Here is a 57,671-nt window from a genome sequence, read left to right as displayed (position 1 = left end):
GCTGACATTGAATCAATGGAAGTGCTGAAGGATGCTTCATCAACAGCAATTTATGGTACGCGAGCTGCAAACGGAATTGTACTTATTACTACTAAAAAAGGACAAAGAGGTGGAGTCAACGTAACCTATTCCGGATATAAGGGAATTCAAAGCGTGTCTAAAAAAGTGGATATGCTTAATGCTCAGCAATATCAAACGCTTATGGCAGAGGCCGGTGTACTAAATCTTGCAAGAGAGCCATTTGACCCAAATGAAATTCCAGCAAACGACACTGATTGGCAGGAAGAGCTTTTTACCAATAATGCCCCGATTGAAAGTCATTCAATTTCTATCTCCGGTGGTTCTGAAAAGAGCACGTTTCTATCAAGTGTATCCTATTTTAACCAAGAAGGTATTATTGGTGGTGACAAGTCAAAGTTTGAAAGATATACCGCACGCCTGAACACTCAATCAGAAGTAAATGCATGGCTTTCTTGGGGGAATAATTTCAATTTTAGCAATGTTAAAACACGTGGGGTAAACAGTAATGGTTCCTTTAATGGCGCATACAACAGCGCTTTAAACATGGATCCTTTGACTGCCGTTTTTGAAAATGATCCGTCTGTTTTGACTGATCCGACGGATGATTATGCCGGGAATCCGGTAGTGACTGATTCTAGAGGTAATGTATACGCCATCTCAAACAATATTGGTCAGGAAATAGTAAATCCACTTGCCAGGCTTGAAATCCTCAACTTTAGGTTTAATAAAGACCAGTTTGTAGGTAATGTTTATGCTAAAGTAGAACCAATTGAAGGCCTAAGTTTTAAGTCTGACTTTGGAATGGATTTGAGCTACCTGAAATTTGATGATTACACAGACTTATATTTCCTGTCATCAACTACCAACAACTTAAATAATACCAATCTGAGTAAACAGTTTATCCGTTCTCTGACTTTACAGGTAGAAAACACCGTATCCTATACAAGAAAAATAGACGATCATAATTTCAATGTCTTATTAGGTACATCAGCGGTTAAGAATGACTCAGAATTACTTTCCGGATTTGGTGAAGGAGTAACTGTTACAAACCCTGACTTAAGGTACTTGAGTCTTGCCATTGACTCACTTGAGCGAACATCGGGAGCAGCATGGCAAAATCGATTGTCCTCGGTTTTTACCAGGTTAATGTATGATTATAAAGAAAAATATTCTGCGACTCTCACCTACCGAAAGGATGGTTCATCACAGTTTGGCCCCAATAACCGATATGGTAACTTCATGTCTTTTGGTGCAAGCTGGTTCATAAGTGATGAAGCCTTTTTTCCTCAATGGGATGAGATTACATTCGTAAAATTGAGAGGTGGATGGGGAGTTAATGGAAATGATAAAATCAGTCCATTTGCCTACGTATCTACAATAGACTTTGATATTAATTATTCATTTGGAGGTGGTGCTACAAGAGGAGCAATTCCGACGAATATTCAGAATGAAAATATTCAGTGGGAGGAATCGCAGCAGCTAAACTTTGGATTAGATGCGGGCTTGTTCAGTAACAGACTAACAGCCACATTCGATTATTATAATAAAACTACAAAGAAGCTTCTGCTGGTGCCATCTAGTATACCTGCATCCGCAGGACTAAATCCTAGCTTTAACAATGTGGGTGAGGTAGAGAATAAAGGAGTAGAAATGTCATTGGAATGGAGGGATCGTAAAGGAGATTTCAACTACTCAATAGGAGTAAATGCTGCTTACAACAAAAACACCATGACCCAGATCGATGGTGAAGGTAGCTTCCTGACTGGCTCATCATGGGCGTTGGCTGGCGAAGTTACGCGTACCTTCCAGGGCAATCCTATTTATACCTTCTTTGGGTACAAAACTGATGGAATTTTCCAATCGCAGGCAGATGTATTCTCTCACATTTCAAGTGATGGTACTCCAATTCAGCCAAGCGCACAGCCTGGTGACATTCGTTTTGTTGATGTAAATGGAGATGGAAGAATTACCGCCGATGATCGAACCATTATTGGTAGCCCCAATCCAGACTGGGTAGTTGGTTCTACGATCAATGTAGGATATAAAAACTTTGACTTGTCCATTCTTTTAAACGGATTATTAGGACAGGACATATTTAACGGTATCAACCGGCCGGACCTTCCAGCCTCCAATAAGCAAAGCTGGATACTAGATCGATGGACCGAAAGCAATCCTTCAACAACGGTTCCAAGGTTTGTTGCCAATGATGTTAACGGAAACTATACCCGCCCGACAGATTTGGTAAACATTAAGGATGGTTCTTTCATTCGAATGAAGAATATCCAGATAGGATACAATTTCCCGGGGAGTGTCCTGGAGCGATTTAAATGTACTAGTTGGAGGTTATACATCTCCGCAGAAAACTTATTTACGTTCACAAGCTACGATGGGCCCGACCCTGAAGTCGGAGCTCGGGTATTTGATGGTAATCCGGTCTTATCAGATCGAGGGATAGATCGCGGCATCTACCCACAAGCACGTACTTTCAGAATTGGAACTTCTATAACCTTCTAACATATAGGATCATGGGAAAAATATCTAAATCAATAGTCCTGTCATTGGCCTTAATCATCTTCACCGGATGTGGAGAAGAATTTCTTGAAATTACTCCTCAGGGTTCAATAAATACGGAGAGTTTCTACAAAACAGAAGAAGAGGTTGAACAAGCTCTGATTGCAACTTATGATGTGTTGGGCCACCAAAAGGGTGTGGGACTCCCTTATGCTCCCGTCATTTTAGTTTCAGATATATTATCTGATGATGCATATGCAGGGGGACAGGATGCCGGAGATGGGTTTGATGAAAATGAGTTGAATACATTCAATATTCCAACGGGCAATCAAATTGTAAGATCCTTGTGGAAGCGAAATTATTGGGGAATTTATCGTGCCAACTTCACATTGGAAAAGCTGGCTGAACTGGAGAATGCTTCAGAAGCATTCAGAACAAGAATAGAAGCAGAAGCCAAGTTCCTAAGGGCTTATTTCCATTTTGAATTGGTAAGTCTGTTTGAAAATGTTCCTGTGATGACCTTTGCGCCAAAAGGTATAGAAGCCTCAATCACACCTCAATCAACTCCAACAGAAACGTATAATCAAATTGCAAGTGATTTGGTTGATGCAATTGCTGGCCTGCCTACTTCTGTGACAGGAAGTGAGCTAGGCAGAGCTACAACTTGGGCAGCAAAATCATTACTTGGTAGAGTCTTTCTTTTCAGGGATGGTGTGTACAATCAGAACATGGAAGCAAATGGTACCACCATTGATGCTGCTTATGTGCTTGCAGAGCTGGAAGATGTAATCAATAATAGCGGTCATGATCTATTACCTGACTATGCAACCGTTTTCTCAAATGCTGGCGAGTTCAGTATAGAAAGTGTTTTTGAGATTTCGTATTCTGATGATCCTCCACGTTGGGAGTGGGGAAATGAGGAAAGAGTAGAAGGAAACCTCGCGGCTCAAATGATGGGACCAAGGGCTTTGCAAGAAAATACCCATTACCGAGGGTGGGCATTTGGTACGGTCTCCCACAAATTATATCAAGATATGACTGGAGACCCCAGACGAGATCTGACCGTTCTTCATGAATCAAATATTGGTGGCACAGTCAATAAAACGTTTCAGCATACGGGATACTATTCTAATAAGTATTCAACTGATCTTGAATCTCAAGGAACCAGTGGACAGCTAGAGCATAATAACACGACCAATGAACGGATAATCCGATTCTCTGATGTGCTTTTGATGGCGGCAGAGTTAAGTCAAAATGTAAATTATATCAACAGAGTGAGGCAAAGAGTAGGACTGAGTGACTTGACTGGCTACACAGATGATGCACTATTTAATGAAAGAAGGATGGAGCTTTCCCTTGAAGGGTTACGCTACTTCGATCTGATGAGACAAGGTCTATCAGTTGCCGAGAATGAATTAACCGTTCAGGGTATACGAGGACCTGAATACGTTGATGAACAGGCGCTATATGATGTAACATTTAATCCGGCAACCAAAGGATTCCTTCCAATACCGCAGGATGAAATAGATCTTTCCAACGGAGTGCTAACGCAAAACGAAGGGTATTAAGGACAAGCAATAGTCAATATTTAGCAAGGGTTCAATAAAAGGATAGAAATAGTAAAACCATTGTGAGCGAAAAAATGATTTTAGATATGGTGCCATTTAGGCAAAAGATGGCCTATGGAACAGGTAACCTGGTACTAAACCTACTACCTGCTGCACTCAATATCTTTATGTTCTTTTTGGTAACAGCCTTTGGAATGGATCCATTGATGGCTGGTTTGCTTGGTGGTCTTCCACGACTATTTGATGCCATTACAGATCCAATAATGGGCTTCATATCCGATAACACAAAATCAAAATGGGGTAGAAGAAGACCATACATCGTAATAGGCGCAATTTTAAGTGGTATCATTTTCGCCCTTCTATGGCAATTAAATGTCGCTAATTCACAGGATTACAACTTCTGGTACTTTCTAATATTCTCATTGATTTTCACACTTGGAAACACCATGTACGCTACTCCATTTGTTGGATTAGGGTACGAAATGACAACCGATTACAATGAGCGTACACGCCTGATGGCATTCGCTCAAACGATGGGTCAGATTGCCTGGATGGTAGTACCATGGTTTTGGGTGTTGGTAGCAGACCCTGATCTTTTCGCAACTCAGGATGAGGGTGTGAGGAAAATGGCAATGATCGTAGGGGGAGCATGTATTTTACTTGGGATACTTCCGGGTCTTTTTTGCAAGGGTCTGGATGCCAGTGAAATGAAAAACCGAGCGGAATTAAACTTTGCCAACATTTTTAAAAATCTAGCTCGTCTCTGGAAGAGCATCAAAGAGATTTCAAACAATGGACCTTTTCTCAGATTGTGTGGGGCCACATTTCTGGTTTTCAATGGTTTTCAGCTGATTGCAGGGTTTGCTTACTTCATTATTGTCTTCCATATGTTTAATGGTGACTATGGCCTTACGGGGACATGGCCGGCCTGGTTTGCAACAATGAGTGCAGTCGCTACTGCGTTTTTGGTCATTCCCATCATCTCATACATCTCAGATAAGTTTGGTAAACGCAATGCCTTCATCATAGCCACAATCATTTCAATTGTTGGTTACTCGCTCAAATGGTGGGGGTTTAACCCAGATAATCCCTGGTACATATTCATGCCAATTCCTTTGATGTCTTTTGGGATAGGGGGACTGTTCACCTTGATGATGAGCATGACGGCCGATGTGTGTGATTTGGATGAATTGAGAAATGGGATGCCCCGAAAAGAGGGGACTTTTGGTGCCATTTATTGGCTGATGGTCAAAATAGGTCAGGCACTTGCTTTGATTCTGGCTGGGTTGGTGCTCAAAATTGTAGGCTTTGAGTCTGGAGCAGCTACTCAGACGGTAGAAGCAATGACCAAATTACGACTTGCAGACATCATTATCCCCGCAGTTACTGCAGCCATTGCCATTTGGGTGATGTGGGGCTATGATCTTACAGAAGAACGTGTAGAAGAGATTAAATCTCAATTGATAGCAAGAAGAGGTGATATACATGAATAGAAACAATGAATGTATTCATCAACTATATCAAAGTTTGTATTGCAGCATGTGTAATTATTGGTTGCTCAAAAAACGAGACAATGAATGTGAATAAATCAGCAGCAGAAATATTGGGCAATCCGGATTACCCAGCCATGTGTTTTGGTGGTTTTCGAGAATTGACCCGGGATTCAGTGCCTTCGGTTGCTGACCTGAAGGAAGACCTGAATATACTCTCAGCAATGGGAGTGAAGATACTCCGCACATATAATACCACAGGAGATGAGCAGGTTGCTAACCTGTTGCAGGCTATCAGGGAGAAGAAAAATGAAGATGCTGATTTTGAGATGTACGTGATGCTTGGTGCATGGATGGCTTGCGATATCGTAGACGATACAGCTGTACATAATCAAGGCAACCTTAAGTGGATCAAATCTGAAATTGATGAAGCGATTCGGCTGACGAATGAATATCCGGATATTGTGAAAATAATTGCCGTCGGAAATGAAGCAATGGTACATTGGCAAGGCTACCATGTTGCACCCAATGTTATTCTCAGGTGGGTGAATCTGCTTCAGGAATTGAAGAAAGAAGGTAAGCTGCCGGCAGATATATGGATTACCAGCTCAGACAATTTTGCCTCGTGGGGAGGAGGTGATCCCATCTATCACAAAAGAAATCTTGAAAAGCTTATTAATGCAGTTGATTTCATCGCCATGCACACCTATCCTTTTCACGATACTCATTATAACCCTCAATTTTGGTTGCGTCCAAATATTGATTCACTTTCAGCGACAGAGAAGAGCGAATTGGCTATTCAGCGATCTGTAGATTATGCGATGGCCCAATACGAGAGTGTAAGAAATTATGTGTCAGGTCTGGGTTATGAAAACAAACCCATTCACATCACCGAAACGGGTTGGTCAAGTCAGACCAACGATTGGTATGGTAGCAAAGGCTCAAGGGCTGCCGATGAATACAAGCAAAAACTGTATTACGAGGGGGTTGTGAAAAGTTGTGAGGAGCAAAGTATGACCTGCTTCTATTTTGAAATTTTCGATGAATCATGGAAGGATGACAAGAATCCCAAGGGTTCAGAAAATCATTTCGGATTGATAAATCTGAAAGGTCAGGCAAAGTATGCTTTATGGGATTTGGTTGACAAAGGAGTGTTTGAAGGAATTACCAGAGGAGGTAACCCCATCACTAAGACATTCAATGGAGAAATCAACGAATTGCTAAAGGCAGTGCACCCTCCAAGGACATTAGAATTATCTGAAAATTGAATGTTGTGAAAATTTTTAGATGTAAATATTTCGCTTTTGTGATCGCTATTGTGGCTTGTTCTTCCAGTCCAGATAATCAATCCGTTGGCACTACCAATAAGGTTGAAATCAGGGAGGTCGGAAATGGCTATAAATTGTTTAGAAATGGAGAACCATACGAATTTAATGGTGCTGGATTGAATGGAGATATATCATCATTGGCAGCTCATGGTGGTAATTCCATTCGGACATGGTCTGAAAACAGTGAAATACTTGATTTGGCTTATCAGCACAACATGACGGTGTATATGTGCTTTTATATTCAGCCTGAGCGGCATGGAATGGATTACAATAATCAGGACCAAAAAGAGAAACAATTTGAGCGGGTGAAGAAGTTTGTCCTGGAAAATAAGGATCATCCTGCGCTGCTGGCTTGGTGTATTGGCAATGAGCTAAACCTCAATTATACGGACCCAAGTGTTTACGATGAAGTAAATAGAATTTCTGAGTGGATACAAGAAGTAGATCCTAATCACCCAACCACTACAGCTATTTCTTCGGTGGACCCTGGGGTGGTTAAAGAAATTAAAGAAAGAGCCCCAAGTCTGGATTTTTTAAGTGTCCAGGTTTATGGAGATCTTTTTGTTTTACAGGATTTGCTCAGAGAATCTAATTGGAGCAAGCCTTACATGGTGACTGAGTGGGGGGCGATCGGTCATTGGGAGATGCCATCAACAGAATGGGGCGCGCCTATTGAGCAAAATAGTACTCAAAAGGCAACCAACTACCTAAATGGATACAACAAATCAATTAAGCCGTTCGGAGATAAATGCCTGGGAAACTATGTGTTTCTCTGGGGTCAAAAGCAGGAACGAACGCCTACATGGTACGGACTTTTTTTAGAAGAGGGTGAAGAAACAGAGGTTATAGATGTAATGCACTATATCTGGAATGATGAGTGGCCGGTAAATCGAACGCCTCGATTAGATTCCATGCTTTTAGATGATAAAGAAGCCAAAGAAAATGTATACCTCCTTGCTGGGAACAGCTATAGAGCAAATGTTTTCACACAAGATTTTGATGGCGATTCTCTTACATATAAGTGGGTTGTCATGAAAGAAAGCACTGAGGCGAAAGAAGGAGGCGATCATGAAGAGGTTCCTGAAAAATTGGGTGACATTGAAAGTGCACAACAACCATCAATAATGATTACTGCTCCGGAAGAGTCAGGGGCCTATCGATTATTTGTATATGTGTTTGACCGAAATGGACATGCAGCTCACGCCAACATTCCCTTTTATGTTAAAGATCACTAATCATGAAGAATACTTTTTTAAAATATCTAATCCTTTTATTGGGCCTTTTTATAGGATGTATGGAAGAGGATAAATTGAACCTTCAGGTGTTTGAAACATCAGCAAGTGGAAACAAATACACCGAATTAATAGATTGGTCAGGTGACCAAAGTGATGCAACAATCGTTATCAATCCAGAAGATACATTCCAAGTCATCACCGGAATTGGTGGATCATTCACCGAATCATCCGCTTATCTGCTTAATAAGCTAAGCCCCGAGAATAAATCTAAAATCCTCGAGGCTTATTTTGGTGATGCTGGAGCCAGGTATTCACTTACCCGTACACATATCAATTCTTGCGATTTCTCGCTGAGCAATTATGCTTACGTAGAGGAGGGCGATACAGCGCTAGCTACATTTTCAATAGAAGAAGATCGAGATGACGTCATTCCAATGATCAAAGATGCAATGGATGTCTCTTCTGATGGTTTTAAGATCATCTCATCGCCGTGGACAGCACCACCGTGGATGAAGGACAACAACAGCTGGGTTGGGGGGAAGTTGCTCAACGAACATTATTCAACCTGGGCAAGATACTTTTCAAAATACATTGAAGCATATAATGCTGAGGGCATAGACATCTGGGGAGTGACCTTCGAAAATGAGCCTCTCGGGAATGGAAGTAACTGGGAAAGCATGCATTATGCACCAGAGGAAATGGTGGATTTTGTACAGAATTACCTGGGACCTCAACTGGAAAAAGATGGTCATGAGACAAAAATATTTGGGTACGACCAAAACAGAGGTGAAGAACTTATTGATTGGGCAGAAAAAATGTATGAGGATGAGGCTTCCTCCAGGTACTTTGATGGAACAGCTGTGCATTGGTATGCAAGTACATTTAAATGGTACGGAGAAGCGTTACAAAAAGTACATCAAATGTCTCCAGAAAAGTATTTGATAGAAACAGAGGGGTGTGTAGATGCTGAAGTGCCAAAATGGAAAGATGACGACTGGTATTGGTCAAAGGAAGCCACCGATTGGGGTTGGGATTGGGCACCAGAGGAGCAAAAGGGTGATCACCCAAAATATGTTCCTGTTTATCGCTATGCAAGAGATATGATCGGCTGTCTTAACAATTGGGTTGACGGATGGGTGGATTGGAACATGGTTCTTGATCGACAGGGTGGACCGAATTGGTTTAAAAACTGGTGTGTTGCGCCTGTCATTGTTGATCCGGATCAGGATGAAGTTTATTTCACGCCGCTTTATTATGTGATGAAACACTTTAGCAGGCATATAAGGCCCGGAGCAGTTAAAATCGGAATAGAAATTTCAAACGATGAATTAATGGCAACAGCTGTGAAAAATCCGGATGGGACTATAGCAGTGGTTGTTTTAAATATGAGCGATAACGATAAAGGATTTACAATCAATTTGGATGGCAAAGCATCAACCGTATCAATTCAGAAGAAGGCATTGCAATCAATTTTAATTAACCAATAATTACATTTTTCGATCAGCTAATGAATCAACCCCCAATTTTTATAAAGGAATTAGCATTTGCTAAATCAACTTCAGATATAGTTGGTGAATTTGTACGTATTGGAGAATCGGAGTTTTATAAAATTGAGAATTATGATCGGATGAGACCATTTTTTCTCAGCCTGGTTAGCCATTCAGATCATTGGCTGTTTATTTCCACCACTGGGGGACTGACAGCAGGTAGAAAGAATTCAGAATCTGCACTTTTCCCTTACTACACAGATGATCGTATCCGTGATGATTTTGAAGCGACAGGAAGCAAAACAATTTTACGGGTTGAAAGACAGGACAAACAACTTCTATGGGAGCCTTTCTCAAATAGATATGATGGTGTATACAATACACAACGTAATCTTTATAAAAACAGAACCGGTAGTAAACTCATTTTTGAGGAATTAAACGAAGACTTACAATTAACCTTTCAGTATTCCTGGTCTTTCTCTGAAAAATTTGGGTTTGTTAAAAAGTCAAAACTTATAAACTGGAGCCATTCGGAGCAGGTAGTGGAGGTTCTGGATGGTATTCAAAATATCCTTCCGTATGGCGTAGGTTCGGCGTTGCAAGCCAGTGCCAGTAACCTGGTCAACGCGTATAAAAAGAATGAACTGCATGAAGAAACTGGCCTGGGATTGTTCATGTTGAGCGCCATCATTGTTGATAAAGCAGAGCCAAGTGAAGCCCTAAAAACAACCACTGTCTGGAGTACCGGACTTACAAGAGATCGCATGCTATTATCCAGTTTACAGCTGGATAAGTTTAGAAGGGGTGAGGAGTTGACAAATGAAGTGGATGTACGCGCAGAAAGAGGAGCGTATTTTATCAATACGTCCATATCACTAAATCCCAATTCTGACCATAGCTGGATGATTATAGCTGAGGTAAATCAGGATCACGCGGATGTCTTCCAACTCATTCATCGGCTTGGTGATGAAAATAGTATGTCTGAAGCAGTAGTTGCGGATCGTCAGCGAAACAGAGCCAAGCTACTTCAACTAGTAGGCAAAGCAGATGGTCTTCAGTTAACCAATGATACACTTAGCGTAGCTCGCCATTATTCTAATGTCCTTTTTAATATTATGCGTGGAGGGATATTTGATGAAGACTACAATGTTGAAAAAAGCGATTTCAATCAGTTTGTTGAAATTGTTAATAAGAAGGTATTTAATTCAAACAAAGGTTTTCTTGAAGCACTACCACCAGTCTCCAACTATAATAATTTGCTGCTTGAGGCAGAACGATCAGGAGATAGTGACCTATTAAGGATTTGCAAAGAGTATTTACCACTTACATTCAGTCGAAGACATGGCGATCCAAGTCGACCATGGAACAAATTCACGATTGCCACTAAGGATGAAGATGGAAACAAATTAAGGGAGTATGAAGGCAACTGGCGTGATATTTTCCAGAACTGGGAGGCTTTAGCCGTTTCCTTTCCGGGTTATATCTTGTCAATGATCACAAAGTTTGTCAATGCCTCAACAATTGATGGGTACAACCCTTATCGCATTACCAAGGAAGGAATAGATTGGGAAACGATTGAACCGGATAATCCATGGTCTTATATTGGTTATTGGGGTGATCATCAGATTATTTATTTGCAAAAGCTCCTTGAAATTGCCATTTCTCATCAATCGGGAGATTTGGTTGGACTATTATCTAATAAGCAGTTTGTTTACGCGGATGTTCCGTATCGAATCAAAGGATATGCTGACATTGTAAACGACCCTCAAAATACTATCGATTATGATCATAATGCGGAGGCTAAATCGGAAGATAGAGTTAAAGAAATTGGATCGGATGGTAAACTGGTTCATAGCAACGGTGAGCTTCTCAAGGCTAACTTGACTGAAAAGCTACTCGTCACATTTCTCACGAAGATGTCTAACTATGTTCCGGAAGGAGGGATATGGCTCAATACACAAAGACCAGAGTGGAATGATGCTAATAATGCGCTTGTAGGCAATGGCGTCAGTATGGTTACACTTTACTACATGAGGCGTTTTGCTTCATCTATGATTGAGCTATTTGATGGCGTTGATGATGAGGTCACTATCAATCATTCGGTAGCTAATCTCTTCAAGGGAGTTCATGAGCTTCTAAAATCCAAGCTTGATATTTTAAAAGACACTATCAATGATAAAGAGAGGAAAATAATCGTTGATGGACTCGGGAAATTGGGCGAAAACTATCGTTCCGTAGCTTATAAAGGCTTTATTTCCACCACGAGTCAGCTATCAAAAGAAGACATTCAAGTATTTTTTAAGACTGTAATTCAGCATATAGATCATTCCATTATGGCAAATAAAAGGGAAGATGGATTGTACCATTCCTACAACCTGCTGACGATGAAAGATGAGGAGGCCGGCCTTAATCATTTATATGAAATGCTGGAGGGACAGGTCGCCGTTCTATCATCAGGTCTCTTGAGCCTAAAAGAATCTCTGGAAGTACTGGATGCCCTCAAAGCCAGTGATATCTTCAGAGAAGATCAGTACAGCTACATGCTCTACCCGAATAGAACACTTCCTAAGTTTCTGGAAAAGAATCAGATTCCAAAGGATTTCATTGAGTCCTCCAGGCTTGCTCAGGAATTACTTAAGGAAGATAATAAATCAGTCTTATATGCGGATGTCACCGGTGGGTACCATTTCAATGGATCATTTAACAATGCCAATAGCCTGAAAGATGCATTAGAGAAATTGAAAAAGACACAGCACAAGGATTTAGTTGAGGAGGAATACGATCGATATCTCGAAGTGTTTGAACAGATATTCAACCATAAAGCATTTACCGGAAGATCCGGTACATTTTATGGTTATGAGGGGCTTGGAAGCATCTACTGGCATATGGTTTCTAAGTTGCTTGTCGCTGTTCAGGAAAACATTAATTGGAACTGGGAAAAATATAAGGGCGCTCCTGAGATGGGACGTATGATTGATCATTATTATGAAATTCGAGCCGGTATTGGTATCAATAAAGATCCGGAGTTATATGGTTCTATTCCAACAGATCCTTATTCACACACGCCCGGAGGGCGGGGAGCTCAGCAACCTGGTATGACCGGACAGGTTAAGGAAGACATCCTAAATAGATGGGCAGAGCTAGGTGTATCAGTAATTGATTCCAAAATTTATTTTGAACCAAGGTTCCTGAGCCAGAAAGAATTCCTCGCTGCACCCTCGGTATTTGAATACTTTGATCTGAACGGTGATAAAAAATCAATCGATCTCAAACCGGGTCAATTGGCCTTTACCTATTGCCAGGTTCCAGTTATTTATGAAAAGGGCAACACCTCAGAAATATTAGTGACTTATTCAAATGGACAATCTGACGCGATTGATGGAAGTGCGCTCAATGAGAAGAATTCAAAAATGCTCTTTAATCGAACAGGTACTATTGATAAAATCAAGGTGATTATTAATTAGAATATGGGAGCACGCTACGAAATATTATCCTTAGCGGGAGAAGACTTAAGCGGTAAAACAACTGAAGAGTTATCAGAGCTTTACAATAAGCTACTGAACGATGGTATGCATGGATTGTGCTTCAGTCCTTACGAAGAGGGGCAAGAGCCAGGAGATCAATTGAGTGAAGCACAAATCCGAAGACGGATGGAGATTATCAAACCCTATACGAATTGGGTTCGATCATTTTCGTGTACAGAAGGCAATGAAATGATTCCGAGGATCGCCAAAGAAAATGGACTGCAAACCCTGGTAGGGGCATGGCTGGGTACGGACAATGAAATCAACGAAAAGGAAATTGAAGGGGTAATAGAAGTGGCTAAAGCCGGTTATGCGGATATCGTTGCAGTGGGAAATGAGGTATTGTATCGAAAAGATCTGACTGAGGAGGAACTGCTTGAATATATCTACCGAGTAAAAGAAGCAATCCCGGACATCCCTGTTGGGTATGTGGATGCCTATTATGAGTTTGGTTTCAAACCGCGTATTACGGAAGCATGCGATGTGATTTTGGCTAATTGCTATCCTTATTGGGAAGGCTGTGCATTAGAGTATTCGTTGCTGTATATGAAAGATATGTTCAGACGGGCAATGATGGCCGGCCAGGGCAAGCGTGTGATCATCACTGAAACCGGATGGCCGGATCAGGGGCAGGTATTTCACGGATCAGTCCCCTCACATGACAATGCGATGAAATACTTCATAAATACGCAGCTTTGGTCCAAGCAGGAAGACATAGAAATCTTCTATTTCTCCTCTTTTGATGAGTCGTGGAAGACCGGAGATGAAGGAGATGTAGGGGCTTTTTGGGGCATCTGGGATAAGAATGAACAACCAAAATTCTAGTTCGATTTAACGAATAAATGTCATGAAGAATTCACTACTTAACCCAATCAAAAGCATTGCTATCTGTTTCATTTTAGCTTTCAATAGCTCCTGCGATGATCAGGGGCAGTCAGCTACTGCCGAGGGAGGCATGGATCAAAAAGTGGACAATCTTCTGACATTGATGACCATTGATGAGAAAATCGGTCAGACGATTATGTACAATGGTACATGGGAATTTACCGGTCCTGTGTCTGGTGATAATCAGTGGAAAGCAGAAAAAATAAAAAATGGTCAGGTTGGAGCGATGTTGAATGTGCTAACAGCAGATGAGATTCGCAGAACTCAGGAGCTTGCCGTAAACAACAGTCGATTAGGCATCCCTATGGTATTCGCCTATGATGTAATTCATGGATATAAAACCATGCTACCCGTTCCCTTGGCTCAAGCTGCCTCATGGGATCCTGAAGTGGCACGATTAGGATCGGAAGTAGCTGCCAGGGAAGCCTCTGCAGCCGGTTTGCACTGGACCTTTGCACCGATGATCGATATCAGTAGAGATGCTCGATGGGGAAGAATCATGGAAAGCCCGGGTGAAGATCCATACTTAGCTTCCATTATGGCAAAGGCCTGGGTGGAAGGGTATCAGGGAGATGATTTATCGTCTCCAACTACCATTGCAGCTTGTGCTAAGCACTTTGCTGGTTATGGATTTGCTGAAGCTGGGAGGGATTACAACACGGTGGAGGTTTCGATGCAGACACTTTACAATGTAATACTTCCACCTTTTAAAGCTGCCAGTGATGCAGGCGTAGCAACCTTTATGAATGGCTTTAATGATCTAAATGGAGTGCCAGCAACCGGAAATGAATTTCTTCAGCGTGACATTCTAAAGGGTGAATGGAATTACGATGGTATGATGGTTTCAGACTGGGGCTCTATACCGGAGATGATTTTTCATGGATATGCAAAAGATACAGCCCAGGCTGCTGCCATGGCTATGATTGCCGGTAGTGACATGGATATGGAAGGAAGAGTATATGAGAAAGGATTAAAAGAGAAAATCCAGCAGGGAGAGGTTAGTGAAGATTTGTTGGACGATGCAGTACGAAGAATATTGAAGCTCAAGTTTAAGCTGGGCCTTTTTGATGATCCATATCGGTATTCAGATGCACAACGTGAGAAAGAGGAACTGCTTTCAGCTGAGAGTTTAGCAGCAGCAAGAGATGCGGCTCGTAAGTCAATCGTGCTATTAAAAAATGAATCGAGCATTCTTCCACTGCAAAAGGAAATTAACTCGATAGCTGTCATTGGTCAGTTGGCCGCTCACAAAGACATCCCGCTGGGAAGCTGGAGGGCTCAGGCCGTTCCTAACTCGGCAGTTTCATTGCTTGAAGGCATTAAAGGAGCGGTTACAAAAGACACTAAAGTAGCGTTTGCGAAAGGATACACATTGACCACCGGTCATCGAAGTTTTGGAAGAGAGCTTACAATAGTAGAAGAAGATAAAAGCGGATTTACGGAGGCTGTCAATCTTGCCAAAAGCAGTGATGTGGTGGTTTTAGCCATGGGAGAGGATTGCTACCAGTCAGGAGAGGGTAGAAGCCAAATAGATGTGGGATTAAAAGGCAGTCAGATCGACTTGCTTAATGAACTTAAGAAAGTGAATGATAACATTGTTGTAGTGCTGATGACCGGACGTCCGGTAGCCATTCCTGAAATAGCAGCGGATGCCAATGCTATTCTTGAAGCCTGGTTTGGAGGCTCAGAGGCCGGAAATGCAATAGCCGATGTGCTTTTTGGAGACTACAACCCCTCCGGAAAGTTGCCCGTTTCATTTCCGTACCATACTGGGCAAGAGCCTCTCTATTACAGTCAGAAAAGTACCGGCCGACCCATTAACCGAGCGGAAAATGTTTTTTGGACGCATTACACCGATGGGCCAAATGATGCATTGTTCCCATTTGGATACGGTCTAAGCTATACCTCATTTAATTACGAAAACTTCAAGGTTTCAAAAGAGGAAGAATCGATCAGCATTTCTGTAGATGTGACCAATAGTGGAGATATGGATGGTGAAGAAGTTGTTCAACTATACATACAAGATGTGGCTGCATCTCTGGTTCGACCAATCAAGGAGCTGAAAGGGTTTGAAAAAGTATGGTTCGCCGCAGGAGAGACCAAGGCAATTAAATTCATGCTATCAAAAGATGAACTTTCATTTTATAATGAAATGGGAGAACTCGTATTTGAACCCGGAGAATTTCGTATCTCTGTAGGATCTAATTCCAGAGATCTGAACACCCAATCCATCACCCTCAACTAATCAACCTATGAAAAAGCAAAACCTACTTCTAATCACTGTTGTGTGTTCACTTGGAGGACTCCTTTTTGGATACGATACAGGAGTGATAAACGGGACCCAGTTTTACTTCAGTAAATACTTCGAACTGGATGCCATGATGAAGGGGTGGGTCGTTAGTAGTGCCCTGGTTGGCTGTTTTGTTGGAGCACTATTCTCCGGATTGATTAGCAAAGCCTATGGACGAAAAAATTCTTTGATTTTATCCGCCGTTCTGTTTACCATTTCAGCCTGGGGATCCGGGCTCCCATCCTTTTTACCTCAATCCATTCCATTATTAGTGTTTTTTCGAATACTGGGTGGATTAGGTATCGGGATCGCTTCCATGAATGCACCTACCTACATCGCCGAGCTTTCGCCTGCGGCCATTCGGGGAAAGATGGTGACCTATTACCAACTGGCCATTGTAGTTGGTTTCTTCGTGGTATTTCTGGCCACATATGCCATTGGAAATTCCGGAGACTATGAATACAATCTGAATCAGGGATGGCGACTGATGTTCTGGTCAGAGCTTATTCCTTGTCTGATATTTTTATTCCTGTTGTTTGTGGTGCCTAAGAGTCCTCGCTGGTTGATCCTAAAAGGACGAGATGAGGAGGCTAAAATGATTCTGGCCCAGTTGCATGGGGAATCAATGGCGGAAAAAGAGTTTAGCGAAATATGCCTTTCTATCGATAAAACAGACAAGCCAACTATCGGTGAATTATTCGCCAAAGGAATTCTACCTATTGTACTGATTGGATCTGCACTTTCAGCATTACAGCAGCTGACAGGAATCAACGCAGTGCTTTACTACGGCGCAGATATTTTTGAAAAGGCACTTGGATTCGGGCAAGAGGATGTGCTAAAGCAGCAACTTTTGTTGGCAGGAGTAAACTTATTATGCACATTTATCGCCATGGGAACCGTAGATAAGTTCGGACGAAAACCGCTGATTTATCTAGGATGTATCGGAATGACTATCGGATTCTTAATGCTGGGCATCACTTTGATGAATGGTCAGGTTGGACTTGTATCCTTAGTTGGTATACTGGTATTCATAGGTTCTTTTGCCTTGTCAATGGGCCCTGTTGTCTGGGTGTTGCTTTCAGAGATGTTTCCTAACCGAATCAGATCATTGGCTATGTCAGTAGCAGTAGCCGCTCAGTGGGGTATGAATTATGTCGTTTCACAGTCTTTCCCGTTGATTGTGGAGAGTGATGCCAATCAGGGACCCTTTTGGAATCAGTCGTTACCCTATTTCATCTTCATCGGATTCATATTGATCACATTGGTGCTTACCTATAGGTTCATACCTGAAACGAAAGGGAAGTCTTTAGAGGAGGTTGAGGATTTTTGGATGAAGAGATGATCCGTTATGGTGAAGTAGGGGTTTATGAGTCGCAGAAGAAATTAACAGCCTCCCAATCTGAACCTCCCAGTACTTATCAACAAAGGTAGTATGGAAGCCTGTGAATGATCACTAGTCATTCGGAGACCGTGACCAGCACTCGGAAATCTTACTAGAGTGAGCAGCTAAGGGTATCATTAAAACTCTGTTTCCATTTTGGTGGTAGCTAGACCCGAGGGTTCCGATCCTTACAGTTTCTGTGTTCGTCTGCCATTTGTTTTAAAAAAAACTACTTTTGAAAGATCACACAATCATTAAGTAGTTAATTATGAAAAAAATAGGAAAACTTTTTTTGTTAGCTTTTTTAGCGTTTTCATGTCAAGAAGAACATATAAAACCTGATAAAATAGATCAGGAAGTCTCAATTCCACAGCCAATAAATAGCAATGGAAAATATAATTTAAGTGAAATTTATTTTAATCCAATAACCGGCTATGGAGAAAATAGATTTTCGTTTAGATATAAGCTTACATGTGCACCGGGTACTGGAGTCTGTGGAGGTATAACGGTTATGTATTTTGATCTTTATAAGGGAAATATTCATCATGGAAGAATTAATATCGGTGAGGTTAGATTATCTGAAAATCGACAACATTTTTTTCTTGTAACTGATAAGGTACCAAGGTATGGAAATAATTTTCGTTTTAAGGTTTCTGTTGTTAGGGGACAAAATACATATACTACTGCACCATTTGATCTTACTGAGTACGGATCAAATAAAGTAGAAAACGTTGCGGATGTCACCTCTAATGATGGTTATTGGCAAGTTGGTGAAGTGGTAGATTTGAAAAGTATTCCTGTAATGGGTAACGGACGAGATTTATTCAACTATCAAGTAAGATTAAAGTATACATTGAATGGCCAATTTCAGTACCAGTTTGTTCATACAAACAATAGTGGCTATAACGGATCAAATAAAGTCAGCAATATTAACCTTTATTCAAGCCCTGGATTAGCCTATTCAGATGTGGTAATTCAAATTCTGGATATACAGGGGGCACTTTTGGAAGAGATTCCTAAAACTCTTTTTCCTGCTCCTGTCATAGATATAACATTAAATGATGGGTATCCACAATTGGGAGAAAATGTAACAATTACAAGTAGTGCAAATGGAAACGTACCAGAATATGACGTCAGAATTAAATACACACTTTATGGACAGGCTCAATATCAATTTGTTCATACTCACTCAGGAGAAAGCACAAAAAATACTAACATTACTTTATGGAGCAATCCTGGGCACGCATACAACACTATTGTTCTTCAGGCTGTCAGAAATGGGCAGGTTTTACATGAATATGAGAGAACAATCTTTCCATAATCAAAGATTTTAATACAAATAATAGTGCCAAGGTAATGTTACTTGGCACTATTTATTATATCAAAATCGGATTACTTCTTCAACTCAAAAATAGCCGTTTGTTTTGGGCCAACCTTAAAATTGGTTGTCACATCAATCGTGGATCCATCGCCCACATTCAACCCCTTTTTGTAGTCATTCAGGATTTCTGCGAAGCGATCCCTGTTCATTTCTACCTCTTTCTCATTTTGATTCATTACCACCATGACAGCTTCATCTTCTGTGTGTCTGAAATACACATACGTATTGTTTTCAGGAATGAAATGAGTGAGTTTTCCTTTGTGAATTGCTTCAGCACCTTTTCGCCAGTTGGTTAGCTTTTTCACATAGTCAAAAGCCTCGTTTTCTTTTTTTGTCCTGCCTTCTCGTGTAAATACTGAGCGCTTATCCTCCGGCCATCCACCAATCATATCGGCACGTTTTCTTCCGTCTCCGCTTACAGGATCATTGGCCAGCATCAGCTCTATGCCATAATAGACTTGCGGGATACCACGGATTGTCATCAGGTAGGCATATCCCATTTTAAAAAGATCAGGATCTTCGCCCATTTTAGTGAAAAATCGCTCCGTATCATGGTTGTCGATGAACACTACATTCTTCATCGGATCTGAATACAACCGATCTTGAGAAATCGCATAATAAAGCTTAGACAAGCCATTTTTCCATCCAAAATCTTCAGTTAACGCCTGATCCAGAGCAAACATGATCTGGAAATCGGTCACACTTGGTAATTGCGAATCATAACCATCATCCTGCCCTTCCATATCTTCTTGCCAGTATGCTTCATGACCGACCTTTTCTACCCAGGCTTCACCTACAATGTTGAAATTGGGGTAGGAGGTCATTACCTCTGATACCCAGTCCGCCAGGTAGTCCTTATAGGGGTACACATACGTATCCATTCGAATGCCATCCACGCCGGAATATTCAATCCACCAGATAGAGTTTTGAATGAGGTATTTAGCTAGAATAGGGTTACGTTGATTGAGGTCTGGCATTTCGGCTACAAACCAACCTTTTTGGAGTTTATCCAGATCGTATTGGGAAGCATAGGGATCAGACTGTACTTCACCTCTGAAATTAGTGGTGCCATATTCTTCTATATCATGAAACCAGTCATCAGATGGTAGATCCTTCATCCACCAATGTTGATCGCCCACATGGTTGTGGATCATGTCCATGATCACTTTCATATCCATGCCGTGACACTTTTCTACAAAAGCCTTAAACTCCTCATTCGATCCAAACCGACGATCCACTTTGTATAAATCGGTGGCTGCATAGCCATGATAAGCCCCATAAGAGGGCTTCATGTCATTTTCGAAAGTAGGAGTGAGCCATACGGCAGTCATCCCCAGATCTTTGATGTAGTCAAGATTATCTAAAACCCCTTTGATGTCTCCGCCATGTCTGCCATTTGGATTGCTTCGGTCTGCGGCTTCAAACATTCCCTCTATCGTATCGTTGGATGGATCACCGTTGGCGAATCTATCAGGCATTAAAAGGTAGATGACGTCACTGGCATCAAAACCCATGTTACGATTAGAATCTAATGTTCTGGATTTAAGCTCATAGTCGATTGCCAATTGGGTACTTTTTCCATTTTTGAGAGCTATTTTGAATGTTCCAGGTTTGGTTTGCTTAGCTATCTTAAGGTTAAGGACCAGGTAGTTTCTATTTGGCAATTTTTCAATGGATTCAAGACTTACCCCGGCATATTCCAAAGATGGTTCCAAATCGCCAATCTCTTCACCATGTAGCATAATCTGCAACTCTTCTGTTGGCATTTCTGTCCACCAGAAGGGAGGATCGATGTGTTCGATCTCTTGAGCGAATAAATGAAATGAAGTGAAAAGAAGAATGAACGGCAGTTTTTTCATGGTATCAATCTTTTGATAATAAAAATATTAAGGGGATATGCAGACGATTTTTCCAGGCATTTTCATCATGTGCATCGCCTTCAAATTTCATTGTTTTGAAGGTATTGGAATCATTCCCTGCTTCTAATATTATAGAGTCGGCGACTGGTTGAAATGATGCGTACAAGGCATCTAAAGTGGCTGTTCCATAATCAAAGTATAGCTTATGATTCGCAGGGTCCGGTACGTTTTCTTTTAGATAGGTGAAGAAGGCATCCGGGATGGGATTGTTTTCAATCGTAAAAACACCTGGCCAGTGAGTGCTTAGACATGCCGCTCCTCCAAATACATCAGGATATTCGCAAATCGCATACATGGAAATTAGTCCGCCCATGCTGGATCCGGCAATGAAAGTATTCGACCGATCAGGTAACGTCCGATACGTCGAATCAACAAATGGTTTAAGTTCTTCGGTAATAAACCTTAAATAGTTGTCAGACTGAACTTCTGTTCCAAAAAGAAGTATACCATCCCCACGATCCAGTTGATAAAGAGAATCCTGAACATTCTTTGGAAGACTTTCAAATGGTTTTTGTGGGAAGTATTCAGGGTGTCTCAGCAGTGTTCCTCCGTTGGGTATAGCTACGACAATTGCTTCCCTGATCTTGTTTTCTTTTGACAGCTTTGCCATTGTTTCATCCACCCCCCATTCCTGTCCGTTCCAGGTAGTGGTGGAATCAAATAGCATTTGTCCATCATGCATATAAAGCACTGGGTAGCTTTCGTTGGTCGAGTGATAGGATGGAGGCAGCAACACCTGGATTGTACGATCTTCTATGTAATCACTCTGAAACTCATGTGATCTTAGCAAAGTACCAGATTCCCCGCATGAAATGAGGGCTAGGATGACCAATAGATATGATATGCGACTACTCATAAACAAAAAAAGCGACAGCTAGTGTCGCTCTTTCCTTTTTTAAATTAACTATTTAATAACCGTCGTTTTGCTTCAAGTTTGGATTAGCAATCAAATCTGATGAAGGGATTGGAAAAATATCCAAATGACCAGGAGAAGCCATTCCTTCAGCCACTCCACCTTTCCATGGCCAGATATAACCTCCACCTGAAAACTTCCCATGTCTGATTAAATCCGTTCTTCTTGTTGCTTCCAAATACAACTCACGAGCTCGCTCGTCCAAGATCCAATCAAGTGTAACATCACCAGCAGCAATGTTGCCGCTATTGTCGCCATATGCTCTTACCCTTAGATCGTTCAGGTATCCCAGAGTTGTTGTGCTAACGGTTCCATTTTCTTGTAACTCAGCTTCAGCTAACATCAAGTATGCCTCTCCTAATCTAAATACCGGATAATCGGTACTTACCTGATCTACTCCGGGCGCTCTTCGACCTGTGGAAGCTTCAAGATTATTGAATTTCGGTACGGCCCAGCCATGAGTAAACTCTCCTACATCTGCTATCTCTAGCGATTGTCCTTCTGTAAAGAAAATTGCTCGACCATCTGCACTATTACCGTTCGGATCCGAAGCAGCACCTGGAAATTTATTCACTAAAGCACTTGTGGTTCGGTAACCTGCCCATCCACTTGGCACTCCATAATCATTTTCTGCCTCATCTGCTGATGGAGAGCCGTTTTTCTCATCATCGGACATTGCTCCACCAATACCACCTCTTATGATTGTTGTAGTTCCACCCCAGGTTTGTGAAACAAGTCCATCATGTACGATCGGCCATATTATTTCGTCTGTTCGGAGATGATTGTCTCCCATAAACAGTTCCTGATAGTTTGCTGCCAGACTGTAAACATTTGAGCTTATGACCTTATTTAGTTCTTCTATACAATCTGAATAACGATCAGCCCCTACATAAACCTCTGCATTAAGATAGAGTTTAGCCTTTAACATCCATGCTGCTGCTCTGTCCACACGACCGTAATCATGATTGGATTGGCCAGCAGGAAGTAGCTGGTCTTCTATGTCATTCAGTTCGCTTTCTATAAAATTAAATATAACCTGAGGATCAACCTGAGTTGGAAGCTCAGCCGTAATAGATGTAATAAGTGCAATGTTTCTGAAGTGATCGAGTGCATGCCAATAGGAGAAAGCCCGTATAAATCTAGCTTCAGCTACGTATTCATTAATGGTAGCTATTTCATCTGATGAAAGACCAGGAGGTAAGTCCTCAGCAACTCTAATAAAATCGTTTGCCAACGAGATGGTGTAAAAAATTCTATAGTACAAAACCCTTACAAATTGATTGTCCGCACCCCAGGCATGATTATGAAGATCACGAATTCCCGAGTCATTCCATGCGATAATCGCTTCATCTGTTGTAAGCTCTTGTGCTTTCCACCATACACGCAGGTAACTGGAAAATCCCTCATCATTAATGATTGTTAAGTCAGGCTGACCTGCAGCACCTTGCTGCCCAGTAAGAGTCAGAGAAGCATAAACCTTAGCGATATACGATTGATATCCCTCAAAATTTTCAAAAGCTACTGATTCTACAAGTCCGTTTTTTGGCTCCAGATCAAGATCTGTGCACGAAAGGAATGACAGAATAATAATTATTGAATAAAACTTCTTCATGATATTTCGTTGATTATAGCTTGATGTTTAGACCTATCAAAATTGTTCTACTTCTTGGGTAGAGATTGTTATCGATTCCATTTATTCCTGCTTCAGGGTCTACACCAGAGTATCCGGTTAAGGTTAGTAGATTGGTTGCGGTAACAAATGCTTTTGCACTGATAGCTTCAAATGAGTTTATGTTGTATCCTAAAGTGACATTATCCAGTTTTAGAAAAGATGCATTTTCTACATATATATCAGAAAGCAACTGCCTGTCTGTGAAGTCATTGTCATAAGCTGAGGTGTGAATGTTGTTTGGGGAGAATGCATTATTCGCTCCTTGGAATGCTCCATATTGAGACTGGACATTATTATATGTATACCCACCAATTTGACCTCTAAGTGTCATAGCTAAATCGAAATTCTTATAAGTCAGATTACCAGTTAATCCAAGAATTACATCTGGTGCAGGTTTCTTATACGGTCGCAAGTCATCATCATTGATAATGCCGTCTTCATTTTGATCGACGTACATATCAAGTTCATTCCTTAAGCCATCATTGTTGACATCAACTCCATCAGGTATTGGCTTGCCATCAGCTCCCATTTTGTGTTCGTATACAAAAAATGAGTTAACGGGATACCCTACTTTTAATATTTGAATTCTCTCACCTACGTTTCCTGAAATATCCCCGGTAGTATATCCTTGAAAATCAGGAAGATTCGAGTTGTCCAATTTTAGAATTTCATTCTTATTGAGCGCAGCATTAAAGCCAATATCCAATCGTAAATCATCACGATCTATTGCTATTGTATTGATTAGGAATTCTATTCCTTTATTTTCCATTTCACCAATGTTGGTCACTGCCCTGTCTCCAGTCAAAGTACCGATTGGAAATGCGATATCGAATAATAAATCAGTAGTTAATTTTCTGTATATATCAATTGAACCGTATACTCTGCCTTCTAAAAAACCATAATCAATTCCAAAATTTAGCGATCTTGTTTCCTCCCACTTAATATCTGGATCTACGGAATTGGGTCTGAAGGTATTAACCGTATCTTGACCAAATATGTAGGCTGATCTGTCATCACTTTGCTGATATAGGTTTACATATAGATAATCTCCGATTTCTTCATTTCCTGTAATTCCATAGCTTAATCGAAGTTTAAGGTTGGACATTACATTTTCTAATCCGCTTGCAAAAGGTTCATCAATCACTCTCCAACCCACCGCTACCGATGGGAATAATCCCCATCTGTTTCGTTCGCCGAATCGAGTACTCCCGTCTCTTCTCAATGTCGCCGTTATCAAGTACTTGTCTTTCAATGAAAGGTTTGCTCTACCCCAAAATGATATGAGCCTGTTTTCAAGTTCAAAAATTAATGGTTCATCTAGAAATGGCCTTATTTCATCAAGTTTGGCACTACTAATGAAGGAACCAGGATTTTGGATATCTAATGTGTTTAAAGAGACTGTATCACGCTTGAAAAGCGATCGATCCACTTCGCTCTGAAAATCCTGATATGAGTAACCTACGGTTAGGTCCAGACGTCCATTGGTAAGCTCGGTATTGTAATTAAGATATGCTTCAAAAAGCCCACTCGTTCTGGAGTCTTCAAATGTTGAGAAGTTCCCTTGAACAATTCCGGCACTAGGATTGATAAGCCTTGTAACCTGGCTTTCTCCTCGTGAATTATCATAAGCATAGTTGAGTTTTACTGACAATCCTTCGAGTGGTAGGTTATAGTTTAAATTAGCTCCAATCAGATTTCGTTTGGTTTTACCAATGTTAAATGTTTGAGCTATTTGTGCAACTGGGTTGGCGGGGGCCAATACGCTAGACCATTCAAAGTAACCGCCAGTGCTGGGGTCATCTGCAAATACGGATTGAGTTGGATCAAAAACAAGTGCCGACCCTATTACATTAGGAGCGAATCTATTATTGATAATACTGTGTTTTGTACTGATTCCTATTTGTAAGTCATCATTCAACGCACTTTGCGTAAAATTTACAGCTCCGGAAATTCGTTCTAGGTTATCTGTTTTCAATAGTCCATTTACATCCTGATAGTTTAATGATACCCTTCCGGAATTTGTCTGGCTGCCGAAGGAAACACCTAAATTATGGTTCATTCCTTTTGCGACCTGTGTAATTTCGTCAAACCAGTCAGTATTAGAGCTACCCAGATCATCCTTATATCTAGGAGCTTTCCGCCGTACAGTGAATTCAAATTCTTCGGCATTTAACATGTCTACTCCTTTACCATTAAAGCCAATGGTATAGTTGCCATCGTAAGAAATTTTTGGTTTCCCAGGCGAACCTTTTTTTGTCGTAATTATTACTACACCATTTGCTCCTCGTGAACCATAAATTGCTGCTGAAGATGCATCCTTTAAAATGGTTATATCAGCAATATCAGCTGGATTAATAAAGTTTAACGGATTTCTTACTCCTGCTACTCCGTCATTATCCAACGGAACACCATCTACTACATAAAGCGGTTCATTTCCTGCAGTCAGTGATGTACCACCCCTAATACGGATAGATATACCTGATCCTGGGGCTCCATCATTCGTAACAACCTGAACACCAGCTACTTTCCCGGCGATTAGATTGGCAGGAGATGTGAGAACGCCACTATTAAAATCCTTTGCATCTACTTTATTTACAACACCAGTTACATCTCCTTTTTCTACCTGGCCGTACCCGACCACCACTATTTCAGATAGTTCTTGAATATCAGTCTGTAAGCCCACATCGATTATGGTACGATTCCCCGGAGCTATTCTCTGCGGTTTATATCCAACATACGTGAACACCAAAATTTCACCAGGTGAAACATTAATAGAATACTTCCCATCAATGTCGGTAGCAACACCTCTTTGCGTACCTTTGATTTGTACCGTAACACCCGGCAATGAAATTCCATCGGTTGCATCTGTCACTGTTCCCGAAACCGTAGACTGTTGTCCGCTGGCCAAAAATGCACTGGTCGAAACCATGAGAATCAAAAGGCACTTGTAGCTCTTTTGAAGTCCTCTTATAATCCTCTTTTTCTTCATTTGATTTACTTAGAATTGAATGGCAGGATCAATCAAATAAATGACCCGAATTGAAAAATTTTCCTTATTCAATTTTACCAATTTCAGAACGTAAATCCATGATTTTCAGGGCTTTTTAGTGTATTTTTCTACGCAAACGTTTGCGAATTATAACGATTTTAAGAACCCACTTTTGGGTGCTTAAATATCTGGCAAGAAAAAGCTTAGTTGGATTACCTAATTACTATGGTTTCAGTTAATTTCCTCGCCTGATTTTCAAGTGTTAAGAAGTAAATTCCAGAATTTAGGTTACTTACATCAATAGTTTGATCCTTAAGTGTCCCTGAAAAGAGAACCCTTCCTGTTTGATCGGTGATGTAGTAATTTGAATGATTCCATGTGCCACTAACTCTCACCTCATTATCAGTCGGGTTTGGATAAATTATTTCATTCAGGGATTGAGGACTACTTAGGGTTATTTCCTGATCTTCAATATAATTTTCAATAAGTTCTGATGTGAAAATATGCCATTCCCCCGCTCCAAGTGTTACTTCAACCGATGGATTAGTCACTTCGAATGATGCTCCCGTAAAGTAGTCGTACCATGTGCCGGGTTTAGAAAACTTGTGAGTGCTTGTTTGTGCCTCGTCATCAAAATTACCAATGAGGTAAATAGATACTTCCGGATGGTCAATATTTATGGTTTTAACTAATCCGGACGGACTCCAATGGAAGTACTGTTCGTTTATATAACCTGATTTAACCTTTAAGTTGATGATTGATTTGTATAAATCGAATAGCTTCTTTCGGTTGACTTCTTCCAGATATTCCCAGTGTGTCGGTTTTATACCTAACCGATCATTATTCAATTCTTCATCATACCCGAATTCCCCAAACTGCCAAATCAGTTTAGGACCGGGAACAGTAAGAAAGAAGGCAGTTGCAAGTTTTGCGCGTTCGAGTGAATAGTTCAGCCCATGGGATTTTTGAACCTCCCACATAAGACGTTCTTCATCATGACTTTCCATATATGAAATCAAATGTGGATCAGACCAACCGCGATCAACATAGTAGGTTTGACTCAATGATGCGGAACTGCCTTTAGCAGCATTGATATAGGTATGATTCATGTTGCCCCATAGCATCATACCATATTCAGATAATTCTTTTTCCTCTCTGTTTTCAGCGAAATGCTCAAGAATAATGTATGCTGATGGATCTTCAGCCCAAATTACATCTGCTATTCGTTTCCAGATGGCAATTCTGGAAGCATCATATTGCCCCCACAAGCTTACATTACCAAGTGAATTTCGTTGAGTAAATCCCTTGGAGAGATCAAAACGATAGCCATCAATGTTATATTCTTCCAGCCAATAGGTGACTACCCGGTCAACATAGTCTTTGGTATACTGACTTTCATGATTCATATCATAGCCCACATTGAAATCATGTTTGGGGGTCGTGTTAAACCAGGGGTTTTCAGAAGTTGGGTTTCCGTAAAGTCCTTCATTGTAAAGTCTGACAAGGGAGTTTCTTCCAAACTGATGATTCAATACAATATCCAGGATAATAGCTATTCCTCTTTTATGTGCCTCATTTACAAGGGTTTTAAAATCTAATTCTGTCCCGTAATATTTATCAACAGCAAACATAAAAGCCGGATTATAGCCCCAGCTCAGATTGCCTTCGAATTCCTGCACAGGCATCAATTCAATTGCGTTTACACCCAGATCTTGCAAATAGTCAAGGCGATTAATTACTGCTTCAAACGTTCTTTCTTCTGTAAAGTCCCGAATCAGCAATTCATAGATAACTAAGTCCTCTTTTTGCGGTCTTGTAAATGGTTCCCAGACATAATCCGACTTATTGGTCCGCAAAAAAGAAGCTGCTTCACTGGTTTCACTACCTGGATATGGCTTCAAGTTGGGATATCTATTATCAGAGATAATTTCTGCATCGTCAAATTGAGAAGAAATTTTCTCTGCATAAGGATCAGCAATTTTTAACTCACCATCTACAAGGTATTGGAAAAGATATTCTTCTCCAGGAGTTAATTCGGATAAGGTTAACCAAAACACCTCATCATCTTTTTTCATGAGGTACTCATTGCTAAGCGACCAGTCATTAAAATCTCCGATGACAAAAACATGTTCTTTGTTTGGAGCCCTAAGTGCCAGGGTGACACTTGTGTTGTCTTCTCCGCAATTTATTCCATCTCTTGTTTCAAGAGGTAGAGTTTCGCTGGAAGGAGTAGGTGTGATTGTATAAGTATGATTTTTTACTAGTGTTTCGCTTCCATTTGTGGCAGTAATTTTTATTTCATGAACGTTTCCATCATCAATGATTGTGTGTGTTGTGCTTAAGCTTGTAACATTGGAGGTGGATTCAATTAATCCACCATCTACAAATATCTCAATGGTTGCCGTTTCTGAGGTTCTGGCTTCAATACTTAATGATTCTGATGAATTATAAAAGCCATAATTTCCACTCGGATTATCAACAACCAAGGAAAACCCATCATTAATTTGCGCGATATAATCCGTAGTTTGACCATCACTCCAATCATTTCCTTTTAAAAGCATACCGATGCTTTCAATGTTTTCAGCTGAAGTGTTTAAAAATTCGGTAGGCGTTAGAGTTAATGAAAAATAGACTTCACCAGAATTACCCGTACTTCGAGTAAATTTCGCAGGATTTGTAGCTGACGAATTAGAGCTGGCAGGATTAATATTGGAGGGTGCGTCAATTCCTTTCCCCGGCACCCACATCCAAATCCAGGCTTCTTGAAAGCTTTGAAGTGATGTTGCAGTGACGTCATAGGTGATAGTGATTTCTTCATCCGCAGAAAAGAATTCTGGCTCTATTTGAGGATCAATGCTGGTTTGTCCAAAAAGACATAATGATAGAAGAAAGCATATAATGGTGAGATTAAACTTCATGACTTTTAAAAAAAATTAGCAAAAAAAAGCTGCCCAAATAATAGGGCAGCTTTAAATTTTTTAAGAATAAGAAATCAATTCTGCGTAGCAGAAGCGGTGTAAGTAACTCCGCCATCAGCTGTGCTAATGGTCACTGAATAATCACCCGCCGCATCAAGATTGAATGTACTGTTGTTGAATTCCAAGGCAGTGGTGCCATCCAAAGAGCCACCAACATTGTAATCAAAGCTTTGGTTAACGAAAATCTTCCAACCTGCAGTTGTATAGCTTCCTGAAGCCAAAGTGGCAGAAGCAAGATCATCATTATAAGTCATTGCAATACCATTTCCAGCTTCCCAGTTGCCTACAGGGCTTCCTTCTCCAATTACCTGAAACTCTGCATCACTGAATTCAATGTTCCAAGATCCACCCTGGTCAGAAGTTGTGATTTTAACATAGATAAACCCAGATGCTCCATCCGCAAGGAACCAGCTTCCATCGCCATTGCTATCTGCATTATCGGTAATGTTGCCAGTATTGTCAGTATATGTTGTTGAGTTTGGTATTAGTTTGGTTGCCCAAGTACCATCAGTTCTGAATTTGAATTCATTATCAGCAGTACCACCAGCGATCGGGAATACTCCAAGCCAAGTATCGACACCTTCGTTTTGTCCAACATAGATAAGGTCCTTATCGTCTCCCCAACCTGCAGTTGTTTCAGTACCCTGAGTTCCAGATCCAATAATTCCCCATGGAAAATTATCAGGATCAAAGGTACACTCTTCAGCATCTCCTGTTCGAGTTAAAGTGGCTGAAAAAGCACCATCAGCATCCATAGCTAGAGTAATGTCGTAAATTCCATCTTCTGCATTTTGAATATTAGCACCTCCAGGAACCATTACAGTCAGACTTTCTCCGAGATTAGTAAACGATTTGTATTCACCAATTGTCCATGAATTGTTATATCTAAACTTGAACTGATCATCTCTTAGAATTATTCCTGTTCCAGACCAGGTAGACCCTTCTGCAGATTCTGAAACCGTTTCTAAATCTACATCTGCATTAAAGCCATTAGACACACACGCAGATTCATAAACAGCTCCACCTATGACACCCCATGAATTTACTCTTACAATAAATGCTTCATCATTTTGTCCGTCATATATGACATGATAGACCCCATCTTCAGAAACTGAGAAGGAAGCACCGTTAGACTCAACTTCTACATAAGTGTAGCCTTCAGCCCATGCTCCTACGGAATCAACAACAGCAGAAGCGCCACCTTCAACACTAACAATATTTTGCTCATCAACCTCAGCAAAAATGTAACTACCTGATGAAAGGTAGATATAGCTGGCCTTGTGCTCGTCACGTGGTGTTGGTGCAAATCCGTCACCCTCGACCTGTGCATCAGCTAAAAGATATGCGTTAGCTATTGTTGTATCTGATCCTGAAACGCCTGCGATATAAAATCCATCAGCAACCGTAAACGATCCTCCACCATCATCATCTATAATAATACCACCATCATCGTCACCGCACGATGAGATGAAAATCAGGCCCCCTAAAACCATTAAAAAACTCAGGGATTTTAGTACATTTTTCATCTTAATTTCACGTTAAATTTTAAGTTAATTTTTTAGAGTTATTACGTCAAAAAATTGAATATTTCTTAACACTCACCTATCGAATTTTATGAATTCAGAAATTGCAAACAACACTTTCGCTAAGTTTTTACGAACTTTTTTTCATGCAAACGTTTGCGTTTCAGACTTTTACAAAACCTATGAACATGAATTGTATCATTTAGCTATATTTCTTCCATGAAAAGGCAGACAACAACCATCAAAGACATAGCCCGAGAATTGGGTATATCACCATCAACGGTATCGCGTGCTTTGAAAGATCATTTTGAGATCAGTGAAGAAACCAAGAAAGCCGTTAGGCGTGTTGCTGAAGAATTGAACTACCAGCCAAACTCGCTCGCCCTGAGTTTGAGATATAGTAAATCCAATACCATCGGTGTGATCGTTCCTGAGATTGTTCACTTCTTTTTTTCAACGGTGATCAGTGGTATTGAAGACATTGCACAGAGCAAAGGGTACAACGTCATCATCACACAGTCAAATGAATCTGTGGCAAGAGAGATGATGAATATCCAGACATTGTTTAATAATAGGGTAGATGGTGTTCTGGTTTCCTTATCAAAGGAGTCTTTTGATTACACACACTTTGAAGCGATGATGCAAAAAGGTCTGCCTATCGTTTTCTTTGACAGGGTTCCTGATACCTTGAATACAAGTAAGGTTACAGTAGATGATTTGCTTGGAGGTCAGCAAGCAACTGAACACTTAATCAAACAAGGATACAAGCGGATAGGTCATTTGGCCGGACCAAAGAATCTGGATATCACAAATGCCAGGCTTGAAGGATTTAGAAAAGCACATGAAGATGCGGGCTTAACTGTTGATGAAGATTTGATCATCTATGATCAGGCTTCAAATGAAGGGGAAGCATATGCTGCAGCTTTTGAGTTGCTAAAAACAAAAAAACCGGATGCACTTTTCGCCTCTAACGATCTTGCCGCTATGGGTGCCATCAAGGCGGCTCAGAAATACGGCAAAAATGTCCCACAAGATTTTGGTGTGGTTGGGTTTAGCAATTGGCAGTTTACTGCATTGACTAATCCGTCAATTACAACAATTGAGCAACCAGGTTTTGAAATGGGGCAGCATGCAGCGGAGCTTTTAATCAAACAAATCGAATCCGAAGAAGAGGAAGTTTCTGTCGAATCTCTAAAACTCCCAACCAACCTTTTGGCTCGTGATTCTTCAAAAAAAGTCTAGGCTTTTTACAAAAAGTTCATAATCAGGCCCTTTCGCAACCGTTTGCGTTATTTTTTTCGAATCAACACTGCAAAGTCCTCTAATTAAATTCATTAATTTGAGCAGGTCACCAGGTTAATGAAAGACTTTAAATATGTTGGATATCACCAAAAGTGAGCGAAATAAACGCATCGAAATTGGAGGCAATTGCAGATCATATACGATCTCAAAATATGGATTAAATCTTGAGACAGATCAGCACATTTATGATGTGACTTTTTATAATGATCGCACGGTCAGGGTACACCAGAAAAGTGAAAACGAAGATGTCAACCAATATGCTGTAATCCAGAGGCCATCAAAAGTTGTTTTTGATGTAGAGGAAAATGAGGATGCAATTGTAATAACCTCTTCCAAATTTGATGTGGTGATCAATAAAAAACCGGTCTTATTTACTTTTCTAAATAAAGAAGGTAGGGCTATCAACCAGGATGAACCCGGGCTGGGTATTCAAACACAAGGTGAGCAAAAAACAGTCTACAAAAAGCTTCAGGATGAAGAACGATTTGTCGGACTTGGTGAAAAAACCGGCCCGCTGGATCGAAGGGGTAAAGGCTATCAAAATTGGAATACCGATCACTTTGCATACGATATTGAGGCAGATCCGCTTTACGCTTCCATTCCATTTTATATTGGCATTCATAGCGATTTGAGCTATGGTATTTTTCTGGATAATTCCTACAAAAGCCACTTCAATTTTGGGGCTTCCAATAACCGTTTTTCTAGCTTTTCTGTCGATTCTGGCGACTTGAACTACTATTTTTTCTCAGGTTCAGTTTCTGAAATCATCCAATCTTATACATGGCTTACAGGACGAATGAATCTTCCACCCCTGTGGAGTATTGGCTACCAGCAGTGTAGATACAGCTATTATCCGGACACTGAAGTATTGGATGTAGCAAAGAAATTTAGAGATAAAGATATTCCTGCTGATGTGATCGTTTTGGATATCCATTACATGGATCAATACAAAATTTTCAGCTGGGACAAAGAACGATTTCCGAATCCAGAGGAGATGATTTCCCAACTGAAGGATATGGGTTTTGAGGTGGTAGTAATTTGTGATCCAGGTATCAAGACAGAAGAGAATTACTTGCCCTATGATACCGGAAAGGAAAAAGATGTATTTCTGAAATATTCAGATGGTATCCTTTACGAAGGTGAAGTATGGCCAGGTTGGTGTCATTTCCCGGATTTCACCAAGCCGGAAGCAAGAGAATGGTGGAAAGATATGATGAAAACCTATACTGACATTGGTATTAAAGGTTTTTGGAACGACATGAACGAAATCGCAACGTGGGGGCAAATGCTACCTGAAAATATTGAGTTTGATTTCGAGGGAGAAGGCGGCACAACCAGAAAAGGCAGAAATATATTTGGTTTGCAAATGGCACGCAGTGCATACGAAAGTGCGGCTTCAAACTTGAATGGCGATCGCCCATTTGTACTAACCAGAGCTGGCTTTGCAGGTGTACAGCGGTACAGCGCCCTGTGGACTGGAGACAATGTTGCCAATGATGAACATATGCTTTTAGGCGTACGTATGGTCAATAGCTTAGGACTTTCAGGTATTCCGTTTTCAGGTTATGATGTTGGGGGATTTGCCGGAAATGGTCAAAGTAACCTCTTTGCGAGATGGATCCAGGTTGGAGCATTTTCGCCATTCTTTAGAGGTCATTCTATGATCAATTCGCATGATTCTGAACCCTGGTCCTATGGCGAAGAAGTAGAGGAAATTTCTGCGAATTACATTCGTCTTAGGTACAAACTTTTGCCATACATATATCATGCATTCCTTCAGGCTTCAGAAAATGGTACGCCCATAGCCAGAAGCTTGTGCATTGACTATACGAATGACGCGAAGATTTATGAAACTGATTTTGAAAATCAATACCTGTTTGGTGACAGCATTTTGGTAGCTCCGCTTGCAAGTGACCAGCGATTCGGGAAAGTTTACCTCCCTCAAGGAGACTGGTATGAGTTTTTTACCGATGAGAAAATAGATGGGGGTAAAGAAATGATCAGAGAATACGCGCTTGAGCACCTGCCTTTATTTGTGAAGGCTTCCTCTATCATCACGGTTTATTGCGAAACAACACACAATTCCAAAGATGTAGGTGAGTGTCTGGAGTTGCATGTCTATAAAGGAGAAAAACCTTTTCAGACGGAATATTATGAAGATGATGGCACTACGTACGAAAACACAGATGGAATGTATCACAGAAGAATTCTAAGCTATGAACCAGGCCAGCATTCAATTAAAATCGGAACAGCTGAGGGTGGGTTTAACTCAAAAATCAAAAAGCTAAAACTAATTCTTCATGGATTTACTCAAGCGGAATTAAAGAATTGGAAAGATGGTGAGGTTAAGAATTCCACCTATTCATATGTTAAGCCCATTTCCAATTTCGATCCATTCGAAAAAGATCGAAGAGACAAGCTAAAATCTGAAAATGTATTTACGATCGAAACAGCATACTCAAATGATGAAATGGTTTTTAATTGGTAGTGTAGTATTTCTCTTTGGTTGTACTCCTGAGAAGAAAGTAGAAACACTGGAGGAGCCGCTCATCGTTGGACTTACAACTCCTATACAGCTGGATCTTCAGTCAACACAGGTCTTATTGGAAGACTATATATTAGAACCAACACGGTTGGATTCTGTCACTACCGATGGCCCATTCCATCTGGAAATAGATAACTCCGTTTTGATAATCAGTGGAAGACCAAAGCAAGACCTTTACAATCTTACTTTCTGGTCTCAGGGGATCGGTGAAAGTGTTTTGCTAAGGCGAACCAAGAAGACCATGTACTCTTTCCTATATCAACCTAAAGGCGATGAAAAGAAAGTGAAAATTAAAGGGGAGTTTAATGCCTGGAACCCAAATAATACTGTGCTTGAGAAAAATGGTAATGCCTTTTCTACTTATGAGCTTTTATCTCCTGGTACATACCAATACCTCTATGTTATTGATGGAAAAGAAATTCGTGATCCACAGAATCCCGATTCTATCTCCAATGGCATGGGAGGATGGAATTCTGTGATTCGAATAGCAGGTCCAAATCCTGATGAGATTCCAACCATTTCAACAGACAGATTCACTTCTAACTCCATCTTTTTTAAGACAAATAATCCGGTTACAGACATCTATGCGTACTGGGAAAACACGTTGATACCAGATGAATTTATTCGGTTTAATGACAATGAATTTTTGATTGTTTTACCGAATAATGCGAAGAGCGTTAAACGATCTAAGCTTAGACTTTGGGCATATAATGAGGAAGGGGTGAGTAATGATGTGCTAGTGCCGCTAGACTTTGGCAAAGTGGTAACTTCACCTGATCAGCTTGATCGAAATGACTATGAATCGATGGTCATGTACTTCCTAATGGTTGATCGGTTTAATAATGGGAATCCAGCGAATGATAAACCACTTAATATTCCTGAAGTACATCCAAAAGCAGACTATTTCGGAGGGGATTTAGCAGGAATCACTCAAAAAATTAAGGAAGGCTATTTTCAGGATTTGGGCACCAATACAATCTGGTTATCTCCAATCACTCAAAATCCGGAAGGAGCATTTGGCAAGTATCCGGAACCTGAGACCAGTTTTTCAGCCTACCACGGCTACTGGCCAATATCTAATGTACGAGTAGACTATCGTTTTGGCACAAGTGACGAGTTTCAGTCACTGGTAAACACCGCGCATGAAGCTAACATGAACGTACTCCTCGATTATGTGGCCAACCATGTGCATGAGCAGCATCCGATTTATCAGGAAAACCCGGACTGGGCAACCAATCTTTACCTGCCGGATGGGTCATTAAATACAGAACGATGGGACGATCACCGATTGACAACCTGGTTCGATACGTTTATGCCTACGCTGGATCTTTCCAGAATGGAAACAGTCGACCCGATGACCGACTCAGCGATTTTCTGGCTCAAGGAATACGGAATCGATGGATTCAGGCATGATGCCACCAAGCACATTCCTGAGATTTTCTGGAGAGTGCTGACTAAAAAGATCAAACAGCAGGTGGTCGCTGAGACAAGCCAGCCGGTTTTTCAAATTGGAGAAACGTATGGTAGCCATGAACTAATAAAAAGCTACATCTCCACTGGGATGCTGGATGCGCAATTTGACTTCAACATGTACGATCGGGCGGTTTCTGCTTTTGCTGGAGCCGGTTCTTTGCAGGATCTGTCCAACTCCCTAAGAGAAAGCATCAAATACTACGGCGATCATAACCTGATGGGATATATCACCGGCAATCAGGATCGTCCACGCTTCATTTCATATGCGGACGGATCATTGGAATTTAGTGAGGATACCAAGTATGCAGGCTGGAACCGAGAAATAACCATGCAGGATACGCTGGCTTACAGAAAGCTTTCTGCATTGACAGCATACATGATGAGCATACCGGGGATTCCGTGTATTTACTACGGAGATGAATACGGCTCTGTGGGAGGTAACGATCCAGACAACAGGCGTCAGATGCAATTTGAAAACCTGGATAAGCATCAGTTGGCAACACGGAACCGAACTAAGAAAATGATCGCGATTAGAAAGAATAACCTGGCATTGATTTACGGTGATACGGAGATTGTGGAAGCAGGAGCTGACTATCTGGTTCTGTCCAGGAAGTATTTTGATAATCAGGTTATTTCAGTGTTCAACACAAGCGATCGACTCCTTGAAATTGAAGTGCCAATGAATGGAAGAACCAATTTCTTCGGCACACTAGACGGAGAAATGCTAAGTCTACCTCCGAACTCATTTGAAATGATTACTTATAACTAATTATGAAGATCATAACCAACCTAACTTTTTTGTTATTAATCATCGCTTCTTGCTCTCAACCCAAAAATGAGGAGAAGCAAGCGGAGACCACCGGGGGCTTTCCGGAGCAAGCCAAAGACATGGTGATCTATGAAGTGAACGTACGTCAGTATACACCTGAAGGCACATTCAATGCTTTTGCTGCGCACCTTCCGCGGCTGGAAGAATTGGGTGTCGATATCCTTTGGATCATGCCCATTCAGCCAATCGGAGAGAAAAACAGAAAGGGAGGATTGGGGAGCTACTACTCCATCCAGGATTATACAGCAGTAAATTCCGAGTTTGGCACCATGGAAGATTTCAAAAACATGGTGGAAGAAGCTCATAAAAGAGATATGCTGGTCATCCTTGACTGGGTGGCCAATCATACAGCATTTGATCATGCCTGGACTGAGATAGAGGGGTATCACAATACGGATTCATTGGGTAATGTGACCTGGCCGGAGGGAACAGACTGGACAGATGTCGCTGATCTCAATTATGACAATATGGATATGCAGAATGACATGATCGAAGCACTTCGGTTTTGGGTTAAAGAAGCCGAAATCGATGGGTATAGATGTGATGTGGCCGGTTTTGTTCCGATGGAATTTTGGAATAGAGCCAAAGATTCACTGGATGTAGAAAAAGACCTCTTTATGCTGGCAGAATGGGATGAACCAAAAATGCATGAAGATGCATTCCATATGACTTACGGATGGGGCCTTCATCATTACATGAATGAAGTAGCTAAAGGAGAGAAGAATGCAGATTCGCTAGTTTCCTTTATCAAAAAAGACCTTGAACGATACCCTACAGATGCCATCCGAATGAACTTTACCACCAACCATGATGAAAACTCCTGGAATGGTACAGTCTTCGAACGATTTGGGGATGGACATAAAGCTTATGCTGTTTTTGCCTTCACTGCGCAGGGCATGCCTTTGATATATAGTGGTCAGGAGGCGGGTCTGGACGAGCGATTGGCATTTTTTGAAAAGGATACGATCGAATGGGGCGATGTAAAGTATCAGGATTTCTATGCTTCATTGATTGATTTAAAAAAGAATAACCCTGCACTCTACAATGGGGAATATGGTGGCCAACCTGAGTTCGTCGATGTTGGAAACCCAATGGTGATTGCCTATTCCCGAGAAAAAGAGGGTAATCGGGTGGATGTGATTATCAATTTGTCAGATGATGTTCAGTCGGTATCTATCCCTGAGTCATGGAATTTTTCAGATGTTTTCCGCGGAGCACAGGTAAGTGCATCAATCACAGAATTACAGCCCTATCAGTATTTTGTAGGATCTAAATCAGCAGGAAATGAGTGATATTTCATTGAACTCCGATAAGCCGAAACTGAGTTTCTGGCAGATCTGGAATATGAGCTTTGGATTCCTGGGTATCCAGTTTGGCTTTGCATTGCAGAATGCTAACACCAGCAGAATCTTTGAAACACTAGGAGCTGATACCAAAAACCTCGCTTTTTACTGGCTGGCTGCACCTGTTACCGGGCTCATTGTCCAGCCGATCATCGGATATTTAAGTGATCGAACCTGGCATCCACGATGGGGTAGAAGGCGACCATTTTTCGCAATAGGTGCTATTTTGGCGACTATTGCTCTCTTTGTAATGCCAAACTCTCCAACGCTTTGGATCGCAATAGGCATGCTTTGGATTATGGATGCATCAATCAATATTAGCATGGAACCTTTTCGTGCTTTCGTTGGTGATATGCTACCACCAGAGCAGCGAACGAAGGGATTTGCAATGCAAAGCTTCTTTATCGGAGTGGGAGCTGTTGTAGCTTCAGCACTTCCCTGGATTTTTACCAATTTGATTGGAGTGAGTAATACTGCTCCTGAAGGCCAAATTCCTGATTCAGTGAAATGGTCTTTTTACGTTGGTGGTATCGCGTTTTTGGTTGCCGTCATGTGGACGGTGTTTACAACCAAAGAATATCCTCCATCTGAAGAAGATATTAAAGAATCAAAAACACCGGGTCCATTAAATATAAAGTTTAGCCCAAGGCAATACATGGCCAGAGGTCTGGCGCTTCTGTTTGTAGGAGCAGCTCTTGCTTCCTGGTTTACCATTCAGTCATTTGATCCACAGCTTTATGTGCTTTGTGGCATTTTCGGATTATTCGGGCTCTCTTATGTGATTGGTGCCATTTTTATGGGGCGGAATAAGTATCACAATGGGTTTGTTCAGATTGTCCGTGATTTTCAGAATATGCCTAAAACCATGGTTCAGCTGGCATATGTACAGTTCTTCTCATGGTTTGCACTCTTTGCGATGTGGATTTATAGTACATCTGCTGTTACTGCACATATCTACAAAACGACTGATACAACATCTGAGGCATATAACGATGGAGCAGACTGGGTATCACTTTTATTCGCTGGATATAATGGAGTGGCGGCATTAGCAGCTCTTGCATTGCCATTGCTTGCTAAGGTGGTTAGCAGAAAAGTTACCCATATGATCGCACTGATATGTGGTGGGCTTGGGTTGATTTCGTATTATTTTATTCAGGACCCAATGTGGCTGGTTCTTTCTATGGTTGGAGTAGGTATCGCCTGGGCGAGTATTCTATCCATTCCTTATGCCATGCTATCCGGATCACTCCCTCCAAAAAAGATGGGCTATTACATGGGCATATTCAACTTCTTTATTGTAATACCTCAGATAGTAGCTGCAAGCATCCTTGGTTTCCTTGTATCTACATTTTTCAATAGCGAATTTATTTATGCAATAATACTGGGCGGAGCTTCCATGATCATCGCCGGTTTACTATGTTTAAAAGTAGATGACAGAGATGAAGTAGTCATGAAAGAAGGAGAAGCATAATTGCTATGACAAGTAAACTTGCAATAGGTATAGACATTGGAGGAACCAATTCCAAATTTGGAATAGCTGATAGGAAGGGTAATATCATTGCCCAGTCCAGGATTAAAACACAGCAATACAGTGACTATTTTTCCTTTATTGCGACACTGAAAAAGGAAATAGAACAGCTTCATCCAATAGACGATGTGATCGGAATAGGAGTTGGGGCACCCAATGCCAACTACTACAAAGGCACCATTGTAAACCCTCCAAATTTACCATGGAAAGGCGTTTCGAGGTTTGCGGAAGAAGTGGAAAAAGTGTTTGGTTTGAAATGTGTACTTACCAATGATGCCAATGCAGCTGCACTAGGTGAAATGGTCTATGGGAAGGCCAAAAACATGAAAGATTTTGTTGTCCTTACAGTGGGTACAGGTCTTGGAAGTGGGATCGTCATTAATGGGGATGTAGTATACGGTAAGCATGGGTTTGCCGGTGAGCTTGGGCACACACTTGTGAGTGCCAATGGAAGACACTGCGCATGCGGCAAAAGAGGTTGTCTGGAGACTTATGTTAGTGCTACTGGCATCAGAAGGACCGTTTACAAATTATTGGCTGATTATACCGATCCTAGCATGTTGCGATCCATTAGCTTCGATGACCTAAGCACCAGAACTATCACTGAAGCAGCCGCTAAGGGAGATAAGATTGCGATCGAGGCATTTAAGTATACAGGTAGGGTGCTAGGTATGAAATTGTCAGATTTTGTAGTGCACACTGATCCTGAAGCTATATTTTTGTTGGGCGGATTGTCTAAAGCAGGCGATCACATCTTTACCCCGGCCCAGGAGAATATGGAGAAGTATCTCATGCCACTTTTCCTGGACAAAAAGATACAACTGCAACCCTCTGGTCTAAAAGACGATGATGCCCCTATACTTGGTGCTTCGAGTCTGGTTTGGAAATATTTAGCCGGTTCTGCCGGAGAATCGTAATTGTAAATAGTATGAAAAATATTGGAGTTTTTACTTCCGGAGGTGATGCACCAGGCATGAATGCTTGCGTGAGAGCAGTGGTACGTTCAGGATTAAGCCTTGGCCTAAATGTATATGGAATCAGGTATGGGTACAATGGTATCATTAGCGGTGATATGCACTTAATGAAATCGTATTCGGTGAGCAATATTTTGCAAAAAGGAGGAACCATCCTGAAGTCAGCTCGAAGCGAAGAGTTTCAAACAAAAGAAGGCAGGAAAAAAGCATACGAACAGCTAAAAGCTAAAGGTATTGATGGCCTGGTTGCTATTGGGGGTGATGGAACATTTACAGGGGCAAATATTTTCTATGAGGAATATGGAATCCCAACAGTAGGGGCCCCAGGAACCATCGATAATGATCTCTATGGTTCAGACTATACCATCGGTTTTGATACAGCAGTTAATACCGCATTAGAAGCGATTGACAAAATCAGGGATACTGCAAACTCACATGATCGGGTCTTTTTTATTGAAGTGATGGGTCGTCATTCTGGCTATATAGCCATCCATTGTGGAATAGGAGGAGGAGCTGAGCTGGTGATGGTTCCGGAAACCTCCACCACCATTCAGGATGTGATCGACACATTAAACAAAGGACGGGATAAAGAAAAAACCTCAGCGATCGTGATCGTGGCGGAGGGAGATGAGCAAGGAAATGCACATGAGATTGCCAATAAAGTGATGGCTAAACTGCCTAAGCTTGATATTAGAGTTTCAACACTTGGCCACCTGCAAAGGGGAGGGTCACCTACCTCGCTGGATAGAATACTTGCTTCAAGATTAGGCTTGGCTGCAGTAGAGGGCTTGATCAATGGAAAGTCAAATGTAATGGCAGGCATCATTGATGACGAAGTTGTTTATACCAGTTTCAAGCTAGCTATCAGCAAAACCAAACCGATTAGCAATGAGCTGATGCGGTTGGTGGAGGTCATGAATAACTAGCATTAATTTCCTGTCTAACAATTCGATATATTAACTTGTCATTAGTAACAAGAATTTAAGGAATCAGTGCATTCATGGAAATAGTAAAGAAAGTGGTCATTGCCGGACATTTTGGAGTTGGCAAGACCTCACTCGTAAGCAGATTTGTACATCAAAAGTTTTCTGATCAATACCTCACTACCATAGGAGTAAAAATTGATAAGAAAGTCATAGAACTTGAGGGAGCCACCGTCAAAATGATGCTCTGGGATATTGCTGGCGAATCCTCAGCTATGAAAATCCCTAAAAAATACCTTGCCGGAGCTCACGGACTCTTTTACGTTTTTGATCTCAGCAGAGAGGAGACTTATCGCAACCTGGATACAGATTTATTTGAATTGAATAAATCACTAAACGGAAATCCTGCAATAGTGCTGGGGAATAAGTCTGACCTTGTGGAAGAGACATTCATCGAAAAACTACACAGTTCCATCGCTACTGATTTTAAAATTACAAGTGCAAAATCAGGTGAAAATGTGGAAGAAGCATTTTTACAATTAGCAAAGGAGATGTTATGAACTTGAATGAAATTAAATTCCGCCCGTTAGAAAAAAAGACTCAGGTCATTGTATTTGATCAGAAAGGCAAGGTCCTTGAAACGGACAATACATTGGTGGAAGTGAATCCTGAGGGGGTTAATATTTTTGAAGACACCATTCTTTGCGGGATGGAAGAACAATTTCTCTCTTTAAAAAAGGGCGAACAGGTCGAGTTGGACTGCATCCATACCGATTTTTTCGGAAAAGAATCACATTATGATTTTGTGGTAATGCGGCTGGAAGAAGAAAATCCAAGTTATGGCTTGGTGATCTATGATTTTGGTGCACAATACAATCAACTCTTTGATCTTCAGCAGGAACGCAACATGGCGCAGATTCAAAGCCACAGACTGGAACGAGAAAACAAAGAACTTGTTGACGAGAAAACTACCATTGAACGGTTGTACAATGAGATGAAAGACGATAGTTCGTCCTCTCAGTATATTTTAGTGAAGGCTGACAGCTTACTTTACAACCTTGACTTCAAAGAGATCCTATACCTGGAAGCGTATGGCGATTACATCAAAGTACACACTGAAAATAAAGTATACGTAACACACAACACCATGAAACGAGTAGAAGAGATTCTGCCGGCTAATCGCTTTTTCAGGGTGCACAGATCTTTTATTGTGCAGTTAAGTAAAATTGAAAATATTGAACAAATGAGCTTGCTTATTCGGGGAAAAGATAAAGTTATACCGATAGGAAAGTCCTATAAGTCGATTTTACTCCAAAAGATGGATCAACTTTAATGATAAAGGCTTATTTTGTAGACCTTTATAGCTTACTATTAAATTAGAAGTTTAAGTTTATTGCTCATTAAATCGTTTCAGATATGGCTAAGATGTTCACTAAAAAGGAAGAGAAAGTAGAAGATCCGAATTTGGAGTCTTCTCCGCAAAATGGTCAGCAACCTGTTGACCCGATGACAGAAGAATCACAAAAGCTTAATGCAGTAAGAGATCTATTATTTGGACAAAATGTTCAGGAATATAGATCTGAATTTGATGAGCTTAGAAATTTGATTAATGACAATCGCGATAAAAGTGAGAAGGAATCTTCTGACATGAAAAGCGAAATATTCGATAGGCTTGATAAGCTTGAAGAAAAACTAAATTCCAAGCTCGACGATACGAATAAATCTATTAACGATCGTTTGGATCAGCTGAGTGATGCGAAAGCCGACCGTAAGAAAATGGCTACCATTCTGCACGAGCTTGCAAACAAGCTGGAATCTTAATCCTTTGCCTGCGAAATGAACCAACCTGCAGGCATCAATACCTTAAAACAGCTGCTCTTTGAGGAAGAGAGCAAACGCTATCAGGAGCTTCACGAGAAAATTAAAGACGTGGAGCAAAAGATGGAAGAGAGCCTGGAAGCTCAAAAGCTTCCCAATGCGGAGATCAATGCCCTCATGGATCAGATGATGGAGGTCATGCCGGAGAGACTTGGTCCAACCATTACCAAAACCCTAAAGGTTCAGATAAAAGAATCACGCGACGATGTTGTGCAGGCGCTTTTCCCCATTATTGGTCAGATGATCAAAAAGTATGTGCAGCAGGAAATGGCGGTACTTACCGAGAAGATCGATAAGCAATTTGAAGCAGCTCTTTCTTTTGACCACCTACTTCTGAGAATAAAAGCCTTCTTTACGGGTGTGAAATATAGTGAGTTAGTGCTTAGGGGCACCAATGAGCCTCAGATACAAGAAATTTTTCTCATTGATGATGAGTCTGGAATTTTGCTGGCAAGCTATTCAAGGCACAAATCAATCGATCAGGATATGGTAGCCGGGATGCTTACCGCCATTAAGGCGTTTGTGGAAGATGCGTTTGAGTCTGGAGATCAAAGCCTCGAGACGATCAACTACGATCTATACCAAATTTATATTCAAAACTTTAATCGATTCTACATTTCAGTGGTAATGAGTGGAGTGATGGACGCCTCTTTTAAAAGCAAGTTAAATGATACCATTCTTCAATTTGTAAAAGATGTAACCATCAAGTCCGACCAGCCTGACCAATCAGAATTAACGAAAAAAATTAGCCAATACTTCGATAAAATGTAACTGCTATGAAAAAGCTTCTAATCGTAGTGATAGTGATCACACTACCTCTGATCACCTTCTTTCAATACAAAAACTACCGAAGGTTTCATCCACCGGTCAACTATGAATATGCATTAGCTGAAAATGTGGATGTCAATTATCACGATCCATCAATGGTGGAAGAATACTTCAGCAAATCTGTTGAGATCAGTGCTTTTGCCAGAAAGGCCTGGAGTAATGAAAGCATAGATGTTCGTTTTCCTGATGAAAATGATCAGACAGCACTGACACAAGCCGCCTATTACAATCAGCTATTAGCCAGATTGCAACATATTGAAACGCTATTATCTCAATCAGCTGATTTAAAATCACGTGGTTTTAATAATGAAGACGTTAAGCTGGTAGAATCAGGTGTTCCTGAAAATTTGGCTAAGTGGATGGCACAGAAAGATCAGCTGATTGGCCTTTCCGTAGGGAGTAGGGGAGAGGAAGTTTGGTTGCTGCAAACCTACCTTGAGAATAAAGGATTAGATCATACAGTGGATGGGGTTTTCGGAGCAGCAACCCAGAGTGCACTCAGACAATTTCAACAAAACAATGGACTTTATCCGTCAGGAGCCATGAGTGAACGTACATTCGAGAAATTATTCCTCGAGTAGTATCACCAGTCGAATTGATACACCCAACCATATAAATCTGCCTTTTACCGAAAATCAAAGCATGAACAATGACCTTTAACGATGTTTGTCTTGCCATTCGATACTGTTGAGTGAGCAGTGAATGGCGAATAGTAGGTGATAGTGGCTGTCCCGATCGGGGCAGCCTTTTTTGTAAGGCAAAACAATTAAAACTATTTCTTTAACAGGTGGTTATGACTGTTGATCGAAAGTTTTAAACCTTAAGATTTAAGTCTTAATATTTTCGCGAAGAGCATTACAGATATGAGAATTTTATTGATAACGATTTGTTTGGTGTTTGTCAACAGTATCGTGGGGCAGGATTTTCCTTCAGCACTAGCGGACAGGGAATGTATCGTACTTGATTTGAGCGAATCTGTTGAAAAAGAAAATAGTCATTTTGTCTATCGCTGGGATTTTGGAGACGGTTCTCAAGCAAATGGTATTACAGCTGAACATTGCTATGATTCTATCGGGGTATTTCAAGCAACCCTTTCTATTCTAGATCCAATTTCTTCCAAAAACTTTGAAGAAGAGTTTACACAAACCATCCAGATAGTTCCCGCTGTGGAGTTGGTTATTACCAATGAACAATCAACGCATCAATACAAAACATTTACTGCTGAGCTCAAAGGATTCGATGGTGCGGCTAATTTTTATTGGTCGTACTCAGATAGCTATGAGACAGGCAAAGTGCTCCCAAACATACGAGTTCAGTCAGGAGACAAAATTAGAGTTCTAGCAAGTTTCAATTTTCAGGGCGATGAAATCTTCCTTGCGAAGGAAATAGAGATTAATGAAACCTTATAAGATCCAATTATGAAATATTCACTTACAGCATTATTAATATTCTTCACACTTGGATCAAAAGCGCAACTAGTCCCTAGTGAATTTGAGCAGATCACACATCTGGTCACTTTTGGAGCCGAAAGTAAGCCGGGATGGGGAGACGATGATCACACGCAAGTTTTCTTTTTTGTAGTACCAGAGTCATTTACCAAGCCGGTATATATCCGTGTTTTTGATCCGGATATTGGAGGTAAACATGATGAGCCCAATGGCAGCTGGGATACAGGAGTGAAATTTAGTGTTTACGGTGGGCAAGGAACGCATTCAGACCCTGATGCGAAGAAAATTGATCCAATAGGTAACTATAAAAGTGGAACACTACTGGCATCTAAACTCTTTCAAGCCGAGGCTAGATACGATGATCAGTGGTACACATTTGGTCCATTCAACCCGATGGAAGGAGAAGAAGCTCCGGAGTTAAATGGCAGGGTTTTCAAGGTGATTGCTGAAGGAATAGCAGGGAATGACGGTAACCTTTATAAGTACTTTCTCAGCACTAAGGATCAGGAGAATAAAGAAGTGGAAGGAGCAAATGCCTTTACGTATGAATATTCATTTCGATTACCTGAAGTAAAAAACTCTGTAGCTCATCTTTATCCATTTATCGACGATGATGTAATCTCTATTACTCAGCACAATTTCGATTTTGATTTCGAAGGGTCTATTCTTATTTACTCGATTGCTAAAAACCGGCATAGAGCTACTGCTAGTGCAAATAGGCAATGGGGTACAAGCAAACACCCTATCATCGATGAGGAAAAAAACACGACAGTCGATCTGCAAATTGTGAAAGGGAGGACATCAAGAAATGACATGGTGTGCTACATAACCAATCAATATGATGAGGCAATAGCCTTTTTCTCAGTTCCGGTTGGAGGTCCACCAAAATTTAAATACAAGGTAAATGTCAAGTACAAGGACAAGGGCAATGACTAAGAGGCTGTTTTATTTTTTGGTCCTTATGGCCTCATTGGCAGTCGGATCTTTTGCAGGTCCACGAGATTTTACCACCGTCTTATACAATGCAGATCGGGATTTCAATGGAGTATTTATTTATACCATTGTTCAGGATGATGATGGCTTCTTATGGATAGGTAGTGATGACGGTCTATACAGGTTTGATGGCAAGGAAATGCTAAACCTGAACAAGAAGGACAGTGCTATCAATAGCTTAATAACAGCATCCACTATTTCCAATGATGGCCATGTCTATTTAGGATATATCCAGGGAGGAATCAGTATTGTTGAGCACGGACGTTACCGAAAAATCGTCTCAAGAGAAGAACTCCCAAATCGAATCGAAGCACTTAAAGTAGATGATGCTGATATTCTATGGGGTCTCACCAGAAACCAGGGTATGGTACGGATTGAGAATGACAGTGTCACTCGTTACCAACTTCCGATTTTAGAAGAACTGATTAGCACGGATTTTATAGTTGCTGGAAACAAGATTTTTGTATCTACCAATCAGGGAGTTTTAGAGTTTAGAATTAAAGATGGTGAACTAATCCCATCTCAGTTTGTAGGCGGAACGATTGGATTTCAGGCAAACGCACTTTACCTGGATAAGGATGATAAAAACCTACTTTGGATAGGAACCAATGATGGTCTGTTCCGATATCAAATAAATACCCAAAAAATAAAACTCGTAGAGGGTTTTCCAGATCATGTGAGAATTAGCTCTATCTCTGAAGATGATCTGAATACATTATGGGTAGGCACCTTTAATCATGGCCTGGTAGAAGTAGATTTAATTGATGGTGAGGTAGATGCACTTACTTATTTCAATACTGCTTCAGGTTTTGAAAGTAACGAGATCGGGGAAGTATATGTTGATAATGAAAACGAAGTATGGGTCGGGACATTTGGTCGTGGACTTGTACAACTCAATCGTGCTTATTTTCATCACTATGAGCTGTACAGAACCATCAATGTCGAAGGCGTTCATAGTCTCAGCAATTTTAGAGATGACGAGTTGTTACTAGCTACAGATAATGGGTTAGTGCATGTATACCACAAACCACAAAGAGATAGCTTAATTTTTGATAAGTATCAGTTTACCACTGATTATTCTTTCACCTGTTTGGCAGTAAGAGGCGAAGAAATTTGGGCGGGGACAAAAAATAAAGGAGTTGTAAAAATTGATCTGGAAGCCGAAAAAGTAAAACGAGTCTTTCTGGATCCACTGGATCCTGTTCAGCGACATCTAATCCGTGATATTCAGTTTGATATCGAGGGAAATATTTGGGTTTCCGCAGCTGGGAATGGTGTTTACCATTTGAGCCCGGAAGGTGAGTTACTAAAGCAATACAACACGAGAAACGGCTTCTATCACAATGAGATATTTTCCATATTTCCAGATAGAGCTGGTAACATTTGGTTTGGCAGTCATGCTACCGGGCTTGCCCTCCTACAGCCCGGAGAAGAGATGAAGTTTTTGACGAAGGATGGTATTTTTCCGGCTTTTGATATCAATTCCATTATTCAGGATAACCTTGGCATCATCTGGATTACAACAGCAGGTTCTGGTATTTACAGTTTCGACGGAGAAAATTTCAAGCAATACACCGTAGACGAAGGGTTACTTTCCAATTACTGCAATGCAGCAATGGTTGATAATATTGGACAAATCTGGGTGGGGCACAGGCTTGGTATAAGCCTGATTCAACCAGAATATGATTTAATCAGAATATTTAACCACCCAAGTGAGCTTGGAGAAACCGAATCGGAGCTTAATTCTGTTGTTAAAGATGTGCATGGAAACGTCTTTTTTGGCAACCCATATGGTATTACCAAGGTCAACCTTCCTCATTTCAACTTTCCAATAATAGATCGCGAAACACACATCAAAGATGTTCGACTTTTTTTTAATGATGTTGACCTTTTAAGATTTACAAGTAGTGATAAAATTGATAATATCCTGCCTGCAGATTTGACATTTGAGCATGGCGACAATCACTTATCTTTTGATTTTGTTTCTATCAACCTGAGAAAGCCAGATGCAATCTACTACCAATACACGCTTGATGGCTATGACCGCACATGGTCAAGAATCGATAAAGCAAATAGTGCCACTTATACAAATTTAGATCCAGGTACTTACACTTTTAAAGTGAAAGAGTCTGATCACCCTGACCATTGGAATGATACCAATTATGCAAGCATGACATTTACTATTAAGCCACCATACTGGAGGACTTGGTGGTTTTATTTGCTTCAAATTACAGGAATCCTACTTGTCTTATACATCACATTTATTTTGTCTGCGAGACTTAAAAGCCAGTTTGCCACAAGACTCATGGTGTATGTAAGTCTATTCATCTTGTTTGAGTATGTACATACAGAAGTTGAACCATACCTGGAGTCTTTTACGGGTGAAACTCCTATTTTTCAGGTAGGTACTAATTTATTGTTAGCGCTGGTTTTGCTACCGGTCGAGATCCGACTTTCATCCTATTTAAAAACGCGAGCGACAAGAAAAGAAAAAATTGCAGCTGCAATGAACAAGATTTCGAATTAAAACAGTTATTTTTTATAATATGAAGTTTCTTCTTTCAATTATTACGATTTTAATCTTCGCTGGCGTAAACGCACAGAGTATTACGTTTCGGTCATTGAGAGCCGCGGATAGTGAGTTTGAGAAGTTTTCGTATTCAAATGCAGCAAGATTGTATGAGGCAAGCTTGGAGGAGGCCGAAGATTCGCTATATATCTATCAACAACTTGCGTTGTGCTATAGAAACATGAATGACTCGAAAAGTGCTGAAAAGTATTTAGAAGAAGTTGTGAAATCACCAGAAATCGAGCCTCAATTCATCTATTTGTACGCACAGGCACTAGCATCTAATGGTAAATATGATCAGGCCAAAAACTGGTACAAAAAATATCAGGATAAAGCAGGGGATGACCCACGAGCAAAGGAAAAGCTTGAAGCTTTACATAACCTGAATCGATTTTTTGCAGATAGTTCAAAATTCGAGATTAAACGAATGCCATATAATTCTCCTGGACTTGATTTTAGCCCGGCGATCTATAAAGAAGGGATCGTATTTGCTTCCTCCAGACCCAATGGGAATGAGTGGGTTAGAACAAGTTTTAACTGGGATGAGTCTCGTTTTCTTGATCTCTATCAGGTGCAGCAGGGCAGTGACCAAGCTGAACGATTCATCGATCATTTCCAAACCAAATATCATGAAGGACCACTTGCGTTTTATGATAATGAACAGAAAGTAGTCTTTACGAGAAATAATATTGTTGGAAAGCGATTAAAGAAGGATGGTGAGGGTGTCACCCGCTTAAAACTATTTTTTGCAGAAAGCGACGGTGAAGGTGGATGGACAAATATTCAACCCTTTAAATACAACAGTGACGATTATTCCGTAGGTCATCCGGCAATCAATGAAAATGGAGACGCAATGATCTTTTCTTCCGATATGAATGGTGGGTTAGGTGAATCTGACCTTTACATCGTTTTCAAGACTGGAGACGAATGGTCTGAGCCTAAGAACCTTGGTTCGGAAGTAAATACAGCTGGTAAGGAAATGTTTCCTTCGCTTGTTTCCAATAATCTATACTTTGCCTCAGATGGAAGAGGTGGACTTGGAGGCTTAGACATATTTGAAGCCGGCCTGGACCTTGCATTCGAAGTAGTGAGTGTAAATAACATTGGGTATCCAATTAATTCCCGAAAAGACGATTTTGGACTCGTATCGAATGATAATTTCAGATCAGGATATTTTTCAAGTGCTCGAATTGACTCACTCAAAGACGATATCTATTACTTTGAAAGGGATTATTATGTATTGAAAGGGCTTGCACTTAATGAGGACACGAACGAGCCTTTGCCAGGTGTAGATGTATTTGTCAAAAGTGAAGAAGGAGAACTGATCTACAGGAGATCAGATGAAAACGGCGAGTTTAGGATTGAGGACATTTCACCAGATTTATGGAATGTTTCAGGCGTTAAAAACACCTTCAACTTAGTTGCTGAAGAAAGGGTAACAATTAAGGAAGAAGATGATGTAGAAAGGTTGGTGAAAATTTATTTTTCGCCACAGATCATCTATCCTGTTGATTTTCCTGCTTCTATCACGGATTTTATAACTACGGTGGACGACCTGGAAAATCCAATCTCTAATCGTGTAAGAAATCATTCTGCAGATTCATTAATTATCAAACCGATTTATTATGATTTTGATGAATCAAAACTTCTGGTGGCAGGTAAAGAAGAGTTGGATAATCTGATCATTTTCATGCAGCTATATCCTGAATTAATCATTGCTTTGTCCTCTCATACCGATTCACGCGGTGATGAGGATTATAATTTATTGCTCTCTCAGCGGAGGGCTAATGCGGCTTTTGAGTACCTTGTAGAGAAGGGTGTCAAAGCTGAAATGCTTCAACCAACAGGAAGAGGAGAATCAATGCCTGCGGTTGAATGTGGGAATTGTTCCGAAAAACAACATCAGGCTAATAGAAGAACAGAGTTTTTGATTGTTGGTTCGAAGGATTAATCTGTTAATCGTCCTTTCAGTCGGTTTGACGAGTAATAAAGACGGACAGACGAAAAATCGAACAATTTATTATGCACGCATAATAAATTGCAGTTTTAAGATCTAATAAGAATCAGTAGTTAAGTATGAGACTAAATACCAGCTTTTACCTTTTAATTATAGTATTTACAGTTTTCTTCTCAAATCAGTCCTTTTCACAAACGAAAGGGCTGATTTACAAACCGGCCGGCACTGGACAATCAGTTTTAGATCCAAACCTTGACGGATACACGTCATCAGATGCTAATGGTTTCGTCAATGAAGATGAAGATGAAAGCGAGGTTCCATATACACCCTTACCAAGTATAGGAGCTTCAGAACCAGATAGTGATCTTGGTCCGGGCCCATCTTGTGGATTTACTGATTTAGTAAAATCAAATGACAATCACACGATCTACACTTATTTGGATGCGAGTGATAATTTGATGTTTCGCTTTAGACTGGGTGGTACTGCTAGCAATTCAAAATCATATTCTATTCTCATTGACACAGATCAAAAATTTGGTGCTACCGGAGCAAACGCTGATCCGAATTACACAGCTGGAAATCCGGGTTTTGAAATTGAAGTAGTTCTCCGCACAAATTTTGGTGTTGGATTATATGATATAGATGGGACGACAAGCGCTACTGAAATTGGAGATGCCACGGTAGATAGACCTTATGATGATTTTGCTCAGAAATCCATTGCTCATTCGGAGATATGCGGAGATGATGATTATTTCTATGATTTCTATATCCCATTTGCAGATATTACAACTGCTTTTCCAAGCATTACGACATCTACTCCATTACGGATGGTCGGTCAAACGGTCATCAATCCAAATGAGGCTACAGGTAACAATGGAATTTCGGATTTAGGCGGAATTGATGATGATACTGGTATTACCGACGATCTATGGGAGGATTTGATAGATGTTTTTCCTCCAACTTCGGCAGACGATATTGGAAGTGGTACTACACTTCCACCAAGAGCAGATTGTCCTACTATCACAGGACCTATTGCCGTGGGGGCCACCACAGTCAGTGGAACATCTTCTGAGGTAGATGGGGCAACTATTGAAGTTTTCCGTGATGGCGTTTCTGAAGGAACAACAACAGTCAGCTCAGGAAATTGGACTATGACAATTGGTGCTGCAGTTGCTTCAGAAGTTTTTACTGCTGCAGCTTCAGTATCAGCAGCTACTGCCTCCTCTACGGGCACCTCACAGAAGTCGGCTTCCTATACTGATTGTAATGCATCAACTGTAGGAGCATCATGTTCAGCTAGTATTAGTGCTTCAACAAGCTTTTCAATTTCTGCAAAAGGATTATGCGGTGACGCTGGAAGCGCTGTTTCCGGAGCTGAAATTAAGATATATTTTGAAGGTAATTTGTTGACCCCTTCTGCGGGGAGTAATTTTTCAGGTGGGCAAATTTTCGCAAACGCTGATGGTTCATGGATTTGGAAATGTAATACTAACTCTGGGTGTACTGGGGGAGCTAATTGCGGGTTTTCCACTTCAGGATTCTATGAAGTCACTCAAACAGAGAGCGGAAAGTGTGAATCTGATCCCTTAGAGTATTGCGCAGGTGGTGCAGCTACTTCATCAACACCTGTTTTCACGGCAGATCCTACTACGGTTTCTACCTCTATCAATGGTACTGCTACTGCAGGAGCAAGCATCACCTGGTATTTGGATGATGTTGAGCAAGCTACCACAACAGCTACAGGCGGAAGCTGGACCTTTTCCGTTTCAGGTCTAACAGTCGGACAGATTGTTAAGGTTCGATCAATTGAATCAGGATCATGCTCAGCTGAAACTACCAAAACGGTAATTGCCCAATCTGCAGCCCCGATTATTCAGGGAGACTATTGCGCTCCAGCTGCTGGGAATGTCACTGAAGTATCTGGTGTAACTGCCAGTGGTTCGGGAACAACTATAGAAATATTCACTGCAAGTGCAACTGGTGGTCCATATACTACCACTGGATCTTCTATTGTAACGACAGGCGCCTCATGGACAGTTACAGGATTATCAATACCTGTGGGTGATTTTATTGTAGCAAAAGCTACTGGTTCAGGAGAAGTAGAAAGTGATTACTCTGATGAGGTTGAAGTTTTTTCACAGACCGTAGATGCAAGCTTGGCAATCACTACCAGCCCGATTACAGAAGGGGATGATGCCATTACAGGAAATAGCTCGTTGGCAGATGGAAGCATAGTTTATTTATATTTAGATGGATTTATAGCCGATGGCTTTTCATCAACTGTATCTAGTGGTAATTGGACAATATCGGGACTATCAGCTGCTAATGCAGGATATGATGTCCTTTATGCGGACGCCACTGTTACAGTAACTTCTCAAAGTGGAGTTCTTTGTGAAAGCGATCAGTCAGCAGGACTTACTGTGCAATGCAATCCACCCACCACACAAACCTTTAATGCAACTTCAGCCACTCAGGTATGCGAAACTGAAACCATAGATTTCCAAATCGATGCGACCGAGAACCTAATAGTTTATGAGTTGGTGGATCAAGCTGGAAATGCTGTTGCGCCTGCAATTCTTGGAAATGGTTCATCGGCAACAATGACAACTTTTGGCCTTTCTGCATCAGTTACCGGCATCACAATAAAAGCACAAAAAGTTGGTGTAGTTTGTGAAACGACTTTTGCGTCAGCTGTTTCTGTGGACATAAAGCCTCAGCCTACCATTTCCCTTACTGATAATACATTAAATGTATGTCAAGGCACCACATCAGTTGATTTAGGCTATACCGTCGATGCAAATGGACCTGCGGTTGATTATAGTATCGACTTTGATGCAGCAGCCAACTCAGCTGGTCTCGTTGATGTAACAAATAATAGTAGTGTATCTAGCCCAATAAGCATTGCAGTACCTGCAGGTATTGCTCCGGGAACTTATAATGGTTCATTTACAATAAGAAACTCTAATACGTTACTTTGTACAAGTGATGTAGAAGCATTCACTATCATCGTCATTGCTCCGACTTATGTTGGAACCAATCCAACTACTTGTGCAGGATTAGATGGTTTTATAACAATATCCGGGCTTGAAGTGTCCACCGGGTATACGCTCAATTATGAAAAGGATGGTGCATCAGCAACTCCGGTTGTCTTTACATCAGATGGTAGTGGAGAATACGATTTAACCGGCCTCAATGCAGGATCATACAGTGAGTTTACACTTGATATTGCAGGATGTACGGTATCAGGACCGGTTACATTATCTGATCCGGGTGGGTCTTCTATTTCGGAAGGAACCCACACCCAGCCTACAAACTGTTCAAGTCCTAATGGAGAAATTGAAATAGCACTATCGGGCGTTACAACAGGCACTTTTGATGTGAATTTCAGCAAGGATGGTACTCCTCAGGGGACTCAAACCATTTCTGCAAGTGCATCAACAATTACTATACAAAACCTGGATATTGGAAGCTATACCAATATCTCAATAACTAATCAGGCTGATAACTGTAAGTCGAATACAATTGCAGGACCAATTGATTTATCCAACAGCAGTTCACCCACAATTACACTTGGAAGTAGTCCTTCCGTTTCTCAAGGAACCACATCAGCTGATCTTCCTTATACTGCAACAACCAACAGTCCGAATCAATATACAATTGACTTTGATGCATCCGCGGAAGGTGAGGGATTTGTGGATGTAGGAACTACTGCCTTACCTGCTTCTCCTATTTCATTGACCGTCCCTGGAGCAGCAGCTACAGGAACCTATAATGGAACCATTACAGTGACCAATAGCGGAACCGGTTGTTCTTCATCTCCTGTGGCTTTTACTGTTACCATAACAGGAGGAGATACGACACCTCCGGTCATTAATATCAGTACAATTGCAGGAGATAATATAATCAACGGAACTGAAGATGATTCAGATTTAACAATTAGTGGTACAACAGATGCCGAAGACGGGCAAACGGTAACGGTTACTGTCAATGGAAAAACATACACGGGGAATACTGGTAGTGGTGCTTGGAGCGTTACAGTTCCTTCTACAGATGTAAATGCATTTGACCCCTCTGAGACTGTTTCTGCTGATGTAGATGATTTGGCAGGAAATTCTGCGACTACAGCGACAAGAAATATCACTTATGATCCAACAGATCCAGCTACCCCTACGGTAGTGAGTCAGACGACCAATAGCAACCCTACGCTTACAGGGTCATTTGATTCTTCAGACGCAGATGTGTTTTCGGTGACAGTAGATGGCACGACCTATGTTTTAGGAACAGATGCAGAGTTGACCAACAGTGGAGATACCTGGTCATTAGATTTGAGTGGCATCACTGCGCTTACCGAAGGTACTTACCCTGTTACAGCAACGATCACGGATGAAGCCGGAAATGAAGTATCCGATGTGACCACTGATGAGTTGGTGATTGACACGACAGATCCAGCTACCCCAACGGTAGTGAGCCAGACGACCAATAGCAACCCTACGCTTACAGGGTCATTTGATTCTTCAGACACAGATGTGTTTTCGGTGACAGTAGATGGCACGACCTATGTTTTAGGAACAGATGCAGAGTTGACCAACAGTGGAGATACCTGGTCATTAGACTTAAGTGGCATCACAGCGCTTACCGAAGGTACTTACCCGGTTACAGCAACGATCACGGATGAAGCCGGAAATGAAGTATCCGATGTGACCACTGATGAGTTAGTGATTGATACGACAGATCCAGCTACCCCAACGGTAGTGAGCCAGACGACCAATAGCAACCCTACGCTTACAGGGTCATTTGATTCTTCAGACACAGATGTGTTTTCGGTGACAGTAGATGGCACGACCTATGTTTTAGGAACAGATGCAGAGTTGACCAACAGTGGAGATACCTGGTCATTAGACTTAAGTGGCATCACAGCGCTTACCGAAGGTACTTACCCGGTTACAGCAACGATCACGGATGAAGCCGGAAATGAAGTATCCGATGTGACCACTGATGAGTTAGTGATTGATACGACAGATCCAGCTACCCCAACGGTAGTGAGCCAGACGACCAATACTAACCCTACACTTACAGGTTCATTTGATTCCTCAGATGCAGATGTGTTTTCGGTGACAGTAGATGGCACGACCTATGTTTTAGGAACAGATGCAGAGTTGACCAACAGTGGAGATACCTGGTCATTAGATTTGAGTGGCATTGCTGCGCTTACCGAAGGTACTTACCCGGTTACAGCAACGATCACGGATGAAGCCGGAAATGAAGTATCCGATGTGACCACTGATGAGTTGGTGATTGATACGACAGATCCAGCTACCCCAACGGTAGTGAGCCAGACGACCAATACCAACCCTACGCTTACAGGTTCATTTGATTCTTCAGATGCAGATGCGTTTTCGGTGACGGTAGATGGCACGACCTATATTTTAGGAACAGATGCAGAGCTGACCAACAGTGGTGATACCTGGTCATTAGACTTAAGTGGCATCACAGCGCTTACCGAAGGTACTTACCCGGTTACAGCAACGATCACAGATGAAGCCGGAAATGAAGTATCCGATGTGACCACTGATGAGTTGGTGATTGATACGACAGATCCAGCTACCCCAACGGTAGTGAGCCAGACGACCAATACTAACCCTACGCTTACAGGTTCATTTGATTCCTCAGATGCAGATGTGTTTTCGGTGACGGTAGCTGGCACGACCTATGTTTTAGGAACAGATGCAGAGTTGACCAACAGTGGAGATACCTGGTCATTAGACTTAAGTGGCATCACTGCGCTTACCGAAGGTACTTACCCGGTTACAGCAACGATCACGGATGAAGCCGGAAATGAAGTATCCGATGTGACCACTGATGAGTTGGTGATTGATACGACAGATCCAGCTACCCCAACGGTAGTGAGCCAGACGACCAATACTAACCCTACGCTTACAGGTTCATTTGATTCCTCAGATGCAGATGTGTTTTCGGTGACGGTAGC

Annotated in this window: 34 protein-coding genes (1 of these 34 running past the window's edge); 28 read left to right on the top strand and 6 right to left on the bottom strand. The window is 41.1% G+C overall.

Annotation, left to right across the window (positions count from 1 at the left end; genetic code table 11):
- The 11 genes from CHB71_RS16765 to CHB71_RS16715 all read left to right on the top strand — a co-directional run.
- Positions 1-2,535: the 3' portion of a SusC/RagA family TonB-linked outer membrane protein gene (locus CHB71_RS16765; protein ID WP_179213458.1), read on the top strand. Its footprint begins 576 nt before the window's first position; only the last 2,535 of its 3,111 coding nucleotides appear in the window; its start codon lies off the left edge, out of view; it ends in the stop codon at positions 2,533-2,535.
- Between the two features lie 11 nt (positions 2,536-2,546).
- Complete coding sequence (locus tag CHB71_RS16760; RefSeq protein ID WP_089358111.1) at positions 2,547-4,100, top strand: RagB/SusD family nutrient uptake outer membrane protein; 1,554 nt, start codon at positions 2,547-2,549, stop codon at positions 4,098-4,100.
- Positions 4,101-4,162: 62 nt separating this feature from the next.
- A complete protein-coding gene (locus CHB71_RS16755) occupies positions 4,163-5,593 on the top strand; it encodes an MFS transporter (RefSeq protein WP_221406756.1) in 1,431 nt (476 codons plus the stop codon).
- A 5-nt stretch (positions 5,594-5,598) separates the two neighbouring features.
- A complete protein-coding gene (locus CHB71_RS16750) occupies positions 5,599-6,858 on the top strand; it encodes a glycosyl hydrolase family 17 protein (protein ID WP_221406755.1) in 1,260 nt (419 codons plus the stop codon).
- A gap of 5 nt (positions 6,859-6,863) precedes the next feature.
- Positions 6,864-8,153: a glycoside hydrolase family 2 TIM barrel-domain containing protein gene (locus tag CHB71_RS16745; protein ID WP_221406754.1), complete on the top strand. Its 1,290-nt coding sequence runs from the start codon at positions 6,864-6,866 to the stop codon at positions 8,151-8,153.
- A 2-nt stretch (positions 8,154-8,155) separates the two neighbouring features.
- Positions 8,156-9,640 carry a glycoside hydrolase family 30 protein gene (locus tag CHB71_RS16740; protein WP_089358109.1) on the top strand — a complete coding sequence of 495 codons (1,485 nt, stop codon included), beginning with the start codon at positions 8,156-8,158 and terminating at the stop codon, positions 9,638-9,640.
- Between the two features lie 20 nt (positions 9,641-9,660).
- Positions 9,661-13,104: a hypothetical protein gene (locus CHB71_RS16735; protein ID WP_089358108.1), complete on the top strand. Its 3,444-nt coding sequence runs from the start codon at positions 9,661-9,663 to the stop codon at positions 13,102-13,104.
- Between the two features lie 3 nt (positions 13,105-13,107).
- Positions 13,108-13,989, top strand: a complete 882-nt coding sequence (locus CHB71_RS16730; protein WP_089358107.1) for a glycoside hydrolase family 17 protein — start codon at positions 13,108-13,110, stop codon at positions 13,987-13,989.
- Positions 13,990-14,011: 22 nt separating this feature from the next.
- Positions 14,012-16,294, top strand: coding sequence for a beta-glucosidase BglX (gene bglX, locus CHB71_RS16725; protein WP_089358106.1), 2,283 nt, complete (start codon positions 14,012-14,014; stop codon positions 16,292-16,294).
- A gap of 7 nt (positions 16,295-16,301) precedes the next feature.
- Complete coding sequence (locus CHB71_RS16720; protein ID WP_089358105.1) at positions 16,302-17,681, top strand: sugar porter family MFS transporter; 1,380 nt, start codon at positions 16,302-16,304, stop codon at positions 17,679-17,681.
- Between the two features lie 307 nt (positions 17,682-17,988).
- Positions 17,989-19,041, top strand: coding sequence for a hypothetical protein (locus CHB71_RS16715; RefSeq protein ID WP_089358104.1), 1,053 nt, complete (start codon positions 17,989-17,991; stop codon positions 19,039-19,041).
- 71 nt (positions 19,042-19,112) lie between these two features.
- Here the strand turns inward: CHB71_RS16715 and CHB71_RS16710 are convergent, their stop codons facing one another.
- From CHB71_RS16710 to CHB71_RS16685, 6 genes are all read right to left on the bottom strand, one after another.
- Complete coding sequence (locus tag CHB71_RS16710; RefSeq protein ID WP_089358103.1) at positions 19,113-20,960, bottom strand: glycoside hydrolase family 13 protein; 1,848 nt, start codon at positions 20,958-20,960, stop codon at positions 19,113-19,115.
- 4 nt (positions 20,961-20,964) lie between these two features.
- Entirely contained in the window at positions 20,965-21,876 is a 912-nt protein-coding gene (locus CHB71_RS16705) for an alpha/beta hydrolase (protein ID WP_089358102.1), read from the bottom strand.
- 52 nt (positions 21,877-21,928) lie between these two features.
- Complete coding sequence (locus tag CHB71_RS16700) at positions 21,929-23,545, bottom strand: RagB/SusD family nutrient uptake outer membrane protein (RefSeq protein WP_089358101.1); 1,617 nt, start codon at positions 23,543-23,545, stop codon at positions 21,929-21,931.
- A gap of 13 nt (positions 23,546-23,558) precedes the next feature.
- Positions 23,559-26,594, bottom strand: coding sequence for a SusC/RagA family TonB-linked outer membrane protein (locus CHB71_RS16695; RefSeq protein ID WP_089358100.1), 3,036 nt, complete (start codon positions 26,592-26,594; stop codon positions 23,559-23,561).
- A 212-nt stretch (positions 26,595-26,806) separates the two neighbouring features.
- Complete coding sequence (locus CHB71_RS16690) at positions 26,807-29,512, bottom strand: alpha-amylase family glycosyl hydrolase (RefSeq protein WP_089358099.1); 2,706 nt, start codon at positions 29,510-29,512, stop codon at positions 26,807-26,809.
- A gap of 74 nt (positions 29,513-29,586) precedes the next feature.
- Positions 29,587-31,098 carry a cadherin repeat domain-containing protein gene (locus tag CHB71_RS16685; RefSeq protein WP_089358098.1) on the bottom strand — a complete coding sequence of 504 codons (1,512 nt, stop codon included), beginning with the start codon at positions 31,096-31,098 and terminating at the stop codon, positions 29,587-29,589.
- A 216-nt stretch (positions 31,099-31,314) separates the two neighbouring features.
- Here CHB71_RS16685 and CHB71_RS16680 point away from each other — a divergent pair, with 216 nt between their 5' ends.
- From CHB71_RS16680 to CHB71_RS16600, 17 genes are all read left to right on the top strand, one after another.
- Entirely contained in the window at positions 31,315-32,337 is a 1,023-nt protein-coding gene (locus CHB71_RS16680; RefSeq protein WP_089358097.1) for a LacI family DNA-binding transcriptional regulator, read from the top strand.
- Positions 32,338-32,470: 133 nt separating this feature from the next.
- Positions 32,471-34,885, top strand: coding sequence for a glycoside hydrolase family 31 protein (locus tag CHB71_RS16675; protein ID WP_089358096.1), 2,415 nt, complete (start codon positions 32,471-32,473; stop codon positions 34,883-34,885).
- Positions 34,860-37,184: an alpha-amylase family glycosyl hydrolase gene (locus CHB71_RS16670; RefSeq protein WP_179213457.1), complete on the top strand. Its 2,325-nt coding sequence runs from the start codon at positions 34,860-34,862 to the stop codon at positions 37,182-37,184. The genes CHB71_RS16675 and CHB71_RS16670 overlap by 26 nt, the downstream gene beginning before the upstream one ends.
- A 2-nt stretch (positions 37,185-37,186) precedes the next feature.
- A complete protein-coding gene (locus CHB71_RS16665; protein WP_089358094.1) occupies positions 37,187-38,536 on the top strand; it encodes an alpha-amylase family glycosyl hydrolase in 1,350 nt (449 codons plus the stop codon).
- Positions 38,529-40,058 carry an MFS transporter gene (locus CHB71_RS16660; RefSeq protein ID WP_089358093.1) on the top strand — a complete coding sequence of 510 codons (1,530 nt, stop codon included), beginning with the start codon at positions 38,529-38,531 and terminating at the stop codon, positions 40,056-40,058. Before CHB71_RS16665 ends, CHB71_RS16660 begins: the two co-directional genes overlap by 8 nt.
- Before the next feature lie 5 nt (positions 40,059-40,063).
- Positions 40,064-41,032, top strand: coding sequence for an ROK family protein (locus CHB71_RS16655; protein WP_089358092.1), 969 nt, complete (start codon positions 40,064-40,066; stop codon positions 41,030-41,032).
- An 11-nt stretch (positions 41,033-41,043) separates the two neighbouring features.
- Positions 41,044-42,015 carry a 6-phosphofructokinase gene (gene pfkA / locus CHB71_RS16650; RefSeq protein WP_089358091.1) on the top strand — a complete coding sequence of 324 codons (972 nt, stop codon included), beginning with the start codon at positions 41,044-41,046 and terminating at the stop codon, positions 42,013-42,015.
- A gap of 74 nt (positions 42,016-42,089) precedes the next feature.
- Positions 42,090-42,572: a Rab family GTPase gene (locus CHB71_RS16645; RefSeq protein ID WP_089358090.1), complete on the top strand. Its 483-nt coding sequence runs from the start codon at positions 42,090-42,092 to the stop codon at positions 42,570-42,572.
- Complete coding sequence (locus CHB71_RS16640) at positions 42,569-43,345, top strand: LytR/AlgR family response regulator transcription factor (protein ID WP_089358089.1); 777 nt, start codon at positions 42,569-42,571, stop codon at positions 43,343-43,345. Before CHB71_RS16645 ends, CHB71_RS16640 begins: the two co-directional genes overlap by 4 nt.
- An 83-nt stretch (positions 43,346-43,428) precedes the next feature.
- The gene (locus CHB71_RS16635) at positions 43,429-43,833 is read left to right on the top strand and encodes a hypothetical protein (protein WP_089358088.1); all 405 of its coding nucleotides are present in this window, start codon (positions 43,429-43,431) and stop codon (positions 43,831-43,833) included.
- Positions 43,834-43,848: 15 nt separating this feature from the next.
- Positions 43,849-44,661: a hypothetical protein gene (locus CHB71_RS16630; protein WP_089358087.1), complete on the top strand. Its 813-nt coding sequence runs from the start codon at positions 43,849-43,851 to the stop codon at positions 44,659-44,661.
- Positions 44,662-44,666: 5 nt separating this feature from the next.
- Entirely contained in the window at positions 44,667-45,299 is a 633-nt protein-coding gene (locus CHB71_RS16625; protein ID WP_089358086.1) for a peptidoglycan-binding domain-containing protein, read from the top strand.
- A gap of 282 nt (positions 45,300-45,581) precedes the next feature.
- Entirely contained in the window at positions 45,582-46,127 is a 546-nt protein-coding gene (locus CHB71_RS16620; protein ID WP_089358085.1) for a PKD domain-containing protein, read from the top strand.
- Between the two features lie 9 nt (positions 46,128-46,136).
- A complete protein-coding gene (locus CHB71_RS16615; protein ID WP_089358084.1) occupies positions 46,137-47,102 on the top strand; it encodes a hypothetical protein in 966 nt (321 codons plus the stop codon).
- Between the two features lie 25 nt (positions 47,103-47,127).
- Positions 47,128-49,686 carry a ligand-binding sensor domain-containing protein gene (locus CHB71_RS16610; RefSeq protein ID WP_221406753.1) on the top strand — a complete coding sequence of 853 codons (2,559 nt, stop codon included), beginning with the start codon at positions 47,128-47,130 and terminating at the stop codon, positions 49,684-49,686.
- Positions 49,687-49,705: 19 nt separating this feature from the next.
- Entirely contained in the window at positions 49,706-51,679 is a 1,974-nt protein-coding gene (locus CHB71_RS16605; protein WP_089358082.1) for an OmpA family protein, read from the top strand.
- A 125-nt stretch (positions 51,680-51,804) separates the two neighbouring features.
- Positions 51,805-57,671: beta strand repeat-containing protein (locus CHB71_RS16600; protein WP_144017467.1), on the top strand; the 5,867-nt coding region annotated here is incomplete at its 3' end.

Origin of the sequence: Ekhidna lutea (assembly GCF_900188325.1) — a bacterium.
Classification (GTDB): Bacteria; Bacteroidota; Bacteroidia; order Cytophagales; family Cyclobacteriaceae; genus Ekhidna; species Ekhidna lutea.
Note: the sequence above shows the minus strand (reverse complement) of the source record. Positions and strands in the feature narration are given on the sequence as shown.

Excerpts from the sequence above, each read along its gene's own strand:
- CHB71_RS16750 (WP_221406755.1), top strand. The coding sequence starts at position 5,599 with ATGAATGTATTCATCAACTATATCAAAGTTTGTATTGCAGCATGTGTA.
- CHB71_RS16720 (WP_089358105.1), top strand. The coding sequence starts at position 16,302 with ATGAAAAAGCAAAACCTACTTCTAATCACTGTTGTGTGTTCACTTGGA.
- CHB71_RS16740 (WP_089358109.1), top strand. The coding sequence starts at position 8,156 with ATGAAGAATACTTTTTTAAAATATCTAATCCTTTTATTGGGCCTTTTT.
- CHB71_RS16715 (WP_089358104.1), top strand. The coding sequence starts at position 17,989 with ATGAAAAAAATAGGAAAACTTTTTTTGTTAGCTTTTTTAGCGTTTTCA.
- CHB71_RS16645 (WP_089358090.1), top strand. The coding sequence starts at position 42,090 with ATGGAAATAGTAAAGAAAGTGGTCATTGCCGGACATTTTGGAGTTGGC.
- CHB71_RS16695 (WP_089358100.1), bottom strand. The coding sequence starts at position 26,594 with ATGAAGAAAAAGAGGATTATAAGAGGACTTCAAAAGAGCTACAAGTGC.
- pfkA (WP_089358091.1), top strand. The coding sequence starts at position 41,044 with ATGAAAAATATTGGAGTTTTTACTTCCGGAGGTGATGCACCAGGCATG.
- CHB71_RS16665 (WP_089358094.1), top strand. The coding sequence starts at position 37,187 with ATGAAGATCATAACCAACCTAACTTTTTTGTTATTAATCATCGCTTCT.
- CHB71_RS16730 (WP_089358107.1), top strand. The coding sequence starts at position 13,108 with ATGGGAGCACGCTACGAAATATTATCCTTAGCGGGAGAAGACTTAAGC.
- CHB71_RS16625 (WP_089358086.1), top strand. The coding sequence starts at position 44,667 with ATGAAAAAGCTTCTAATCGTAGTGATAGTGATCACACTACCTCTGATC.
- CHB71_RS16670 (WP_179213457.1), top strand. The coding sequence starts at position 34,860 with ATGATGAAATGGTTTTTAATTGGTAGTGTAGTATTTCTCTTTGGTTGT.
- CHB71_RS16690 (WP_089358099.1), bottom strand. The coding sequence starts at position 29,512 with ATGAAGTTTAATCTCACCATTATATGCTTTCTTCTATCATTATGTCTT.
- CHB71_RS16635 (WP_089358088.1), top strand. The coding sequence starts at position 43,429 with ATGGCTAAGATGTTCACTAAAAAGGAAGAGAAAGTAGAAGATCCGAAT.
- CHB71_RS16615 (WP_089358084.1), top strand. The coding sequence starts at position 46,137 with ATGAAATATTCACTTACAGCATTATTAATATTCTTCACACTTGGATCA.
- CHB71_RS16705 (WP_089358102.1), bottom strand. The coding sequence starts at position 21,876 with ATGAGTAGTCGCATATCATATCTATTGGTCATCCTAGCCCTCATTTCA.
- bglX (WP_089358106.1), top strand. The coding sequence starts at position 14,012 with ATGAAGAATTCACTACTTAACCCAATCAAAAGCATTGCTATCTGTTTC.
- CHB71_RS16735 (WP_089358108.1), top strand. The coding sequence starts at position 9,661 with ATGAATCAACCCCCAATTTTTATAAAGGAATTAGCATTTGCTAAATCA.
- CHB71_RS16630 (WP_089358087.1), top strand. The coding sequence starts at position 43,849 with ATGAACCAACCTGCAGGCATCAATACCTTAAAACAGCTGCTCTTTGAG.
- CHB71_RS16620 (WP_089358085.1), top strand. The coding sequence starts at position 45,582 with ATGAGAATTTTATTGATAACGATTTGTTTGGTGTTTGTCAACAGTATC.
- CHB71_RS16605 (WP_089358082.1), top strand. The coding sequence starts at position 49,706 with ATGAAGTTTCTTCTTTCAATTATTACGATTTTAATCTTCGCTGGCGTA.
- CHB71_RS16685 (WP_089358098.1), bottom strand. The coding sequence starts at position 31,098 with ATGAAAAATGTACTAAAATCCCTGAGTTTTTTAATGGTTTTAGGGGGC.
- CHB71_RS16760 (WP_089358111.1), top strand. The coding sequence starts at position 2,547 with ATGGGAAAAATATCTAAATCAATAGTCCTGTCATTGGCCTTAATCATC.
- CHB71_RS16675 (WP_089358096.1), top strand. The coding sequence starts at position 32,471 with ATGTTGGATATCACCAAAAGTGAGCGAAATAAACGCATCGAAATTGGA.
- CHB71_RS16640 (WP_089358089.1), top strand. The coding sequence starts at position 42,569 with ATGAACTTGAATGAAATTAAATTCCGCCCGTTAGAAAAAAAGACTCAG.
- CHB71_RS16655 (WP_089358092.1), top strand. The coding sequence starts at position 40,064 with ATGACAAGTAAACTTGCAATAGGTATAGACATTGGAGGAACCAATTCC.
- CHB71_RS16610 (WP_221406753.1), top strand. The coding sequence starts at position 47,128 with ATGGCCTCATTGGCAGTCGGATCTTTTGCAGGTCCACGAGATTTTACC.
- CHB71_RS16680 (WP_089358097.1), top strand. The coding sequence starts at position 31,315 with ATGAAAAGGCAGACAACAACCATCAAAGACATAGCCCGAGAATTGGGT.
- CHB71_RS16710 (WP_089358103.1), bottom strand. The coding sequence starts at position 20,960 with ATGAAAAAACTGCCGTTCATTCTTCTTTTCACTTCATTTCATTTATTC.
- CHB71_RS16660 (WP_089358093.1), top strand. The coding sequence starts at position 38,529 with ATGAGTGATATTTCATTGAACTCCGATAAGCCGAAACTGAGTTTCTGG.
- CHB71_RS16700 (WP_089358101.1), bottom strand. The coding sequence starts at position 23,545 with ATGAAGAAGTTTTATTCAATAATTATTATTCTGTCATTCCTTTCGTGC.